51 protein-coding genes and 1 riboswitch (2 of these 52 cut by a window edge) are annotated in these 56,523 nt (G+C 71.9%); of the genes, 15 read left to right on the plus strand and 36 right to left on the minus strand.

Annotation, left to right across the window (positions count from 1 at the left end):
* Window positions 1-1,823, plus strand: the 3' portion of a protein-coding gene (locus tag CG747_RS09465) for an anthranilate synthase family protein (RefSeq protein WP_100601204.1). 127 nt of this gene lie to the left of the window's left edge; the window shows 1,823 of its 1,950 coding nt (coding positions 128-1,950); the start codon falls outside the window, past its left edge; its stop codon occupies window positions 1,821-1,823.
* On the opposite strand, the gene CG747_RS09470 is transcribed toward CG747_RS09465, so the two are convergent.
* The 5 genes from CG747_RS09470 to CG747_RS09490 all read right to left on the minus strand — a co-directional run bounded on the left by CG747_RS09470 (window position 1,789) and on the right by CG747_RS09490 (window position 6,942).
* Window positions 1,789-2,805, minus strand: a complete 1,017-nt coding sequence (locus tag CG747_RS09470; protein WP_100601205.1) for a 2-hydroxyacid dehydrogenase — start codon at window positions 2,803-2,805, stop codon at window positions 1,789-1,791. The genes CG747_RS09465 and CG747_RS09470 overlap by 35 nt on opposite strands.
* A 136-nt stretch (window positions 2,806-2,941) precedes the next feature.
* Window positions 2,942-3,970 (minus strand): 6-phosphofructokinase, encoded by a 1,029-nt coding sequence (locus CG747_RS09475; RefSeq protein WP_100601206.1) that lies wholly within the window; start codon window positions 3,968-3,970, stop codon window positions 2,942-2,944.
* A 187-nt stretch (window positions 3,971-4,157) separates the two neighbouring features.
* Window positions 4,158-4,829 (minus strand): response regulator transcription factor, encoded by a 672-nt coding sequence (locus CG747_RS09480; RefSeq protein ID WP_100601207.1) that lies wholly within the window; start codon window positions 4,827-4,829, stop codon window positions 4,158-4,160.
* Entirely contained in the window at window positions 4,826-6,121 is a 1,296-nt protein-coding gene (gene macS, locus CG747_RS09485; RefSeq protein ID WP_374701751.1) for a MacS family sensor histidine kinase, read from the minus strand. Before macS ends, CG747_RS09480 begins: the two co-directional genes overlap by 4 nt.
* A 113-nt stretch (window positions 6,122-6,234) precedes the next feature.
* A complete protein-coding gene (locus CG747_RS09490) occupies window positions 6,235-6,942 on the minus strand; it encodes a 1-acyl-sn-glycerol-3-phosphate acyltransferase (RefSeq protein WP_100601208.1) in 708 nt (235 codons plus the stop codon).
* A 248-nt stretch (window positions 6,943-7,190) separates the two neighbouring features.
* Here CG747_RS09490 and CG747_RS09495 point away from each other — a divergent pair, with 248 nt between their 5' ends.
* Window positions 7,191-7,988: a carboxylesterase gene (locus CG747_RS09495; RefSeq protein ID WP_100601209.1), complete on the plus strand. Its 798-nt coding sequence runs from the start codon at window positions 7,191-7,193 to the stop codon at window positions 7,986-7,988.
* Window positions 7,975-8,607: a hypothetical protein gene (locus CG747_RS09500; protein WP_100601210.1), complete on the plus strand. Its 633-nt coding sequence runs from the start codon at window positions 7,975-7,977 to the stop codon at window positions 8,605-8,607. Before CG747_RS09495 ends, CG747_RS09500 begins: the two co-directional genes overlap by 14 nt.
* Window positions 8,608-8,690: 83 nt before the next feature.
* Here CG747_RS09500 and CG747_RS09505 read toward each other — a convergent pair whose 3' ends face one another.
* The 6 genes from CG747_RS09505 to CG747_RS09530 form a co-directional block, all read right to left on the minus strand.
* Window positions 8,691-9,518, minus strand: coding sequence for an endonuclease/exonuclease/phosphatase family protein (locus tag CG747_RS09505; protein WP_180985456.1), 828 nt, complete (start codon window positions 9,516-9,518; stop codon window positions 8,691-8,693).
* A gap of 5 nt (window positions 9,519-9,523) precedes the next feature.
* Window positions 9,524-10,465, minus strand: coding sequence for an ROK family glucokinase (locus tag CG747_RS09510; protein ID WP_100601211.1), 942 nt, complete (start codon window positions 10,463-10,465; stop codon window positions 9,524-9,526).
* A gap of 124 nt (window positions 10,466-10,589) precedes the next feature.
* Complete coding sequence (locus CG747_RS09515) at window positions 10,590-11,063, minus strand: DUF5304 domain-containing protein (RefSeq protein WP_100601276.1); 474 nt, start codon at window positions 11,061-11,063, stop codon at window positions 10,590-10,592.
* A 125-nt stretch (window positions 11,064-11,188) separates the two neighbouring features.
* Window positions 11,189-12,403, minus strand: coding sequence for an ArsA family ATPase (locus CG747_RS09520; protein WP_100601212.1), 1,215 nt, complete (start codon window positions 12,401-12,403; stop codon window positions 11,189-11,191).
* Window positions 12,404-12,405: 2 nt separating this feature from the next.
* Window positions 12,406-12,897, minus strand: a complete 492-nt coding sequence (locus CG747_RS09525; RefSeq protein ID WP_100601213.1) for an SRPBCC family protein — start codon at window positions 12,895-12,897, stop codon at window positions 12,406-12,408.
* Between the two features lie 184 nt (window positions 12,898-13,081).
* Window positions 13,082-13,858, minus strand: coding sequence for a metallophosphoesterase (locus CG747_RS09530; RefSeq protein WP_100601214.1), 777 nt, complete (start codon window positions 13,856-13,858; stop codon window positions 13,082-13,084).
* 298 nt (window positions 13,859-14,156) lie between these two features.
* On the opposite strand from CG747_RS09530, the gene CG747_RS09535 reads away from it, so the two are divergent.
* Window positions 14,157-15,953, plus strand: coding sequence for a long-chain fatty acid--CoA ligase (locus tag CG747_RS09535; protein ID WP_100601215.1), 1,797 nt, complete (start codon window positions 14,157-14,159; stop codon window positions 15,951-15,953).
* A gap of 108 nt (window positions 15,954-16,061) precedes the next feature.
* On the opposite strand, the gene CG747_RS09540 is transcribed toward CG747_RS09535, so the two are convergent.
* Window positions 16,062-17,204: a glycosyltransferase family 4 protein gene (locus CG747_RS09540; RefSeq protein ID WP_100601277.1), complete on the minus strand. Its 1,143-nt coding sequence runs from the start codon at window positions 17,202-17,204 to the stop codon at window positions 16,062-16,064.
* A gap of 206 nt (window positions 17,205-17,410) precedes the next feature.
* Between CG747_RS09540 and CG747_RS09545 the strand changes: the two genes are divergently transcribed.
* The gene (locus CG747_RS09545; RefSeq protein ID WP_100601278.1) at window positions 17,411-18,772 is read left to right on the plus strand and encodes a glycosyltransferase 87 family protein; all 1,362 of its coding nucleotides are present in this window, start codon (window positions 17,411-17,413) and stop codon (window positions 18,770-18,772) included.
* On the opposite strand, the gene CG747_RS09550 is transcribed toward CG747_RS09545, so the two are convergent.
* From CG747_RS09550 to CG747_RS09570, 5 genes are all read right to left on the minus strand, one after another.
* The gene (locus CG747_RS09550; protein WP_100601216.1) at window positions 18,729-20,114 is read right to left on the minus strand and encodes a hypothetical protein; all 1,386 of its coding nucleotides are present in this window, start codon (window positions 20,112-20,114) and stop codon (window positions 18,729-18,731) included. The genes CG747_RS09545 and CG747_RS09550 overlap by 44 nt on opposite strands.
* A 53-nt stretch (window positions 20,115-20,167) precedes the next feature.
* Window positions 20,168-21,244 carry an NlpC/P60 family protein gene (locus CG747_RS09555; protein WP_100601217.1) on the minus strand — a complete coding sequence of 359 codons (1,077 nt, stop codon included), beginning with the start codon at window positions 21,242-21,244 and terminating at the stop codon, window positions 20,168-20,170.
* A gap of 235 nt (window positions 21,245-21,479) precedes the next feature.
* Window positions 21,480-22,505, minus strand: coding sequence for a C40 family peptidase (locus CG747_RS09560; protein WP_100601218.1), 1,026 nt, complete (start codon window positions 22,503-22,505; stop codon window positions 21,480-21,482).
* Window positions 22,506-22,809: 304 nt separating this feature from the next.
* A complete protein-coding gene (locus CG747_RS09565) occupies window positions 22,810-24,183 on the minus strand; it encodes an NYN domain-containing protein (protein ID WP_374701752.1) in 1,374 nt (457 codons plus the stop codon).
* An 18-nt stretch (window positions 24,184-24,201) separates the two neighbouring features.
* Window positions 24,202-24,441, minus strand: a complete 240-nt coding sequence (locus tag CG747_RS09570) for a hypothetical protein (RefSeq protein ID WP_100601220.1) — start codon at window positions 24,439-24,441, stop codon at window positions 24,202-24,204.
* Between the two features lie 195 nt (window positions 24,442-24,636).
* On the opposite strand from CG747_RS09570, the gene CG747_RS09575 reads away from it, so the two are divergent.
* Entirely contained in the window at window positions 24,637-25,368 is a 732-nt protein-coding gene (locus tag CG747_RS09575) for a rhomboid family intramembrane serine protease (RefSeq protein ID WP_257980301.1), read from the plus strand.
* Window positions 25,365-25,646: an Lrp/AsnC family transcriptional regulator gene (locus CG747_RS09580; protein ID WP_067352498.1), complete on the plus strand. Its 282-nt coding sequence runs from the start codon at window positions 25,365-25,367 to the stop codon at window positions 25,644-25,646. Before CG747_RS09575 ends, CG747_RS09580 begins: the two co-directional genes overlap by 4 nt.
* A 664-nt stretch (window positions 25,647-26,310) precedes the next feature.
* Here CG747_RS09580 and CG747_RS09585 read toward each other — a convergent pair.
* From CG747_RS09585 to CG747_RS09610, 6 genes are all read right to left on the minus strand, one after another.
* Entirely contained in the window at window positions 26,311-27,687 is a 1,377-nt protein-coding gene (locus CG747_RS09585) for an aminotransferase class V-fold PLP-dependent enzyme (RefSeq protein ID WP_100601221.1), read from the minus strand.
* A gap of 199 nt (window positions 27,688-27,886) precedes the next feature.
* A riboswitch (SAM riboswitch) is annotated at window positions 27,887-28,004 on the minus strand.
* A gap of 80 nt (window positions 28,005-28,084) precedes the next feature.
* The gene (gene trpD / locus CG747_RS09590) at window positions 28,085-29,149 is read right to left on the minus strand and encodes an anthranilate phosphoribosyltransferase (protein ID WP_100601222.1); all 1,065 of its coding nucleotides are present in this window, start codon (window positions 29,147-29,149) and stop codon (window positions 28,085-28,087) included.
* 140 nt (window positions 29,150-29,289) lie between these two features.
* Window positions 29,290-30,927, minus strand: coding sequence for a ubiquinol-cytochrome c reductase cytochrome b subunit (locus CG747_RS09595; protein ID WP_100601223.1), 1,638 nt, complete (start codon window positions 30,925-30,927; stop codon window positions 29,290-29,292).
* Complete coding sequence (locus CG747_RS09600; RefSeq protein WP_100601224.1) at window positions 30,924-31,967, minus strand: ubiquinol-cytochrome c reductase iron-sulfur subunit; 1,044 nt, start codon at window positions 31,965-31,967, stop codon at window positions 30,924-30,926. Before CG747_RS09600 ends, CG747_RS09595 begins: the two co-directional genes overlap by 4 nt.
* Window positions 31,964-32,773 carry a c-type cytochrome gene (locus CG747_RS09605; RefSeq protein ID WP_100601225.1) on the minus strand — a complete coding sequence of 270 codons (810 nt, stop codon included), beginning with the start codon at window positions 32,771-32,773 and terminating at the stop codon, window positions 31,964-31,966. Before CG747_RS09605 ends, CG747_RS09600 begins: the two co-directional genes overlap by 4 nt.
* Window positions 32,774-32,849: 76 nt before the next feature.
* On the minus strand, window positions 32,850-33,470 hold the full coding sequence (locus CG747_RS09610) for a heme-copper oxidase subunit III (protein WP_100601226.1): 621 nt from the start codon (window positions 33,468-33,470) through the stop codon (window positions 32,850-32,852).
* Between the two features lie 283 nt (window positions 33,471-33,753).
* On the opposite strand from CG747_RS09610, the gene CG747_RS09615 reads away from it, so the two are divergent.
* A complete protein-coding gene (locus CG747_RS09615) occupies window positions 33,754-34,167 on the plus strand; it encodes a response regulator transcription factor (protein ID WP_100601227.1) in 414 nt (137 codons plus the stop codon).
* A gap of 42 nt (window positions 34,168-34,209) precedes the next feature.
* On the opposite strand, the gene CG747_RS09620 is transcribed toward CG747_RS09615, so the two are convergent.
* The 4 genes from CG747_RS09620 to coxB all read right to left on the minus strand — a co-directional run bounded on the left by CG747_RS09620 (window position 34,210) and on the right by coxB (window position 38,702).
* Window positions 34,210-35,487 carry an Ig-like domain-containing protein gene (locus CG747_RS09620; protein ID WP_257980302.1) on the minus strand — a complete coding sequence of 426 codons (1,278 nt, stop codon included), beginning with the start codon at window positions 35,485-35,487 and terminating at the stop codon, window positions 34,210-34,212.
* A gap of 130 nt (window positions 35,488-35,617) precedes the next feature.
* Entirely contained in the window at window positions 35,618-36,016 is a 399-nt protein-coding gene (locus tag CG747_RS09625; protein WP_100601229.1) for a cytochrome c oxidase subunit 4, read from the minus strand.
* On the minus strand, window positions 36,013-37,743 hold the full coding sequence (gene ctaD / locus CG747_RS09630; RefSeq protein ID WP_100601230.1) for a cytochrome c oxidase subunit I: 1,731 nt from the start codon (window positions 37,741-37,743) through the stop codon (window positions 36,013-36,015). Before ctaD ends, CG747_RS09625 begins: the two co-directional genes overlap by 4 nt.
* Window positions 37,740-38,702: a cytochrome c oxidase subunit II gene (coxB, locus tag CG747_RS09635; protein ID WP_100601231.1), complete on the minus strand. Its 963-nt coding sequence runs from the start codon at window positions 38,700-38,702 to the stop codon at window positions 37,740-37,742. Before coxB ends, ctaD begins: the two co-directional genes overlap by 4 nt.
* Before the next feature lie 282 nt (window positions 38,703-38,984).
* Between coxB and CG747_RS09640 the strand changes: the two genes are divergently transcribed.
* On the plus strand, window positions 38,985-40,409 hold the full coding sequence (locus tag CG747_RS09640; protein WP_100601232.1) for a cysteine desulfurase/sulfurtransferase TusA family protein: 1,425 nt from the start codon (window positions 38,985-38,987) through the stop codon (window positions 40,407-40,409).
* Between the two features lie 15 nt (window positions 40,410-40,424).
* Here CG747_RS09640 and CG747_RS09645 read toward each other — a convergent pair whose 3' ends face one another.
* Window positions 40,425-41,399 (minus strand): carbohydrate kinase family protein, encoded by a 975-nt coding sequence (locus CG747_RS09645; protein WP_100601233.1) that lies wholly within the window; start codon window positions 41,397-41,399, stop codon window positions 40,425-40,427.
* Between the two features lie 308 nt (window positions 41,400-41,707).
* On the opposite strand from CG747_RS09645, the gene CG747_RS09650 reads away from it, so the two are divergent.
* Complete coding sequence (locus CG747_RS09650; protein ID WP_100601234.1) at window positions 41,708-43,198, plus strand: hypothetical protein; 1,491 nt, start codon at window positions 41,708-41,710, stop codon at window positions 43,196-43,198.
* 84 nt (window positions 43,199-43,282) lie between these two features.
* Here CG747_RS09650 and erpA read toward each other — a convergent pair whose 3' ends face one another.
* The gene (erpA, locus tag CG747_RS09655) at window positions 43,283-43,636 is read right to left on the minus strand and encodes an iron-sulfur cluster insertion protein ErpA (protein ID WP_043264013.1); all 354 of its coding nucleotides are present in this window, start codon (window positions 43,634-43,636) and stop codon (window positions 43,283-43,285) included.
* 329 nt (window positions 43,637-43,965) lie between these two features.
* Between erpA and nadA the strand changes: the two genes are divergently transcribed.
* Entirely contained in the window at window positions 43,966-45,168 is a 1,203-nt protein-coding gene (nadA, locus tag CG747_RS09660) for a quinolinate synthase NadA (RefSeq protein ID WP_100601235.1), read from the plus strand.
* 76 nt (window positions 45,169-45,244) lie between these two features.
* On the opposite strand, the gene CG747_RS09665 is transcribed toward nadA, so the two are convergent.
* Both CG747_RS09665 and CG747_RS09670 read right to left on the minus strand, forming a co-directional pair.
* Window positions 45,245-45,637: a hypothetical protein gene (locus CG747_RS09665; protein WP_100601236.1), complete on the minus strand. Its 393-nt coding sequence runs from the start codon at window positions 45,635-45,637 to the stop codon at window positions 45,245-45,247.
* 545 nt (window positions 45,638-46,182) lie between these two features.
* Window positions 46,183-46,491, minus strand: a complete 309-nt coding sequence (locus tag CG747_RS09670; protein WP_100601237.1) for a hypothetical protein — start codon at window positions 46,489-46,491, stop codon at window positions 46,183-46,185.
* 191 nt (window positions 46,492-46,682) lie between these two features.
* On the opposite strand from CG747_RS09670, the gene CG747_RS09675 reads away from it, so the two are divergent.
* From CG747_RS09675 to CG747_RS09685, 3 genes are all read left to right on the plus strand, one after another.
* Window positions 46,683-47,528 (plus strand): helix-turn-helix transcriptional regulator, encoded by an 846-nt coding sequence (locus CG747_RS09675; protein WP_100601238.1) that lies wholly within the window; start codon window positions 46,683-46,685, stop codon window positions 47,526-47,528.
* A complete protein-coding gene (locus CG747_RS09680) occupies window positions 47,507-47,704 on the plus strand; it encodes a DUF397 domain-containing protein (protein ID WP_100601239.1) in 198 nt (65 codons plus the stop codon). The genes CG747_RS09675 and CG747_RS09680 overlap by 22 nt, the downstream gene beginning before the upstream one ends.
* Window positions 47,705-48,024: 320 nt before the next feature.
* Window positions 48,025-48,942 carry an MBL fold metallo-hydrolase gene (locus CG747_RS09685; protein WP_100601240.1) on the plus strand — a complete coding sequence of 306 codons (918 nt, stop codon included), beginning with the start codon at window positions 48,025-48,027 and terminating at the stop codon, window positions 48,940-48,942.
* A gap of 93 nt (window positions 48,943-49,035) precedes the next feature.
* On the opposite strand, the gene CG747_RS09690 is transcribed toward CG747_RS09685, so the two are convergent.
* The 5 genes from CG747_RS09690 to CG747_RS09710 form a co-directional block, all read right to left on the minus strand.
* On the minus strand, window positions 49,036-52,209 hold the full coding sequence (locus tag CG747_RS09690; RefSeq protein WP_100601241.1) for an efflux RND transporter permease subunit: 3,174 nt from the start codon (window positions 52,207-52,209) through the stop codon (window positions 49,036-49,038).
* Window positions 52,210-52,444: 235 nt separating this feature from the next.
* Window positions 52,445-53,131 carry a response regulator transcription factor gene (locus tag CG747_RS09695; protein ID WP_100601242.1) on the minus strand — a complete coding sequence of 229 codons (687 nt, stop codon included), beginning with the start codon at window positions 53,129-53,131 and terminating at the stop codon, window positions 52,445-52,447.
* Window positions 53,132-53,148: 17 nt separating this feature from the next.
* Entirely contained in the window at window positions 53,149-54,438 is a 1,290-nt protein-coding gene (locus tag CG747_RS09700) for a sensor histidine kinase (RefSeq protein WP_100601243.1), read from the minus strand.
* Window positions 54,439-54,519: 81 nt separating this feature from the next.
* Window positions 54,520-54,798: a hypothetical protein gene (locus CG747_RS09705; protein ID WP_100601244.1), complete on the minus strand. Its 279-nt coding sequence runs from the start codon at window positions 54,796-54,798 to the stop codon at window positions 54,520-54,522.
* A gap of 88 nt (window positions 54,799-54,886) precedes the next feature.
* Window positions 54,887-55,669 (minus strand): PspA/IM30 family protein, encoded by a 783-nt coding sequence (locus tag CG747_RS09710; RefSeq protein ID WP_100601245.1) that lies wholly within the window; start codon window positions 55,667-55,669, stop codon window positions 54,887-54,889.
* Window positions 55,670-55,979: 310 nt separating this feature from the next.
* Here CG747_RS09710 and CG747_RS09715 point away from each other — a divergent pair, with 310 nt between their 5' ends.
* Window positions 55,980-56,523, plus strand: partial view of a DUF3043 domain-containing protein gene (locus CG747_RS09715; RefSeq protein WP_100601246.1) — the 5' portion only. It continues 53 nt past the right edge of the window; only the first 544 of its 597 coding nucleotides appear in the window; the start codon lies at window positions 55,980-55,982; the stop codon falls past the right edge of the window.

Raw genomic sequence — 56,523 nt, forward strand, 5'->3', positions numbered from 1 at the left:
TGCTGATCGGCGAGGTGACCGAGGTCGAGCGGCTGGCCGACATCCCGCTCGGCGACGGGGCGCCCGGCGCGCCGGTGACCGACGCGCTGGCCCTGATCCCGTTCCGGCAGATCCGCGAACGCGGCTTCCGGGCGCACGACGACGGCACCCCGTTGGCCGTACTGCGCCCGGCCGAGTGCCACGAGCTGCCGCTGGACGCGCTGCTGGCGGCGCTCCCGACGCACGACGTCCGGGTGGAGGCCGGGGCGTTCGACGTGACGGACGCGGCCTACGCGGAGATCGTCGACCGGGTGGTGCGGGAGGAGATCGGCACCGGTGAGGGCGCCAACTTCGTCATCCGCCGGACCTTCGAGGGCGAGATCCCCGACTTCTCGGCGGCCGACGCGCTGGCGCTGTTCCGACGGCTGCTGGCCGGTGAGCGCGGGGCGTACTGGACGTTCGTGGTGCACCGGCCGGGAGTGCGCACGCTGGTCGGCGCCAGCCCGGAGGTGCACGTCCGGATGGCCGGCGGCACCGTCGTGATGAACCCCATCAGCGGGACCTACCGCTACCCCGCCGAGGGGCCCAGCGCGGAGAGCCTGCTGGCGTTCCTCGGCGACCGCAAGGAGGTCGAGGAACTGTCCATGGTGGTGGACGAGGAACTGAAGATGATGTGCACCGTCGGCGACCAGGGCGGGGTGGTGGTCGGGCCCCGGCTCAAGGAGATGGCGCACCTCGCGCACACCGAGTACGAGTTGCGCGGCCGCTCCACCCTGGACGTGCGGGAGGTCCTCAAGGAGACGATGTTCGCGGCGACGGTGACCGGGTCGCCGGTGCAGAACGCCTGCCGGGTCATCGAACGGCACGAGCCGGTCGGCCCGGACGGGCGCGGCCGCGGCTACTACGCGGGCGCGCTGGCGCTGATCGGCCGGGACGCGAGCGGGTCGCAGACGCTGGACTCCCCGATCCTGATCCGCACCGCGGACATCTCCGGTGAGGGCGGCCGGCTGCGGGTGCCGGTCGGCGCCACCCTGGTGCGCGCCTCCGACCCGTCCGCCGAGGTCGCCGAGACGCACGCCAAGGCGGCCGGCGTGCTCACCGCGCTGGGGGTCCGGCCGGCGCCGGTGCGGGCCGCGGCCGGGCCGGCGCCGCGGCTGGCCGACGATCCGCGGGTGCGGGCCGCGCTGGACGCCCGCCGCGCCGACCTGGCCCCGTTCTGGCTGCGGATGCAGACCACCGCACCGGTCGCCGGGCTGCACGGCCACGCCCTGGTGATCGACGCCGAGGACACCTTCACCGCGATGCTGGCGCACCTGCTGCGCACCTCGGGGCTGACGGTGACGGTCCGCCGCTACGACGAGCCGGGGCTGCGCGCGACCGCCCTGGCGCACCAGGGGCCGGTGGTGCTGGGCCCCGGACCGGGCAATCCGTCCGACCCCGCCGACCCCAAGATGCGCTTCCTGCGCGCGCTCACCGCCGAACTGGTGGCGGGCCACCGTCACGGCCTGCTGGGGGTCTGCCTCGGCCACGAACTCCTCGCCGCGGAGCTGGGGTTGGAGATCGTGCGCAAGGACGTGCCGTTCCAGGGCGCCCAGGAGCGGATCGACTTCTTCGGCCGGACCGAGACGGTGGGCTTCTACAACACCTTCACGGCCCGCTGCGACGACCGGACCGCCGCCGAACTCGCCATGCACCGCGTCGAGTTGAGCCGGAACGAGACCACCGGCGAGGTCCATGCGCTGCGCGGCCCGGGCTTCGCCGGGGTGCAGTTCCACCCCGAGTCGGTGCTGACCCTGGACGGTGCGGCGGTCACCGCGCAGCTGCTGGCAGCTGTCCTCGTGTGACCAGCATGTGCCCGTTGGTGCGGCCGGCCAGGTGGTCCTCGACGTTGACCACGGTGGTCTCGACGATCTGGCCGACCGCCTCCTGGGTGAAGTACGCCTGGTGCGAGGTGACCAGCACGTTCGCGAAGGTCATCAGCCGGGCCAGGGTGTCGTCGCTGATGACGTCCAGGGACTTGTCGTAGAAGAACAGGCCGGCCTCCTCCTCGTAGACGTCCAGGCCGACGCCGGTGAGCCGGCCGGTCTTGAGCGTCTCGACCAGGGCCGCGGTGTCGATCAGCCCGCCGCGGCTGGAGTTCACCAGGATCGCGTCGTCCTTCATGGCGGCGAGCGCGGCGGCGTCGACCAGGTGCCGGGTGTCGTCGGTCAGCGGGACGTGCAGGGTGACCAGGTCCGCCTCGGCGAACAGCCGCTCCCGGGGGACGTAGCGCATGCCCAGCGCCAGGCACTCCGGGCTCTCGACGAGGTCCCAGCCGAGCAGCTGCATCCCGAAGCCGCGGGCGATCCGGGTGAACGCGGTGCCGATCTTGCCGGTGCCGAGCACCCCGGCCGTCCGGCCGTACAGGTCCCGGCCCATCAGGCCGTCCAGCCGGAAGTCGAAGTTCCGGGTGCGGTTGGCGGCCGGGACCAGCCGCCGGTTCACGGCCAGCGCCAGCATCCAGGCGAACTCCGCGACCGCGTGCGGCGAGTACGCGGAGACCCGGCCGATGGTCATGCCGAGATCGGCCGCGGCCTCCAGGTCGATGTTGTTGAAGCCGGTGGAGCGCTGGGCGACCATCTTGGTGCCGCCGGCGGCGAGGGCCTGCAGCACCTCGGCCGTCAGGTCGTCGTTGACGCTGGTGGACACGACCTCGTAGCCGTGCGCGATGGGGGCGGTGTCGCGGTTGAGGAAGACGTCCAGGGCGCGGACCTGGTGGCGGCCGGCGAACGCCTTCTCCAGGATCGGCCGCTCGTCCGTCTGCACGCCGAAGGCGACGATCTCCACGTTCCCTCCCGGTTCTCCCCCGCCGGTGGTCCTCGGGCGGCGGCGCCGCACAGCGGCAATGGGCCGGATATGTCGCGTCATGGCGAATATACGGCCCATCGCGCGCCGGTGCCGCCCGGGGAGCGGACGGCCCGGTTCAGCCGAAGAAGACGCCGACCTCGGCGTAGAGCGCCGGATCGACGGTCTTCAGCTTGGCGGTCGCCTCGGCGAGCGGCACCCGGACGATGTCGGTGCCGCGCAGCGCGACCATCGTGCCGTAGTCGGCGTCCCGCACCGCATCGATGGCGTGCAGCCCGAAGCGGGTGGCCAGCCAGCGGTCGAAGGCACTGGGGGTGCCACCGCGCTGGGTGTGGCCGAGGACGGTGGTCCGGGCCTCCTTGCCGGTGCGCGCCTCGATCTCCTTGGCCAGCCACTCGCCCACGCCGGAGAGCCGGACGTGCCCGAAGGAGTCGGTGCTGCCGTCCTTGAGCACCATCTCGCCGTCCTTGGGCATGGCGCCCTCGGCGACCACCACGATCGGCGCGTAGCTGGCCTTGAAGCGGGACTCGATCCAGCGGCAGACGTCGTCGACGCCGAAGCGCTGCTCCGGGATGAGGATGACGTTGGCGCCGCCGGCCAGGCCGGAGTGGAGCGCGATCCAGCCGGCGTGCCGGCCCATCACCTCGACGACCAGCACCCGCATGTGGGATTCGGCGGTGGTGTGCAGCCGGTCGATGGCCTCGGTGGCGACCCCGACCGCGGTGTCGAAACCGAAGGTGTAGTCGGTGGCCGACAGGTCGTTGTCGATGGTCTTGGGCACGCCGACGCAGGGGATGCCGTACTCCGTGAAGAGCCGGGAGGCGACGCCGAGGGTGTCCTCCCCGCCGATCGCGATCAGCGCCTCGATCTCGTGCTTGGCGAGCGTCTCCTTGATCCGGCGGACCCCGTCCTCCTCCTTGAAGGGGTTGGTCCGCGAGGAGCCGAGGATGGTGCCGCCGCGGGGCAGGATGCCGCGCACCGCCGGGATGTCCAGCCGCACGCTGCGCCCCTCCAGCGGTCCGCGCCAGCCGTCCCGGAAACCGACGAAGTCGTATCCGTACTCCTGGGTGCCCTTGCGGACGATGCCCCTGATTACCGCGTTCAGACCCGGGCAGTCGCCGCCGCCGGTCAGTACTCCGACCCGCATCGCTTCACCTTCGTCCCGTCCGTGGCCGCGTACGGCCGTCCATGAGCGTAACGCCGGTCACGCTAATGGTGACCTGGGTCACTCCGGGATGGTGTGCGCGCCGATCCCCGCCAATTGCACGGGAGTTGACCCGAGGTCTTCACCCGTACGAGCGGACGGAGGGTCGCCGGCGGGGACGGCGAACGGCTCAGACGCCGTCGAGGCCGCGCTCTATCGCGTACCGCACCAGCTCGACGCGGTTGTGCAACTGGAGCTTGCCGAGGGTGTTCTGGACGTGGTTCTGCACCGTGCGGTGCGAGATGACCAGGCGCTCGGCGATCTGCTTGTACGAGAGTCCCTTGGCGACCAGGCGCAGCACCTCGGTCTCCCGCTCCGTCAACCGGGGGGCGTCGGGCTCGTCGGCGGCCGCCGGGGCTGGTTCCGCCGCCAGCCGGCGGTACTCGCCGAGCACCAGACCGGCCAGACCCGGGGTGAACACCGGGTCGCCGGCGGCGGTGCGGCGGACCGCGTCGATCAGCTCCTCGGTGCTGGCCGACTTCAGCAGATAGCCGGTGGCCCCCGACTTCACCGCCTCCAGGACGTCGGCGTGCTCACCACTGGCGGAGAGCACCAGCACCCGCGGCGACGGATCGCCGCCGACCAGCTCCTTGCACACCTGGACGCCGGGCAGCCCCGGCAGATTGAGGTCCAGCACCAGCACGTCGGGCGCCGTCGCCTGGGCCCGGCGCACCGCCTGGAGCCCGTCCCCGGCCGTCGCCACCACGTCGCATCCGGCCGCCGCCAGATCCCGGGCGACCGCGTCCCGCCACATCGGGTGGTCGTCGACCACCATGACCCGCAGGCCCGTCCCCTCCGTCATGCGCGCGCTCTCCCCCGTCGTCCGCCCTCGGGCACGATGCCCTTGGGTACCTTCAGCTCCACTTCCGTGCCCTGGCCGGGGACCGAGATCCACTCGGCGCTGCCGCCCAACTCCCGCAGCCGGCCGCGGATCGACAGCGCCACCCCGAGGCGGCCCTCGCGCTCGGCCGCGGCGAGCCGCCCCTCGGGAATGCCGGGGCCCTCGTCGCGCACCGTCACGATCACCGCGTCCGGTTCGTCCTCCACCAGGATCCACGCGCGGGCCTCGGCCCCCACGTGCACCCGGACATTGTCCAATGCCGCACCGACAGCGGCGGCCAGCTCCACCGCCGCGGCGGCCGGCAGCTCGACCGGGGAGCACGGCCCGGAGAGCGTCACCCCGGCCCCGGCGTGCGGGGCGAGCAGCGCCATCAGGTCGCAGGCTCCGGCGGCCGGCGGCGGACCGGGGACCGCCTGGTGAGCCGCGGAACCGCCGTCGGCCGCGGTCTCCGCCACCACCCGCTGCCGGGGCACCAGCCCGCCGGCGACCAAGGTGCGCAGCGCCACCTCCTGCTCGCCCGCCATCCGGCCCAACTCGGCCGCCTCGCCGCCGATCGCGGTGCCGCGCCGCTGCACCATGGCGAGCACCTGGAGCACGCTGTCGTGGATGTCGCGGGCCAGCCGCTCCCGTTCGCGGGTGGCGGCGTCGATCTGGAGGGCGCGGGCCAGGGTGCGCTCACTGGCCCGGGCCACCTCGACCACGTAGCCGATGGCGACGCTGGCCACCCACACCAGCACCACGTTGTGGACGGTGTCCCGGGCCAGCTCCTCGCGCTCGACGAGGTTGGCCACCGCCACGATGGTGGAGGCCACCGCGGCCCACCGCCAGCCGCCCTTGATGGCGAAGCCCAGCACGGCGCCCGCCGTCCAGATGGACGGCAGGGTCGCGGCGCCGGCCATGATGCGGGCGTGGGAGTCGATCACGGACGTGAGCAGGATCCCGCCGACCGCGACGGTGAGGTCGCCGACCAGGAACTGCCGGGTGCAGCGCTCCGCGGACGTCGTGCGGCGCCAGGTCAGCGCCGTCCAGAGGGTGAGCACGGCCATGTAGGCGGTGGCGCCCAGCGGGTGCGCGTAGTGCGGGTAGGAGACCGCGAACAGGCACAGCACGTAGACCAGGGTCAGGATCCGGTAGCCGGTGAGCGCCCGCCACAGCGGCAGCTCGACCGACATCCGCATCACCTTGCGGCGCCCGGCGGGCGCCGCGCCCCGATCGTCCCGGGCCGCGCCGCCCGTGGATCGTGCGTCGTCCATGTCGGCATCCGTCATGCCGGCCCCCACCCCTCACCGGGGCCGCCCCGCCCCCGGACTCGGCTCGTCCGTCCGTCCCGTCCTGTGCGGCGGTGGCCCGGCCGGCCTTCGCCGTCCTACGCCTCTGCCTTCTTCTGTGCCTCCGCGGCCTTGGCCGCCTCGGCGATCTGCCGCTTGGCCGCGGTCGCGTAGACGTCGACGTACTCCTGGCCGGAGAGCTTCATGATCTCGTACATCACCTCGTCGGTGATCGAGCGCAGGATGTAGCGGTCGCCCTCCATGCCCTGGTAGCGGCTGAAGTCCAGCGGCTTGCCGATCCGGATGCCGGGCCGGACCATCTTCGGCAGGACCTTGCCGGGCGGCTGCACCTTCTCGGTGTCGATCATCGCGACCGGGATGACCGGCGCCCCGGTGGCCAGCGCCACCCGCGCCAGGCCGCCCGGCTTGCCGCGGTAGAGCCGCCCGTCCGGGGACCGGGTGCCCTCCGGGTAGATGCCGAAGAGCTCGCCGCGCTCCAGCACCTCGATACCGCTCTTGATCGCCGCCTCGCCGGCGCCGCGGGCGCCCGAGCGGTCGACCGGGAGCTGTCCGACGCCCTTGAAGAACGCCGCGGTCAACTTGCCCTTCACGCCCGGGGAGGTGAAGTACTCGGCCTTCGCGATGAAGGTGACCTTGCGGTCGAGCACCGCGGGCAGGAAGAAGGAGTCCGAGAAGGACAGGTGGTTGCTCGCGAGGATCGCCGGACCCTCGGCGGGAACGTTCTCGATGCCTTCCACCCAGGGCCGGAACGCGAGCCTCAGCGGACCGCCGATGGAAAACTTCATTGCGCCGTAGATCAACCGACTGCCTCCTGTGTCTGACGCATTGACCTTAACCCCCGCACGGCGCGCCGGGGGCCGCGGCGGGCCAGGAGACCGCGTGCGGGCCCGCCGGGGGCCGTGCCGGGGTCCCGTTCGCGCCCCCGCGCCGGTCCCCCGACCTGGCGCTCCGGACGGCCGTGGCCCTACCCCGCCGCGGTCACTCCGCGTACCCTGAGGTAACCCGCCAGCCCCTCACCGATCGGAGTCCACCGGTGCCGCTCCTCCCCGGAGCCGAGCCGTTCCGCCGTGACGGCGGAGACGTCGGCGTCCTCGTCTGCCACGGCTTCACCGGCTCCCCGCAGTCCATCCGCCCCTGGGCCGAATACCTCGCCGACCGGGGGCTGACCGTCTCCGCGCCGCTGCTGCCCGGCCACGGCACCCGCTGGGAGGACATGCAGCTCACCACCTGGCAGGACTGGTACGCCGAGGTCGACCGGGAGTTGCGCGCGCTGGCCGAGCGCTGCACCGAGGTCTTCGTCTGCGGACTGTCCATGGGCGGCGCGCTGGCGCTGCGGCTGGCCGCCCGGCACGGCGACACGATCAGCGGGGTGGCCGTGGTCAACCCCGGCAACAAGGTCCACGACGCGGCGGCCCCGCTGCTGCCGGCGCTGCGGCACGTCGTCCGGTCGACCAAGGGGATCGCCAGCGACATCGCCAAGCCCGGTGCGGTGGAGGTCGGTTACGACCGGGTGCCGCTGCACGCCGCGCACTCGCTGCGGCGGTTCTTCCAGCTGGTCGACGCCGAACTCCCGCGCGTCACCCAGCCGTTGCTGGTGCTGACCAGCCCGCAGGACCACGTCGTCCCGCCCGTCGACTCCGAGCGGATCCTCAGCCGGGTCTCGTCCACCGACGTCCGGCACGCGCTGCTGGAGCGCAGCTACCACGTCGCCACGCTCGACCACGACGCCGAGCAGATCTTCCAGGACAGCTACTCCTTCATCACCCGGCTCGCCCCCCGGGCCCGGCGGGACGCGGTCCAGGAGGGGACGGCGGCCAGTGGCGGAGCGTAGCCCCCGCGACCCCCGGGACCCGCTCGACGAGGAGGCCGCGTGGGCCGAGATCGTCGCGGGCTACGGCGAACGGCCGGAGTTCCCGGCCACGGACCACCGGCCGGACCGGGCCGCGGCTCCGGACGGCGCGGCGGCCGACGGCGCGAGGGCGGACGGTGTGCGGCCGGACGGTGTGCGGCCGGACGGCGCGGGCGCGGACGGCGCTGACGGCGACACCCCGGACTCCCCCGCCCTCCGTCCCGCCGACGGCGCGCCCGCCGACGGCTCCCCGTCGCGCCCCGGCAGCTTCGTGGTCTTCGCCCCCGGTGTGGGGCCGCGCGACTGGACCCCCGACGAGCCCTCCGACGACGACTTCGACGAGACCGACGAGGGCCACTTCACGCCGCCCGAGCCGCCGCCGCTGCCGACCGCCGACACCACCACCAAGTTCGCCTGGATCGCGGCCCTCGGCGGCCCGCTGCTGCTGATCCTCACGGTCGTCCTCCAGCAGCCGGTCACCTGGTGGATCGCGGTGCTGGGCATCGGCGGATTCCTGGGCGGCCTGGGCACCCTCTTCGCCCGGATGACCAACGACCGGGACGACGACGAGGACGTACCGGGCGGCGGGGCGGTGGTCTGAGCCGCGGACCGGCTAGGTCGTGTCCGCAAAGTCCCGCCTGCCGTTCGGGCGAACGACGGGACTTTGCGGACACGACCTAGGGGTCAGCCGCCGACCGGCACCCGGAGTGCGCTCAGGACCGGCAGATGGTCCGAGGCCGCGCGAAGGTCCTCCGCGCGGACGCCCGGCAATCCGTGCGGCACCCCGCACCCGAGGAACTCCACACCGTCCGTGGCGAACACCGCGTCGATCCGCTGCCGCGGCACATGCGGCGTGGAGGTGAACTCGCCGCCCCACGGCTCGGCCGCCCAACCGTCCCTGAGGACCGCCGCGACCCGCCGGAAGCTCCGCCCGTCCGGCCGGTCGTTGAGGTCGCCGCCGACCACCGCGTGCGGCACACCCAGCCCGGCGACCCGCTCCAGCAGCAGCCCGGCCTGGTCGTAGCGCTCCCGCGGGTCGAGGCTGAGGTGGCAGCTGACCACGCCGAGCCGGGCCGCTCCGAAGCGGACCACGGCGGTGGCCAGACCGCGCTGGTGCAGTCCGGGGGTGCGGGGCAGCAGGACGTCCTCGGTCCGCTCCACGTGGGCGCGGAGGTGGGCGAGGACCATCGGGCCCGCGGTGGTGGCACCGCCGGTGACATGGACCAGGCCGCCGGCCCGGGCGAGGCGCTCGGCGGCCTTGCGCCAGCGGAAGAAGCGCGGCGCCTCCTGGACGAGGACGAGATCGGGGGCGCAGGCCCGGATGACCCGGGCCAGCGCCGCCTGATCGTCGCGCATCGAGCGGATGTTGTAGCTGAGCACCCGGACGACCGCGGAACCGTCCGCCGCGGTGGCGGAGGCCGGGAGTCCGGCGGCAGCGGCCGCCTCGCCGGTACCCGTACCGGCGAGGCCCACGGTGCCGGACGGGGGCCGTCCGGAGCGCTCGGCCGCCATCCGTGTCAGCCCTGGCGCGCCAGGTCGGCCGCGCCGACCAGTCCGGCCTCGCCGCCGAGCTGCGCGGCGAGCACCTGGGCGTGCGGGCGCCACTGGCTGCCGACCAGCCAGCGCCGGAACGACTTGCGGATCGGGTCGAGGACCAGTTCGCCCTCGTCCGAGACCCCACCGCCGACGATGAACGCGGACGGGTCGAAGAGCGAGGCCAGGTCGGCGAGGCCGGCACCGGCCCAACGGGCCAGTTCGCGGAAGGAGTCGATGGCGACCGGGTCGCCCTGGCGGGCGGCCGCGCTGATGTGCTTGCCCTGGATGCCCTCGGGGGTGCCGTCGCCGAGCGCCAGCAGCGCCGCGGCGTTCTCCGGGGTGGCGAAGGCGCGCTGCTGGGCGTACCGCAGCAGGGCGCGGCCGGACGCGTACTGCTCCCAGCAGCCCTGGCTGCCGCAGCCGCACAGCAGGCCGTCGGGGACGACCCGGATGTGGCCGAACTCGGCGGCGACGCCGAAGCGGCCGCGGCGCAGCTTGTTGCCGATGATGATGCCGCCGCCCAGGCCGGTGCCGAGGGTGATGCAGATGACGTCGCTGTGGCCCTGCCCGGCGCCGAAGCGGTACTCGCCCCAGGCCGCGGCGTTGGCGTCGTTCTCGACGACGACGGGGAGCCCGACGCGCTGCTCGACCTTGTCCTTGAGCGGCTCGTGGCGCCAGTCGATGTTCGGGGCGAAGAGGACCGTGGCCCGCTTCTCGTCCACGTAGCCGGCGGCGCCGATGCCGACGGCCTCGACATGGTGGCCGGCACCGACCGTGCGGACGGCGTCCGCGATGGCCTCGGTCAGCGCGTCGGTGGCTCGCGGGGTCGGAACCTTGCACGTTTCGAGGATCGAACCGTCTTCGTCGACCACGCCGGCCGCGATCTTCGTGCCGCCGATGTCGACGCCGATGGTGAGTCCCATGTGTCCCTCAGTTTTCGCTCGAACCCCGCCGGGATCCACCGTACCGGAGGCAGGGGGAACTCCCCCGCCGCTCACGGCCGCGGAGGTGGGAGGGGCTCCCTCGCCGGGCGGGCGGTGGGAGGGGTCAGTCGAGGTCGATCCGCTCGGTGCCGGCGGGACCGTCGTCGCGCGGGTCGCCGGCCTCGCCCCCGGGGTGGTCCTCGGCGGTGGCGTCGCGGGTCCAGCGGCGTTCGCTGCCCTCCACCACCGAGCGGTAGGCGGCGAGGAGTTCGGAGCCGGCCGCGGCGAGGTGGTCGAAGACGTCGGGGTTGCGCTCGATGACCGGCTCGACGGCGGCCTTGGCCTGCTTCAGCAGCTGGTTCACCGCGCTGCTGGCGGCCGTCCCGCCCAGCGCGCCGGGCAGCTGGATGGCGGAGAGCTTGTCGGTCACCGCGTCGGCGAGCCGGCGCAGTTCCTCGGCGGCGCTGCCCTGCTGGGGGCCGTACTCGGCCCGGCGGCGGGCCTGCTCCGCGGCGAGGTCCTCGGCGCAGGCCGTCTCCCAGGCGTCGGCATCGGGCTCGGCGCGGCGGTCGGCGGGGCGCTCGGTGGCATCACTCATGGCGGACTCCGTGGACTCCTGCGGGCGGTACGGACCGGACGGGGCCGTGCGGTGCCGGGGCACTGCGGGCGGGCACCTGCACGGTGGTGACGTCTTACGACGTTACCCGAACGGGGGTGCCCGCTTCAGTCGCTCGGCGCGGTCCGCGGCCACAGCCCCGGATCCGGGGTGAAGCGGATCTCCAGGGAGCCGTCGCGCAGCGCGGCACCGGAGACGGTGCAGCGGCGCAGCGCCGAGGGCAGCGTCCGGATCCGCCGGAAGCGGCCGACCGTCACCACGATCTCGTCGCCGCGGCGCACCAGGCCGAGGCCCTCCCGCTGGGCGCCGGGCAGCGGCACCCACCAGACCAGGATGCCCTCGGAGGCCAGCCGGTCCTCGACGGTCCAGGGGTCGGCGGGGGCCTCGGTCGGTTCCTGCGGGGTCAGGGTGCCGGTGGAGCCGTCGAGCAGCGCGCCCACCTCGTCGATGCCCTGGGGGTCGCGGCCCAGGTGCGGCACCTCGTGGACCGGGACGTCGGGGAACTCCGCGCGCAGCGCCTTGAGGGCGGTCTGCTGGCTGCCGGAGAGCCCGGCCAGGAAGGGGTCGGCGGAGCCGGTGGGCAGCAGCCGGTTGACCAGCACGGCGTCGGTGCGGCGGCCGTGCAGCGCGAGGCCGGCGCGGACGGAGCGCAGGGTGGCGGTGGCGATCGGTCCGGCGTCGGTGACCAGTCGTACGGAGGTGCCGGGGGCGTCCACCACCCGCTGGACGGCGGCGAGTTCGCGCTCCCAGCGCTCGGCGGCCTCGTACAGCTTCTGGGCCGGCATGGGGACGCCGGCGAGTTGCGCGAGCACCGGGCGCAGCGCGCGGGCCGCCTGGCGCTCGGCCGGCAGCAGGCGGCGGAGGTAGCGGCGGACCTGGGCGGGCAGGGCGAGCAGCCGGATCGTTTCGGCAGCCGGCGGCATGTCGACGACCAGCAGGTCCCAGGCGTCCGAGGCGTGCGCGGTGCGCAGCGCGTGCAGCAGCGCGAAGGACTCGGAGCCGGGCAGTTCGGTGAGTTCGTCCTCGTCGAGGGGGGCCGCACCGAGCAGGTCGAGGGCGGCGCCGGCGCGCTCCTGGAAGGCGAGGAACTCCTGGCGGAACCGCTCGGCGGGGTCGATCCGGCGGGCGTACAGGCCGGGGGCCGCGGCTATCGCGGACGGCTCGGCGACGCCGGGGCGGACGCCGAGGACCGCCTCCGGCGCGCTGCTCTGGGTGGTGAGCAGGAGCGTCCGCGCGCCCTGCCGGGCACCGGCCAGGGCGGTCGCGGCGGCGAGCGTGGTGCGCCCCGCGCCGCCGGCGCCGGTGACGAGGACGGTGCGCACGCTCAGTGCTTCTCGACCTCGTCGGAGGCGGCCGCGGCACCGGACGCCGCGGGGCCGCCGCTCTCGACCCGCTTCTTCAGCCCGGCCAGCGCCCGGTCGATGATGACCTTCTCGGCCTTGCGCTTGATCATCCCGAGCATCGGGATCTTGACGTCGACGGTGAGCTGGTAGGTCACCTCGGTGCGGGTGCCGCCTTCCAGCGCGGCGAGCCGGTAGGAGCCGTCCAGGACGCGCAGCATCTGCGACTTGACCAGCGACCAGCTGACCTCGTTCTCGCCGGTCCAGGTGTAGGCGAGGGTGTGGTCGTCCTTGATGGCGCCGGCGTCCAGCACCAGGCGCACCTTCTCCGCGCGGCCCCGGTCGTCGGTGGCGAGGATCTCGGCTTCCTTGACCTCTCCGGTCCACTCCGGATAGCGGTCGAAGTCGGCGATCACTCCCATCACTTCGGCCGGTGCCGCCTCGATCGTGATGTTCGAGCTGGTGTGTTCGGCCATCGCCGTGACTCCTCCATGCCGATTCGTGCCGGTCCGCCGACCCTTCCCCGGGCTCTCACTTCCGTTCGAGCGGGGGAGACCCCGTTACGCGGTGTCTGTGCTGCTGAAGGCTACCGCGCGGGGGAACCCGGACCGACACCAGCAGGCCCGCCGCGACGGCCCCGCCGCCGGGCGGCCGCCGGCCTCACCACTCCAGCACGTAGGGCCTGCCGGTCGCGTTGAAGTGCCCGACATTGACGCATTCCGTACCGCCGATCCGGACCCGGCGGACCAGCGGCTGGTGGACGTGCCCGAAGAGGGCGTAGCGCGGCCGGGTGGTGCGGATGGCGTGCAGCAGGGCGGCGCTGCCCCGTTCGAATCGGCGGGCGACGGTGTCGTAGCAGAGGTCGGGGACGTCCGGCGGGATGTGGGTGCACAGCACGTCCACCTCGCCGATCGCCTCGACCTTGGCGGCGTACTCCTCGTCGCTGATCTCGTACGGCGTCTTCATCGGGGTGGTCAGGCCGCCGCCGACGAAGCCGAAGGTCCGGCCGCCGATCTCCACCCGCTGCCCGTCCAGGACGGTGGTGCCGTTTCCGGCGTACTCGGGCCACAGCCGCGGTATGTCGACGTTTCCGTAGGTGGCGTAGGTGGGGGTGGGGAAGGCGGAGAAGAGGTCGGCGTACTGGCGGCGGACCGCGGCCTCGATGACCGCCTCCCGGCCGGCGCCCGAGCGGTCCAGCTCGGCCCAGAGCCGGCGGCCCAGCTCGCGGGCCTCGTCGAAGCGGCGGGCGGTGCGCAGCTCGACCAGGGCGTCGGCGTTGGCGACCCCGAAGAGGTCGGGGAAGATGCCGCGCGAATGGTCCGCGTAATCGAGGAAGAGGACCAGGTCGCCGAGGCAGACCAGGGCGTCGGCCCCGTCTCCGGCCGCCGCCAGGTCCCGGCTGTTGCCATGGACGTCACTGACCACATGCACGCGCATGGCGTCACCCTAGGGCCTGGCGGGCGCCGGTCCACCGGACGGGTCCTGGATCACGCCGGGAGGCGGCGGGCGCCCCTTTGGTTACTTTCCGGTCACCTCGGGGCTGGACTAGTCTGCGCGTGCAGTCCCGATGACGTGTCCGCAGCATGTGACGCATCGAACATCTGGCCGTAACCCCCTATCCCAAAAGCAATACCGATGGGTAACGTCCGGGCCGTCCAATCCCCCCGCATGATCATGGACCGCAGCCGGTGCGCACACAGCGTCGTGGTGCCGGCGCTTTCGAGGAGCAGCAGTCTTGCGCGAGTTCAGCCTTCCGGCCCTGTACGAGGTCCCCGCGGACGGCAATCTGACGGACCTGATCCGCCGCAATGCCGCGCAGTACCCGGATGTCGCGGTCCTGGGACGGAAGGTGAACGGCAGCTGGCAGGACGTCACCGCCGCGACCTTCCTCACCGAGGTCCGAGCCGCCGCCAAGGGCCTGATGGCCGCCGGGATCAAGCCCGGCGACCGGGTCGGCCTGATGTCGCGCACCCGTTACGAGTGGACGCTGCTGGACTTCGCCATCTGGAGCGCGGGCGCGATCACCGTCCCCGTATACGAGACCAGCTCCGCCGAGCAGATCCAGTGGATCCTCGGCGACTCCGGCGCGGTGGGCATCCTGGTGGAGAGCCCCGCCCACGAGGCGACGGTGGAATCGGTCCGCGACCGGCTGCCGGACCTGGCGAACATCTGGCAGATCGAGCGGGACGCCATCGCCCGACTGCGGGCCGCCGGCGACGACATCACCGACGAGGAGGTCGACGAGCGCAGCGGGCTGGCCGACGCGGACTCCCCCGCCACCATCGTCTACACCTCCGGCACCACCGGCCGCCCCAAGGGCTGCGTGCTCAGCCACCGCAGCTTCTTCGCCGAGTGCGGCAACGTCGTCGAGCGGCTGCGCCCGCTCTTCCGCACCGGCGACTCCTCCGTCCTGCTCTTCCTGCCCGTCGCGCACGTCTTCGGCCGGCTGGTGCAGGTCGCCTCGGTCATGGCACCCATCAAGCTGGGCCACGCACCGGACATCAAGAACCTCACGGACGACCTGTCGTCGTTCCGGCCGACGATGATCCTGGGCGTCCCCCGGGTCTTCGAGAAGGTCTACAACTCCGCGCGGGCCAAGGCGCAGGCCGACGGCAAGGGCAAGATCTTCGACAAGGCGGCGGAGACCGCGATCGCCTACAGCCGGGCGCTGGACACCTCCGGCGGCCCGTCCCTCGGGCTGAAGCTGAAGTACAAGGTCTTCGACCGCCTGGTCTACGGCAAGCTGCGGGCGGTGCTCGGCGGCCGGGCCACCCACGCCATCTCCGGCGGCGCCCCGCTCGGCGAGCGGCTGGGCCACTTCTACCGCGGCATCGGCTTCACCGTCCTGGAGGGCTACGGCCTGACCGAGTCCTGTGCGGCGACCGCGTTCAACCCCTGGGACCGGCAGAAGATCGGCACGGTCGGGCAGCCGCTGCCCGGCTCGGTGGTCCGGATCGCCGACGACGGCGAGGTGCTGCTGCACGGCGAGCACCTCTTCACCGAGTACTGGAACAACCCGACGGCCACCGCGGAGGCGCTGTCCGACGGCTGGTTCCACACCGGCGACCTCGGCACCCTCGACGAGGACGGCTACCTCGCCATCACCGGCCGCAAGAAGGAGATACTCGTCACCGCGGGCGGCAAGAACGTGGCCCCCGCCGTCATCGAGGACCGGATCCGCGCCCACGCGCTGATCGCCGAGTGCATGGTGGTCGGCGACGGCCGCCCGTTCATCGGCGCGCTGATCACCCTCGACGAGGAGTTCCTGCCGCGCTGGGCCGAGGAGCACGGCCACCCGGCCGACGTCACGCCCACCCGGCTCGCCGACGACCCCGAGCTGCTGGCCGCCGTCCAGCGCGCGGTCGACGACGGCAACGCGGCGGTCTCCAAGGCCGAGTCGGTCCGCAAGTTCCGTATCCTGCCGACCCAGTTCACCGAGGAGTCGGGGCACGTGACGCCGTCGCTGAAGCTGAAGCGGAACGTGGTCGCGAAGGACTTCGCGGAGGAGATCGAGGCGCTCTACCGAGGCTGACGGCGCACCCGCCGACGGGCCGGACGCGCGGTGCCCCGCACCCTCCAAGAGGGTGCGGGGCACCGCGCATTCACCCGGGGACACGGGCCTGCCCGCGCCCGTCCCGCGCTACAGCAGCTCCCGCAGCCGCTCCGCCAGCAGGTCCCAGCGCCACTTCTCCTCCACCCAGGCGCGGCCGCGCGCACCCATGGTGCGGCGCAGGTCGGGGTCCTTGAGGAGGGTGACGATGCGGTCCGCGGCGGCCTCCGGGGAACCACCGGGGACCACCCAGCCGGTCTCGCCGTCCAGGACCGCGTCGGGCGCGCCGCCCGAGTCGCCCGCCACCACCGGGAGCCCGGTGGCGGACGCCTCCAGGTAGACGATGCCCAGGCCCTCCACGTCCAGCCCGCCGCGGCGGGTGCGGCAGGGCATCGCGAAGACGTCGCCCGCACCGTAGTGGGCGGGCAGCTCCTCCCACGGGACGGCGCCGGTGAAGCGGACCGCGTCGGCGACGCCCTTCTCCAGGGCCAGCGCGTGCAGGTGCTCCTCGTACGGGCCGCCGCCGACGACCAGCAGCACCGCGTCCGGCACCGCGGCGCGGATCGCGGGCAGGGCCTCGATCAGGGTGTCCTGCCCCTTGCGCGGGACGAGCCGGGAGACGCAGACCACCACCGGCCGGTCGGCCAGCCCGAGCCGGGCCCGTACCGCGGCGCCGCCCGAGTCCGGGTGGAAGGTCTTCTCGTCGACGCCGGGCGGGAGTTGGACCATCCGGGCGGCGGCGTCGGGGGTGAGCGCGGCGGCGATCCGCGAGCGGGTGTACTCGCCGAGGTAGGTGAGGGTGTCGGTGCCCTCGCCGATCCGGCGGAGCAGCTGCCGGGCGGCGGGGAGTTGCGCCCAGCCGGCCTCGTGGCCGTGGGTGGTCGCCACGATCCGGCGGGCGCCGGCCGCGCGGAGGGCCGGCGCCATCAGCCCGAGCGGCGCGGCGGCCCCGAACCACACCGAGGAGCAGCCGTGTTCACGCAGCAGCGAGACCGCCCGCCGGGTCACCCGCGGCGTCGGCAGCAGCATCGTGGTGGCGTCCCGGACCACCGGGAACGGCTGCTCGGCGTCGAACGCGGCGGTGGCCGCCCGGCCCTCCTCGGTCCGCTTCCAGGTGGAGGCGTAGACGACGACCCGGTCGGGGTCCAGCCGCAGCGCCATGCTGTGCAGGAACGCCTGGATTCCACCGGGCCGGGGCGGGAAGTCGTTGGTGACGATGAGGGTCTTGTGCACGGTGGTCTCTCGGCGGTCGGCGGTCTCTCGATGATCGGCGGTCACGCGGCGAACGGGTCGCGGGGCGGCCCGGACGGTCCTGCGCCGACAGTACCGGGTGGGCGGCCGGGACCGGGTGGCGCGCCCCGCCACGCCCGCGCCCGGCCTGCCCGGCCGTGCTCCGCCCCTCCCGGCATCATGCAGGCACGACGACCGACGGGGTGACGATGACCAGCACCGACAGCGACCCGGGCGCATCCGAGGCCACACCCCGGTGCGCCGCGGCGGCCCGCCCCGCCCGGACCACCTGGGCCGCCCGGCTCTCCCGGTCGGCAGCGGCCGCCTGGGCGGCCTGGGCCGCGACCCGGGCACTGCTCCTGCTCTACGTCTTCCAGGTGCTGGTGCTGCCCGGTCCGGACGTCACCACCGACGTCTCGGGGATCTACCAGGGCTGGGCCGACGTCCTGCGGTCCGGCACCTTCCCCCTGGACGACGTCACCTGGCAGTACCCGCCGGCCGCCGCGCTGCCCGTCCTCGCCCCCGGCCTGCTGCCGTTCCTCCCCTACGCCACCGCGTTCTTCGTGCTGGTGCTGGCGGTGGACGCGGCGGCGCTGGCGCTCTTCCTGCGGGCCGGCCGCGCACCGGGGCACCGCCGCACCGGGGCCTGGGCGTGGATCGCCGGCGTCGCCCTGCTCGGCCCGACCTCCTACGCCCGCTACGACCTGATGGTGGCGGCGGTGGCCGCGGCGGCGCTGTTCGCGGCCGCCCGCCGGCCGCGCACCGCGGGCGCGCTGGTGGCCTGCGGCGCGCTGCTGAAGGTCTGGCCGGTGCTGCTGCTGGCCGGGGCACCGCTCCGCGGCCGCCGGGCCCGCGCCCTGTGGTGGAGCGCCGCGGGCTGGGCCGCGGCGCTGACGCTGACCGCGGTCGTGGCGGCGCCGGGCGCGCTCTCCTTCGTCACCTTCCAGCGAGACCGCGGCACGGAGGTCGAGTCGCTGGGCGCACTGGTCCTCCACCTCGCCCGGCACGCCGGCTGGCCCGGCGAGGTGCAACTCCACTACGGCTCACTGGAGTTCCTCGGTCCGGGCGTCCCCCTGGTCAGCGTCCTCTCGCTGGCGCTGACCGGTGCCGCGTTCGCCTGGCTGCTGCACTGGCGGCTGCGGGCCGGCACGCTCGGGGAGCTCGGCCCCGCGACGCACTGCGACGCCGCCTTCACCGCCGTCCTGCTCTTCACCACCACCAGCCGGGTGATCAGCCCGCAGTACCTGCTGTGGCTGGTCGGGCTGGCCGCGGTCTGCCTGACCGTGCGGGCGAGCCGGCAGGTCCTGCCGGCCGTGCTGGTGCTGCCGGCCGCCGGCGTGACCCTGCTGGAGTTCCCGGTCGGCTTCGCGGACGTGGTGGCGAGCGACGCCCGGGGCATCGCGCTGCTGGTGCTGCGCAACGGCCTGCTGGTGGCCGCGTCCCTGCTCGCCTGCCGCCGGCTGCGCGCCTCCACCGGCCGGGACCGGGCCGCGGAGCCGACCGGGGTGCCCGGCGCCCGCCCCTCGCTCAGTCCAGCTCGCGACGCACATAGGCGCGCCACATCTCCGTGAACTCGGCCAGCCCGACGCCGAGTTGCTCGCGCATCGCGCGCTCCACCACTCCGCTGCGATCGCTCGGCCGGGCACTGCCGCCGTCCACCGCGGGGGCGGCCGAGGCCGTGGGGGCGGCGGTCCTGGCCTCGATGGGTGCCGCGACCGGACCGGCCGCCGTGGTGCGGAGCCCGCGCCGCCCGGTGTCCCGGTAGAAGGCGATCAGCCGGGCCTCGCCCCACTTCTCGGCGATCAGCCGACAGGCCAGCCAGCCGCCCTCGTACGCCTTGGCCAACCGCTCCGCACCGGCCCGGAAGCCGAAGTCGTCGTCGCCCGGCAGCCGTGCGGGCAGCCTCCCCGCCATGACCGCGCGGGAGAGCTCCGGGGCGGTGGTGGTGGGCCGGCGGTGTACCTCCCGGTAGGCGACCCAGTCCGCGAACCCCTCGGAGAGCCACAGCGGGGTGGCGGGCGTGGTGAGGGCGCGGGTGGCGACGTGCGTCGTCTCGTGCGTCAGGACGACCGTCCGGCCCAGGTTGTTGAGTTCCTCGTACGCGTCCGGGTTGACGATCACCCGGTCCGCCGGGGCCGCGCCCGCCGTGCCCGCCTCCCCGGTGGTGACCGCCGCGATCCCGGCGTACCCGGACGGATCGTCACTGCCCATCAGCTGCGCCATCTGCTCGACGGTGTCGGGCGCCTCCACCACCACCTTCCCCGCCCAGGTGCCCTTCCAGGCCGCGGAGACCGCGGGCACCGCCGCGTCCACCCGCTTCGCCAGGTCGCGCAGCCGCGCCGGGTCCCCGTCCCCGCCCAGGACCAGGCTGTGCCGGCCGCGGACCAACCGGACCGGGCCCTGGTCCCACAGCTGGCGGGTGGCGCCCTTGCCGTCGGCCGCGCCGTCGGAGTCGGAGGCGACCAGCCAGCGCCCGTCGTGCTCGGTGAGGGTGAGGTACTGGAAGCTGGTGACCGGCGCGGTGTCGAAGCCCTGGAGGCGGTAGCGCAGCCGCACCTGCGCGGCCAGCCGCAGGCCGTCGCCCATCGGCAGCGGGAAGGCGCCGGTGGAGACCAGGTCGTAGCGCCAGTCGGCGACCGGGACGGCGGCCAGATGGTCGAAGACCGCGCGCTGCCGGCTGCGGAAGCCGGTGGCGCGGGGGTCGACGGAGGCCAGGAAGGCCGCGGCGTCGTGCCGCCGGACGGCGCCGGCCCGCGCGTCGAGCATCTGCTGGGCCCCCGGGTACTGCTCGGTGGGCCTCTCCGCCGGGGCGCAGCCGGTGAGCTGGACCAGCAGCGCCAGCAGCGGCACCGCGCAGCCGGCCGCCCGTGCGGCCCGCCACGGCCGCCTGCGTCGCGCCCTCTGCTCCGCCATGCGGCCGATCGTAAGGGCGGCCCGGCCGGGGCAACACCGCAGGGGGGTGCGGCTCAGGGCCGGGTGATCGCGGAGATCGGCATCATGCCGACCGGGTCGTAGCGCACCCGGGCGCCCGGGTAGGGCGCGTGCACGACCTGCCCGTTGCCGACGTACATCCCGACGTGGCTGGCGTCCGAGCGGTAGATGACCAGGTCGCCGGGCCGGGCCTGGGACAGCGGGATCCGGGCCCCGGCGCCGCGCTGGGCCTGGGAGGTGCGCGGCAGCGAGACCCCGGCCTGGTTGTAGGCCCATTGGGTGAGTCCGGAGCAGTCGAACGACGAGGGGCCGGTGCTGCCCCAGGCGTAGGGGGCGCCGACCGCGGCGCGGGCCGCGGCGACCGCGGCCGCGGCCCGGCCCGAGCCCGCCACGATCCCGGCGAGGTCGGGGATGATCTCGTCCCGGCCGTCGCTGCGGGAGGCCCGGTCGTAGGCCGCCCGGGCGCCCGAGGGCAGGGCGTTGAGCAGCCGCCGCGCGGTGGACAGCTTCCGCTGGACGTCCTTCTTGTGCCGGGCCACCTCGGCCCGGCCGATCTCCAGCTGGGCCAGCTTCCGGACCGCCTCGCGGCGCTGCTGCTCCAGCTCCCGGGTCGCGGCCTGGAGCCGGTGCAGTTCGTGCGCCTGGGTGCCGCTCAGCCGGTCCAGCGCGGACGCCTTCTCCAGGTAGCTCTCGGGCCGTTCGGAGAGCAGCAGCCGGACGGTGGGGTCGAGCCCGCCGGACCGGTACTGGGCGGCGGCCACGGCACCGAGCCGGGCCCGCAGCCGGTTGACCCACTGCTGGGTCCGGGCCGCGCGGTCCTGGAGGGCCGACACCTGGTCACGCAGTTCCCTGGTGCGGGCGTTGGCCCCGTTGAACTTCTCGGTGGCCCGCTCGGCCTCCTCGTAGAGCTTGCCGACCCGGGCGGCGGCGCCTTCCCGGCCGGGCGACTCGGCGGAGTGCCCGGCGACCGCCGCTCCGGCGGTACCGGACGGGTCGGCGCTGGCCGGCTGGGCCGACAGCGCGGCCGCCGCGGTCGCCAGGGCGGCGGACAGGACGGTGACCGAGGCGAGGGTGGTCTGGCCGCGCTGCGAGGTACGGCGATGGGACACCACGAGGGCCGCAACTCCTTCCGTGTGCAGCCCCTGCCGTCCGGGCGGGACGGTCGGTGATCCGGCAGCTGCGCGGGCAGACAGTAACCGCGTCGCGGTACACCGACCAAAGCTCGCTTTTCGTACCCAAAAAGCCGCTCCGCCGGTGACTTCGCAGGTCACCGGCGGAGCGGCAGGTCAGTGGCAGAGGCCGCAATTCGCCCGATCGGGCGGCAGGTTGCGGGTGTTGTGAAGCTTTTCAGACCCGCACGCCGAACTGGAACGGCATGTTGTTGATCGACTCGTAGCGCACCGCGGCGCCCGGCTTCGGGGCGTGCAGCACGGTGCCGTTGCCGGCGTAGAGGCCGATGTGGTGCAGGTCGCCGTAGAAGAGCACCAGGTCGCCGGGCTTGAGGGCGCTCTGCGAGTAGATCCGGCTGCCGGCGTTGGCCTGCTCCTGCGAGGTGCGCGGCAGCGACTGGCCGGCCTGCGCGTACGCCCAGCCGGTCAGACCCGAGCAGTCGAAGGAGGACGGGCCGGTCGCGCCCCAGACGTAGGGCGAGCCTATCTTCGACTGGGCGGCGGACAGGGCGGCCGCACCGCGCTGCGAGGCGGGCACGTCGTCGCCGAGGTTGACCCGGTCGTTGCTGCGGTTGGCCCGGTCGTCGGCGGCCTGCATGGCCGCCCGCTCCTTGGCGGTCAGCGTGTTGAGCAGCTCCTGCGCCTTGGCGAGCTTGCCCTTGATCTCGTCCTTCTTGTCCCCGAGCGACTTGCGGGTCTCGGAGAGGTCCTGGATCTTGCTCGCGGCCTCCGCGCGCTCCTGGGCGAGCTGGCGCTGCTTGTCCGCGATGGTCTTGAGCTGCTCGGCCTGCTTGCCGCTCAACTGGTCGAGGGTGGCGGCCTTTTCGAGGTAGGTGTCCGGGTCGCCGGAGAGGAACAGCTGCACCGAGGGGTCGATGCTGCCGCTGCGGTACTGGCCGGAGGCGATGGCACCCAGCCCCTTGCGGAGCTGGTTCAGCTCGCCCTGGCCGCGGGCGACCTTGTCCTGGAGGTCGTCGACCTCCTTCTGGAGCTTGTCCTGCTGCTCCTTGACACCGTTGTACTTCTCGGTGGCCTGCTCCGCGTCGTTGTAGAGCTTGTCGACCTCGGACTTGACGTCCTTCTTCGACTGGCTCGGGTCGGCGTGCGCCGCCTGGGACGAGAGAACGACGGCCGCGGCGGCGGTCGCGGTGAGCACGGTCACACGAGTACGGCTCGGCTGCTTGGGTCGACGGTGGGACGCCACGGGGGCGAGCTCCTTCTTCCTCCAGCCGCCTACCGGGTGGGGGGAGCTAAGGCCCCGGCTCCGCGCGAACGCCACGGACTCGGCGGTACCTTCACTGAACATCCCGGTTGGATGATCACCTGTATGAAGGTTCGAGGCCCGACCTTAGTAACCGAGTTGTGATCGCTTCAAATCCTCCCGGGGAAAAACTGCCCCGCGAGCCCCATCTTTTACCAACATCACACGGCCAGTAAGCGGCATTTGACGCTCTGATACGAAGCGCAAGCGATTTTCTCCGGACCCATTCCGGGCAATGTGCGAAATGTCAGGTTCGCGCAAGTCGCTTCAGCAGCAGGGTCGATGCGACCGGCCGGGCACCCGCCTTGGCGACCCCGTCGGCCACCTCCCGGTCCGAGGAGACCACCACCACCGGGCGGCCCGGCGGCTCCGCGCGGACCAGCTGGCGGATCAACTCGTCGGCCGTCACGCCCGGTTTGCTGAACAGCACCCGCACCCCGCGCGGCGGCGCCAGCAGCACCGGCGCGGCCAGCTCCGCCCCGTCGAAGACACAGGTCATCTCCGCGCCGGTCTGGGCCGCCAGCACCGCCATGCCGCCCAGCAGCCGCAGCCGCTGCTTCTCCAACGGCATGGTCGGATAGCCGGTCTTGGTGACGTTGTAGCCGTCCACCACCATGTGCGCCTGGGGCAGCGCCAGAAGCTGGTCCAGCAGCGCCGGATCGGTCTCCGACAGCGCCCGGGTCGCAATGTCCCTGGGCGTCATCCGGCCCGGCGCGACCGCGTCGACGGTGTCCGCCGGGCGGCCCGCGGCGGGCGGCAGCGCCAGCTCGCGGCGGAGCCCCTGGGCCGCGTCCAGCACGGTGTCCAACAGCAGCCGCAGCCGCATGTCCTCGACGCTGCGGCCCTCGCGGGTGGAGCGGCGGCTGGTCTCCAGCGCCGCCTCGACCTCCGCGATCCGGGCCTTGAGCCGGCGCAGTTCACTGTCGGCCGCGGCCCTCTCGGTCGCCGCCCGCTCCCGGGCCTCGCCCAGCGCGGCCTCGCCCTTGCGGACCGCCGCCTCCCCGCGCCGCACGTCACTGAGCGCGCTGCGCAGCTTGCGCTGGAGCGACTCGTTCTCCTTGCGGGTGGCCTCCAGGTCCGCCCGGACCCGGTCCGCCTCCGTACGGGCCTCGCCGCGCGCCTGCGCCAGCTCCTCGCGCAGCCGGGCCAGCTCCCGCTCGGCCTCCTCGCCGACCCGTTCGGCGCGTACCCGCTGCGCCTCCTCGCCGGCCGCCGCGACCAGCTTGACCCAGCCCTCGGGGCGCAGTACGTACGCCGCGGCCGCGACGTCCAGCGGATCCGCGGCAGCCGGCGGAGTCCCCTGCTCCAGGGCGTCGGCGAGCTCCGGCTGGGCCTCCCGGAGCTTGCTCGCGATCCGCTGCCGGAAGACCGCGTCACTCTCCAGCGCCGCGGCCATCGCGTTCCCGGCGAACTTCGCCCGACGGGTCGGGGTGAAACGGGCGTACTGCCGCAATGGGGGCGGGAGTTCGGTGACCGTCAGTGCCCCGAACCACTCCGCGGTGAGCGCCACGACACGGCGCCGTACGCCCTCGGGCAGTGGCTGGTCGAGCACCTCGTCCGCCACCCCTCCGGGCGCGTCCGCACGCTCCGCCCCCGGCTCCCCTTCTGGACGTTCCACCACGGCTGCATCGCTCCGATCTCAGGCGCTCGCGCCCGGACGGTCCACCAGCTCGATCTGGTCGACCGCGTTGCACCAGCGGCAGCGCACCGACTCGACGGTCTCGCTGACGACCTCGCGCTCCTCCACCGTCGGGTCGCCGGCCAGATCCAGGTGCACGTACTCCACGACCTTGGACTGGCGGGTCACGTCGAACCGGGTGAGATTGCCGCACAGCGTGCAGCGCCACCGGGTTGCCGCCGTCGGCAGGGGAACAGCCATCGTGTCGTCCTCTTTCGTGACTCATCGGGCTCGGGCAGCGGTGCGGTTCGCGCGGTACGCCGTCGGACTGCGGAAATACGCAACGTACTGCCTGTAACCCTACGGCCTGACAGCGGGCCGGTGCGGGCCCGCCCGGCAGCCGGGACGCGGCGAGGCGCTCTGTCCCGTGTGCCCGCATTGCGCCATGATCACTTCATGACGGCGCCGGTCCACCCCGCCCGCTCGCTCCGCGCGGTGTTCTCACGGATGACGAATGTGCTGATCGGGCTGTGCTGCGCACTCTTCGTGCTCGGCCCGGTCTCCGGCCTGAACCACACCTACGGCACCGGAGACGTCCTGCTCCACGCCCAGAACAGATACTTCGAGCGCTGGGGCGTGATTCCGCTCGATCTGTGGAGCGGCTCACCGAGGGCCCTGCTCACCCCGCTCACCGCGCTGTTCGTCCACGGGAGCTGGCTGCACCTGCTCGGCAACATCCTGTTCCTGTACGTCTTCGGCGCGATGACCGAGACGCGGATGGGCCGGCTCCCGTTCACCGCCTTCTACCTGGCCGTCGGCTATCTGGCGCTGCTGGGCTACGCGGCAGCGCACGCCGGCTCGAACCAGACCCTGGTCGGCGCCTCCGGATCGATCTCCGGCGTACTGGGCGCCTTCCTCTTCCTCTTCCCGCGGGCCCGGGTCACCAGCCTCTTCCCGTTCCTGTTCTTCCTTCCGCTGCGCTTCCCGGCCTGGATCGTGCTGCTGTTCTGGTTCTTCCTCCAGTGGCACGCCGCCCGCCAGGACCCGGCAGGCCCCGGCGTCGCCTACCTCGCCCACGTCGTCGGCTTCGCGCTGGGCTTCCTCTACGCGTGGGCCCGCTACGGGCGGGATACTGTGGGTGCCACCAGGGGCAATGGAGTGTCGGCCGAGGGAGAGAGCCAGCCGTGATCACGTCGATCGTGCTCATCAAGACCAGCGTGGACCAGATCCCGGAGATCGCCGAGCAGATCGCCGCACTGGAAGGCGTCAGCGAGGTCTACTCCGTCACCGGCGCCCACGACCTGATCGCGATGGTGCGCGTCGCCAACCACGACGACCTCGCCGACGTCATCCCCGGCCGGATCAGCAAGGTCCCGGGCGTCGCCTCCACCGAGACGCACATCGCGTTCCGCACCTACTCCCAGCACGACCTCGAAGCAGCGTTCTCCATCGGGCTCGACGCGTAGCGCTGCGCTTGGTTGGGCCCCGCACGTTGTCGGCTGGCCCGCCGTGGGGGTTGCTGTTTTTGCGCCTGGCGGCGCGGGCCGTTGCCGCTGTGCGGCGCCGTTGCGCCTGCGGCGGGCGTTGCCGCTGCGCGGGGCGGGTCCGCTGCGCGGGGCTGGTCGGGTGCGCGGGGCTGGTCGGGTGCGCGGGGCTGGTCGGGTGCGCGGGGCTGGTCGGGTGCGGTGCCGGGTCTGTGGGGTGGGGGTGTGCCGGACTGCTTCGCTTTACGTCCGGCACACCCCCACCCCACAGACCCGTCCCCTCCCGTTGATGGGTGAAATTCAGGTGAGTTGGGGTGCCCGTAGTGGGACGCTGCGGGTCCGTTGTTGAGTGGTGACCAGGGCGATCAGCGACCGGTAGACGACCACTCACCTTGGCCCCCACTCACCGTTTCTTCCCACCATCACCGGGAGGGGTCGGGTTGGAGGGGTCGGGGTGCAGGACGTAAAGCGCAGCAGTCCTGCACCCCGACCCCTCCAACCCGACACCGCACCCAACAGCCCCGCGCAGCGGACAACAGCCCGCCGCCAGGGGACACGGCGCCGCACGGCGGCAACGTACGAGCGCCCCGCGCCGCCAGGCGCAACGGCGGGACGGCCGACAACGTGCGGGTCAATACGCCGGACTTCACCCGGCGCTACGCGCCGGCACGCAACGGCCGTCCTCCACCTGGTAGTTCCAGCGTGCGCCGTCCGCGACGAGTTCCTTGACCGCGCGGACGAACCGCTCGACGTGCTCGTCGGGCGTGCCGGCGCCGAAGCTGACCCGGATCGCGTTCAGCGACCGCTCCCCCGGTGCCGCCTCCGGTGCCCCGCACTCGCCGGGTTCCTGCGGCTCGCTGCCCAGGAGGGTCCGTACCAGCGGGTGGGCGCAGAACAGGCCGTCGCGGACGCCGATCCCGTACTCGGCGGAGAGCGCGGCCGCGAAGTGCGAGCTGTTCCAGCCTTCGACGACGAACGAGAGGACGCCGACCCGCGGGGCGTCGTCGCCGAAGAGGGAGAGGACGCGGACGGCGGGGACTTCGGCGAGGCCGGCGCGGACCTTGGCGATCAGTTCCTGTTCGCGGGCGACGAGGCCGTCAAACCCCGCCTCGGTGAGTGCCCGGCAGGCGGCGGCGATGGAGTAGGCGCCGATGACGTTGGGCGAACCGGCCTCGTGCCGGGCCGCGGTGGTGTGCCACTCGACGTCCACCCCGCCGTCGGTCCGCCGGGCGACCTTCCGGCTGGCGCCGCCACCCGCGAGGTACGGCTCGGCCTCCTGGAGCCAGTCGGCGCGGCCGGCCAGCACACCGGCGCCGAACGGCGCGTAGAGCTTGTGGCCGGAGAACGCGACCCAGTCGGCGTCGAGTTCCGCGAGGTCCACCGGGTGGTGCGGGGCGAGTTGGGCGGCGTCCAGCACGATCCGGGCGCCGTGCGCGTGCGCGGCGGCCGCCAGTTCCCGCACCGGCCACAGTTCGCCGGTCACGTTCGAGGCACCGGTGACGCAGACCAGCGCCGGTCCGTACGGCTCGCGGGTGGCCAGCGCCTTCTCCAGGCTGTCCACCGCCTGCTGCGGGGTGCGCGGCGCGTTGAGGTAGGTCACGGCCAGGTCCGCGCGGCGCTCCCAGGGCAGCAGCGAGGCGTGGTGCTCGGTCTCGAAGACGAACACCCGGGTGCCCTGCGGCAGGGCCGCGGCCAGCAGGTTCAGCGAGTCGGTGGTGGAGCGGGTGAAGACCACCTGGTCGTCGGGGCGGCAGCCGAGGAAGTCGGCGACGGTCCTGCGGGCGTTCTCGAAGAGGTCGGTGGAGAGCTGGGAGAGGTAGCCGGCGCCGCGGTGGACGCTGCCGTAGTACGGGGCGTACGCGGCGACGTCGTCCCAGACCCGCTGGAGCGCCGGCGCGCTGGCGGCGTAGTCCAACGCGGCGTAGACGGCCTCGCCGCCGGTCACCAGCGGGACCAGGACGTCGCGTCCCAGAACGGGCAGCGGGGCACAGACGGCACGGTCGGCGGCAGCGGAAACAGACATGGCGAACTCCCGGGAGGCATGAGCGAATGCGCTGCGGCGGGGGGCGTCGCACGGTACGCGTCAGGGCACGGAGGATCCGCCCGGCACGGCACCGCAGCGTGAAAAGAGAGAAAGGTGGCGCGGAAAAAGGGGCCGACGGCCCTAGCGCATTCGCTTCATCACGGAAGGACTCCCTCGGGGACCAGGATCCCTGGCGAGGGATCCGCGCTTGCCGCAGACCTCGCTGCCTGCGACCTGGTCATCACCCGGGGCACCCCGCCACGGAAGGAGGGTTGCCGGACAGCGGGCCGGGGCCTATCTCGCTGTCACTCGTGACCTGGGCTGAATCATGCCACACGATCTTCGCCGCGCAAGCCCCGGTCCGCATTCCGGACCGGGGCCTGCGTCACATCCGCCGTCAGGCGTTGCTGGCCGCCGCCCACCGCTCCAGCGTCCGCTTGGCGGCGCCCGAGTCGATCGCCTCGGCGGCCTTGCCGAGGCCGTCGCGGATCCGCTCGGTGAGCGGGGCGCCGGACGGCTCCAGGGCGGCCAGCGCGGCAGCGGAGTTCAGCAGCACCGCATCCCGCACCGGCCCGGTCTCGCCGTCCAGCAGCCGCCGGGCCACCTCGGCGTTGTACGACGCGTCGGCGCCGCGCAGCGCCTCCACCGGGACCAGGCCGATCCCGACGTCCCGCGGGTCGAAGGGCTCCTCGCGGACCTCGCCGTCCTGCACGATCCACACCCGGGAGGTGGCGGTGGTGGTCAGCTCGTCCAGCCCGTCGTCGCCGCGGAAGACCAGCGCCGACGAACCGCGTTCGGCCAGCACCCCGGCCAGGATCGGCGCCATCCGGGCGTCCGCGACGCCGGTCGCCTGGGCCTTGACCCGGGCCGGGTTGGTCAGCGGCCCCAGCACGTTGAAGGTCGTCCGGATGCCCAGCTGGCCGCGGGCGGCCGCCACGTGCCGCAGTGCGGGGTGGAACTTGGCCGCGAAGCAGAAGGTGATCCCGGCCTCCTCCGCGACCTCGACGACCCGCCGCGGCGACAGGTTCAGGTTGACGCCCAGCTTCTCCAGGACGTCCGTGGCACCGCTGGTCGACGACGCGGCCCGGCTGCCGTGCTTGACGACCCTGGCTCCGGTGCCGGCGACCACGATCGACGCCATGGTGGAGATGTTGACGGTGTTCGCGCCGTCGCCGCCGGTGCCGACGATGTCGACGCTGGGGCCGGGCACCTCGATCAGGCTGGCGTGCGCGTACATCGTCCGGACCAGACCGGAGATCTCCGCGACCGTCTCGCCCTTGGCGCGCAGTGCGACCGCGAAGCCGGCGATCTGCGCGTCGGTGGCCTCGCCGCGCATGATCCGGTCCATGACCCAGGCGGTGTCGTCGGCGGTGAGGTCGTGGCCGTCGAGGAGTGCGTTCAGTACGGCCGGCCAGGTGCGGTCCGCCACGCTGCCGCCGCCTGCCGGGGTCACAACGTTCATGGTCCACGCTCCTGGTTGGTCTCCTGCTTGTGCCGTCACCCTATCTAGGTCCGGGCATGCCGGAGGGCCCCGTCCTCTTCGTGGACGGGGCCCTCTGGGTGGCGTACTACCAGCGGTGCGCGGTGTCGCGCCCGCGGGGATCAGTGGTGGCCGTGGCCGCTGGTGATCTCCTTGTACTCCTCGACGGTCGGCTTGGGGATGACGTTGTCCTCGCCGTAGTAGCCCTTGGAGAGCTTGGCGCGCAGCTTCTGCGTGCGCTTGATCTTGCGGCGGACGCCGTTCTCGTCGACCTCGGGACCGAGCGCGAGCGGCTCGGGCTGCTCGTGCTGCGTGAGGACGTGCAGCTGCTCCTGGTTGAGCGGCTCGTGGACCTCGATGAACTCACCGTGCGGCAGGCGCTTGATGATGCCGGACTCGCGTCCGTGCAGCACCTTGTCCTTGTCGCGGCGCTGGAGGCCCAGGCAGATCCGCTTGGTGGCGATGAAGGCCAGCACCGGCCCGACGAAGAACGCGATCCGGACGAACCAGGTGATCGAGTTGATCGACAGGTGGAAGTGGGTGGCCCACAGGTCGTTGCCGCCACCGATCAGCATCACGAAGTACGCGACGAGCCAGGCCACACCGAAGCCGGTGCGGGTGGGCACGTTGCGCGGGCGGTCCAGGATGTGGTGCTCGCGCTTGTCGCCGCGGACCCAGGACTCGATGAACGGGTACACCGCGATGGCGACCAGGACCAGCGGGAAGACCAGGATCGGGATCAGCACACCGAAGTTGATGGTGTGGCCCCAGAAGTTCCACTCCCAGCCCGGCATGACACGCACCAGGCCCTCGGCGAAGCCCATGTACCAGTCCGGCTGCGCACCGGTGGACACCTGGTCCGGCCGGTACGGGCCGATGGCCCACACGGGGTTGATGCTGGCGACCGCGGCGATCACCGAGATCACACCGAAGACCAGGAAGAAGAAGCCTCCGGCCTTGGCCATGTAGACCGGCAGCAGCGGCATGCCGACCACGTTGTTGTTGGTCTTGCCGGCACCCGGGAACTGCGTGTGCTTGTGGTAGAAGACCAGGATCAGGTGGGCCACCAGCAGGCCGAGCATGATGCCCGGCAGCAGCAGCACGTGGACCGTGAAGAACCGCGGGATGATGTCGTGCCCGGGGAACTCGCCGCCGAAGATGAACATCTGCAGGTACGAGCCGACCAGCGGCATCGCCAGGATGACGCCCTCGATGAAGCGGACACCGGTGCCGGACAGCAGGTCGTCGGGGAGCGAGTAACCGGTGAAGCCGGTGAACATGCCCAGGACGAACAGCAGGAAGCCGAAGAGCCAGTTGACCTCACGCGGCTTGCGGAACGCACCGGTGAAGAACACCCGCATCATGTGGACCATCATCGCGGCCAGGAAGACCAGCGCCGCCCAGTGGTGGATCTGCCGGATCAGCAGACCACCGCGGACGTCGAAGCTGATGTTCAGCGTCGACTCGAAGGCCTGGGTCATCCTGATCCCGTGCATCGGCACGTAGGACCCGTGGTAGGTGACCTCGGCCATGCTCGGGTGGAAGAACAGCGTCAGGTAGACACCGGTCAGGATGATGATGATGAAGCTGTAGAGCGCGACCTCACCCAGCATGAAGGACCAGTGGTCCGGGAAGATCTTGCGCATGTTGGACTTGGCGAGGCTGTAGATACCCAGCCGGCCGTCGGCCCAGTCGGCGATCCGCTCGCCCCGCGGCGCTTGGCCACGACGCGCAGTGGTCGCGGTTGTCTCGTTACTCATCCGCGCTCCCAGAAGCTCGGGCCGACGGGCTCCGCGAACTCGCTTACGGCCTCAAGGAAGCCGTCCTTCACCGTGATGTGCAGCTGCGGCAGGGGGTGTCCGGCCGGACCGAAGATCACCCGACCACCGTCGGAAAGGTCGAAGGTCGACTGGTGGCAGGGGCAGAGCACGTGGTGCGTCTGCTGCTCGTACAGGCTGATCGGGCAACCCACGTGGGTGCAGATCTTCGAGTAGGCCACGATGCCATCGTGCGACCAGGCGAGTTCCTGCTTGTCCTTGATGTTCTGCGGCTGGATCCGCACGAGCATCAGGGCGTCCTTGGCGATCTTGTTCGCGAAGTTCTCGTCGTCCTCCTCCAGGCCCTCGGGCTTGGCGAAGGTGAGAGAACCGACCGCGATGTCCTCGGGACGCAGCGGGAGGTTGGTCGACTGGTTGACCAGGCGGATGCCCTTCTTCCAGCCGGTGGTCCGCAGCTTCTTCTCGGGCAGCGGGCCGAGGTCGCGCAGCAGGACGACGCCGGAGAGCGGCACCAGGGCCAGCGCACCGAACATCGTGTTGCGGATCAGCTTCCGCCGACCGAGCTGCGACTCCTTGGCACCGGCCGCGAAGTCGGCCATGACCTTGGCCTTGACGTCGGGCGTGGCCTCGATCGGGTGCCGCTCGTCGGCGACCTCCTCGTCCGACATCAGCGTGCGGGCCCAGTGGACCGCGCCGGCGCCGATGCAGAAGAGCGCCACGCCCAGGGTCAGACCGAGGGCGAAGTTCAGCCCGCTGACATGACCGATCGGGAAGATGTAGACGATCTTGTCGATCGGGATGGCCACGTACGACGCGATGAACGCGACGGTGGCGAGCATGGACACCAGGAAGAGCATGGCGACGGTGCGCTCGGAGCGCCTGGCGGCCCGCTCGTCGATGTCCTGGATGCGGTGCTCGTGGGGCGGCAGCCCGGGGTCGGCGAAGGGGTTGTCCGCCTTCCCTACCGCGCCCTCGTGAGCCGTCTCCCGCTCACTGGGAAGGTTTTCTTCTGTCTCACTCATGACTTCTTGGCCTTCGTAGTCCGGGCTGCGACCCAGATGGCGACCGCGACACACGCACCCAGGCCGAAGATGTAGCCGAAGAGACCTTCGGTCACCGGGCCCAGACCACCGAGTTCCATACCGCCGGGGCTCGCGGTCTTGTCGCCGTTGACGGCGCCGAGGTACGCGACGATGTCCTTCTTGTTCTGCGGGCTCAGCGTGCCGTCACCGAAGGAGGGCATGTTCTGCGGGCCGGTCTGCATGGCCTCGTAGATGTGCTTGGGGTCCACGCCCTCGAGCGTCGGTGCGTACTTGCCGTTGGTGAGGGCGCCGCCCTTACCGGTGAAGTTGTGGCACTGGGCGCAGTTGGTGCGGAACAGCTCGCCGCCCTTGCCGATGTCCGCGCCGTCCGCGCTGTACTGCGACTTGTCGGGCACGGACGGGCCCGGGCCCAGCGACGCGACGTAGGCCGCGAGCTGGTCGATCTGGGCGTTGTTGTAGATGTTCCGCTTCCGCGGCACCTGGGCGCCGGGCTGCTGGGCCGGCATACGGCCGGTGCCCACCTGGAAGTCGACGGCGGCAGCGCCCACGCCGACCAGGCTCGGGCCGTCGGAGGTGCCCTGACCGCCGGTGCCGTGGCAGCTTGCGCAGCCCACGGCGAAGAGCTTCTTGCCCTCCTTGATGGCAAGAGACTGGGCGGTGTCATCGGCTTGAGCCTTGTCCGCCGGCGCGAACGCGGCGTACAGCCCCCCAGTGACCGCCAGCGCGAAGAGTAGGACGACGAGCGCCGCCAGCGGATGGCGCCGTCGTGCGGAGAGCTTTTTCACGGATTACCCCGGTGTCAGGATCTTCTGCGTCGATGCTTGGCTGTGTCTGTCCGATATGCGAGTCCGGTCGGACCTCTTACCGGATCAGGTAGATCGTGGCGAAGAGGCCGATCCAGACGACATCGACGAAGTGCCAGTAGTAGGACACGACGATGGCCGCGGTGGCCTGTGTGTGGGTGAACCTCTTGGCCGCGTACGTCCTGCCCAGGACCAGCAGGAAGGCGATCAGACCGCCTGTCACGTGCAGTCCGTGGAAACCGGTGGTCAGGTAGAACACCGAGCCGTACGGGCCGGACGAGAGCGAGAGGCCCTCGTGCTTGACCAGCTCCGTGTACTCGAAGACCTGACCGCCGATGAAGATGGCACCCATGATGAAGGTGATCACGAACCAGGTTCGCAGCTTCTTGACGTCGCCGCGCTCGGCGGCGAAAACGCCGAGCTGACACGTCAGGGAGCTGAGCACCAGGATCGTGGTGTTGGTCGCGGAGAACGGAAGATTCAGCGCATCAGCGGAGTGCTTCCAATACGCCTCGCCCGTCACCGATCGAAGGGTGAAGTACATCGCGAAGAGGGCCGCGAAGAACATCAGCTCGGAACTCAGCCAGATGATGGTTCCGACGCTGGTGAGGTTCGGCCGATTGACCGACGGGTGCGCGTGCCCGGTTTCTACTGTCGTTGCTGTCGCCACGACCGACATTATGTCGGTCGCTTATCCCGCCCTCACTCCGGGGGGTGCCGTTCGGTGTGTCAAGGCCATATGCCCTGCTCGTTCGGGCCGGCCCGGTGGTCGCCCGAAGGGGGGAAGTACGCACCGCCGCACAGCGCACGGGCCCCGGGAAAGCCGGTCCTGACGAGCCGTCGGCCGCATTTCGGGGCCGTACGGACTCTCCTGCCGAGGGCCCGTCCGGGAGTAGCATCGCGCAACGGTTTGATCCGGAGCCGTAGCCGCTACGAAGGTCCGCGACAAAGGTGGAGGAACGATGCAGGCGACTGCCACGGTGCTGGTCTACAGCGACAACGCCAACACCCGCGAGCAGGTCCGGCTGGCGGCCGGGCGGCGCCCGGCCCCCGATGCCCCGCAGATCGAGATCCTGGAGTGCGCGACCGCCCCGGCGGTCCTGGAGGCCCTGGAGCAGGGCGGGATCGACGTCTGCGTACTGGACGGCGAGACGGCACCGGCGGGCGGTATGGGCGTCTGCCGGCAGATCAAGGACGAGATCTTCCAGTGCCCGCCGGTGCTGCTGCTGATCGGGCGTCCGCAGGACGCCTGGCTGGCCACGTGGAGCCGCGCGGACGCCGCGGTGACCCATCCCCTCGACCCGGTGGCGTTCGCCGAAGCACTGGCCGGGCTGCTGCGCCGCCGCCGACTGGTCCAGGACGTGGTGCCGGCCTGAGCAAGGCCCGCCAGGGGTCCCTGAGCGGCCCCTGAGCGGCGCTCAGACCTGTGGGCGCAGCCGGGCGTCGGCGGCAGGGTTCTGCTCCCGCTCGGCCGCGCCTGTGGTCGTGGAGGCCCTGTTCTTGAGCGCGCTGCCGGAGCGCCAGTCCTTCCAGGGCATGTTCCAGTCGCCGAAGCCGTTGTCGAACGGCGTCATGGTGTCGCCGCCGCTGTTGACGACCCTGACGATGTCGCCGACCCGGACGGTGTTGAAGAACCACTGGGCGTTGCCGGTGGACATGCCGGTGCAGCCGTGGCTGACGTTCGCGGCGCCCTGGGAGCCGACCGACCAGGGCGCGGCGTGCACGTACTCGCCGCTCCAGGTCACCCGGGTGGCCCAGTGGACCGGCAGGTCGTAGGCGTCCGAACTCCCGGCGGCGATGCCGACGGTGGCGCTGCGCATCCGGACGAAGCTCTCCTTGCCGAGCACGACCTTGACGCCGTTGCGGGTGGAGAAGCCGGGCTTGCCGGTGGTGACCGGGATGGTGTTGATGGCCTTGCCGTTGCGCAGCACGGTCATCTGGTGCGCGGCGGCGTCGGTGACGGCCTCGATCCGGTCGCCGGTGGTGAGTCGGACCGGCTTGGCGGGGCCGCCGTAGAGCCCCCCGGAGATCTTCAGGCCGTCGAGGTTGCTGTGGACGGCGACGCTGGCGTGGGCGGGCCAGTAGTCCTTGGGGCGGAAGTGCAGTTTCTTGCCGTCCACCCAGTGCCAGGCGCCCTCCACGCGGGGCGTGGAGTCGACCTTCAGGGCGCTTTCGACGACGGCCCGGGCCTCGGGGTCGGTGATCGGTTTGCTGAGTTCGGCGGTGATCGGCTGGCCGACGCCGTACTCGCCGGTCTCCGGGCCGAACTTGACGGTCAGCCGGTCGTCCGCGTCCTTGGTGTTGACCACCAGGGTCTTGCGGCCCGGGGTGCCGTCCTCCTCCTCGGTGCTGACCTGCACCGTGTAGCGCGTACCGGCGGCCAGTGGCACGGTGGTGCGCCAGTGCCGGCCGTCGGCGCTCAGTTCGCCGCGGACGTAGCGGCCGGTGGAGTCGGCGGCGGTCACATCCGTGATCCGGGATTCGTCGCCCTTGAGGGAGACCTCAAGCGGCTTGTCGGGGTCCGCCTTGTGTCTGCCGTCCGCCGGGATGTTCGCCGATATCTGGTCGGACGCGTCGTAGGGATTGACCGAGAGCGATTCCGACGACGAGCCCCCGCACGCGGTGGTGCTCACCGCGAGGGGCACGAGCAGGAGGCCGCAGCTCAGCACCGTCCGGGTTCGAGGTCTGTGACTCATGCCCCAAACGTACGAAGAATCCCTTTCGGCGGCGCGCTGGAGGACTGCAAACGGGTCGGGCCCGGACACCTGTTGAGGTGTCCGGGCCCGACCGTGCGGCGTGTCTGCCGCGGTTCTCGCCTGGTGCGTACTACTGGGTGCGGTTCTCGCCGCGGTAGTACTCGAAGACCCAGCCGAAGAGACCCACGAGGATCACCGGCAGGGAGAAGTACAGCAGCCAGAAGCCGAAGACGACGCCCAGGAAGGCGAGCGCGCCACCGACGGCGAGGGAGAGCGGCTGCCAGCTGTGCGGGCTGAAGAAGCCCAGCTCACCGGCGTCGTCCGCGACCTCGGCGTCCTCGTTGTCCTGGGCACCCGCGTCGACCCGCCGGGCCGTGAAGGCCAGGTAGTAGCCGACCATGATGCACAGGCCGAAGGCCAGGAAGAGCGCCGTGGTACCGGCCGGCTCCTTCGACCACACGCCATAGACGATCGCCATGGCGAGGACGAAGACGCTCAGCCAGATGAACATCTTGCCCTGGATCTTCACTTGCCCGCCTCCTTGCCGCCGGCCAGCGCCTTGTCACCCTCGCGGCCGTTGTGCAGCGCGTCCAGCGCCGCGATCTCCGGGTGGTGCAGATCGAACGCCGGGGATTCGGAGCGAATACGCGGCAGGGTGAGGAAGTTGTGCCGCGGCGGCGGGCAGGACGTCGCCCACTCCAGCGAACGGCCGTAGCCCCACGGGTCGTCCACCTCGATCTTCTCGCCGTACTTGGCGGTCTTCCAGACGTTGTAGAGGAACGGCAGGATCGACATGCCCAGCAGGAACGAGCTGATGGTCGAGATGGTGTTCAGCGTGGTGAAACCGTCGGCGGCGAGGTAGTCCGCGTACCGGCGGGGCATGCCCTCGGCGCCCAGCCAGTGCTGGACCAGGAACGTGCCGTGGAAACCGATGAACAGCGTCCAGAACGTGATCTTGCCGAGCCGCTCGTCGAGCATCTTGCCGGTGAACTTCGGCCACCAGAAGTGGAAGCCGGCGAACATCGCGAAGACGACCGTGCCGAAGACCACGTAGTGGAAGTGGGCCACGACGAAGTACGAGTCGGAGATGTGGAAGTCCATCGGGGGCGACGCCAGGATGACGCCGGTCAGACCACCGAAGGTGAAGGTGATCAGGAAGCCGATCGCCCAGAGCATCGGCGTCTCGAAGGACAGCGAGCCCTTCCACATCGTGCCGATCCAGTTGAAGAACTTCACACCGGTCGGAACGGCGATGAGGAACGTCATGAAGGAGAAGAACGGCAGCAGGACTCCGCCGGTCACATACATGTGGTGCGCCCACACCGTCACCGAAAGGCCGGCGATGGAAATCGTCGCGGCGATCAGACCGATGTAACCGAACATCGGCTTCCGGGAGAAGACCGGAATGACCTCGGAAATGATGCCGAAGAACGGTAGGGCGATGATGTACACCTCTGGATGGCCGAAGAACCAGAAGAGGTGTTGCCAGAGCAATGCGCCGCCATTGGCCGCGTCAAATACATGGGCACCGAATTTACGGTCCGCCTCCAGGGCGAACAGCGCGGCGGCCAGCACCGGGAAGGCGAGCAGGACCAGCACACCGGTCAGCAGCACGTTCCAGGTGAAGATCGGCATCCGGAACATCGTCATGCCCGGGGCGCGCATGCAGATGATGGTGGTGATGAAGTTGACCGAACCGAGGATCGTGCCGAAGCCGGAGAAGGCCAGACCCATGATCCACATGTCGGCGCCGACGCCCGGCGAACGCACCGCGTCCGAGAGCGGCGAGTAGGCGAACCAGCCGAAGTCCGCGGCACCCTGCGGGGTGAGGAAGCCGGCGACCGCGATCAGCGAGCCGAAGAGGTAGAGCCAGTAGGCGAACATGTTCAGCCGCGGGAACGCCACGTCGGGCGCGCCGATCTGGAGCGGCATGATCCAGTTCGCGAATCCGGCGAACAACGGCGTCGCGAACATCAGCAGCATGATCGTGCCATGCATCGTGAACGCCTGGTTGAACTGCTCGTTCGACATGATCTGCGTACCCGGGCGGGCCAGCTCGGCGCGCATGAGGAGCGCCATGATGCCGCCGATGCAGAAGAACGCGAACGACGTGACCAGGTACATCGTGCCGATGGTCTTGTGGTCAGTGGTCGTGAGCCACTTGACGGCAGCGATACCGGGTTGCTTCTTGCGTACGGGTGGTGCTGCCGGAGCCGATTCGGCGGCGGCACCCTGAGGTTCGTTGAGGATGCTCACTGGTTCTTGGTCTCCGCATTCCTGGCGTGGTCAGTCTGCTCGATACCCGCCGGCAGGTACCCGGTCTGACCCTTCGCCGCCAGGTCCTTCAGGTGCTGCCGGTACTTGGCAGGCGAGACGACCTTGACGTTGAAGAGCATCCGGGAGTGGTCGACGCCGCAGAGCTCCGCGCACTTACCCATGAAGGTGCCCTCCTTGTTGGGAGTCACCTCGAATACGTTGGTGTGGCCCGGGATGACGTCCTGCTTCATCAGGAACGGCACCACCCAGAAGGAGTGGATGACGTCCCGCGAGGTCAGCACGAACTGGACCGTCTCGCCCTTCGGCAGCCAGAGCGTCGGCCCCGGGTTGCCGGTCTGCGGGTTGCGCGTGGCCGGCGTGCCGAAGTCGTAGACACCGTCCGCGCCCTCCGGCGCGGACTTCTTCCACTTGTCCGGGATCGCCTTGAGCTCCGGAGAATTGATGTTCGTCGTCTTCGGGTTGCCGTCGACGTTCTCCAGGTAGTTGAACGCCCAGCTCCACTGGAAGCCCACGACGTTGATGACGTGGTCCGGCTTCTTGGACGTCTTGAGGAGCGCGCTCTCATCACGCGCGGTGAAGTAGAACAGCACCGCGATGATGATGAACGGGACGATGGTGTACAACGCCTCGATCGGCATGTTGTACCGCGTCTGCGCGGGGACCTCCACCTTGGTCCTGCTACGGCGGTGGAAGATCACGCTCCAGATGATCAGGCCCCAGACCAGCACGCCCGTTGCGAGGGCGGCGGCCCAGGAGCCCTGCCAAAGAGAGAGGATCCGCGGCGCCTGTTCGGTGACCGGCGTTGGCATGCCGAGGCGGGGGAAGTCCTTTGATGTGCAACCAGTCGCGGTCGCCAGGACCAGGCCCGCAGCAAGCACCTGCGGCAGCTTCCGCCGCATCGGGCGCCGCGACGAGCGGTCGGAGCCGTTGGGACTCACGTAGCGCCTTCCCGAGAGTCTCGCCCGAGCGGTCGGCTGCGGCCTTACTCGCTGGTCGGTCGCCGCCCTGCTTCGGGCAGGGGTTTGGATGTTTATGCGGACCAAACCCTACTGGACGCTATTTGGGGTCGCGCGGGGAGGGTGCCCAACGCGCCGCGAGGCACCCCTAAGGGGTGGCCGAGCCCTTCGCGGGCCGCTGTTCCGGCCCCCGATCGCCGCCCCCCGCCGGGCATCTGACGGCCCGCCCGGCGACCCGGTGTCCGGTGCTCTACCGTCTCGTACGTGCCCTACTTCGACGCCGCCTCCACCGCTCCGCTGCACCCCGTCGCCCGGGAGGCCCTGCTCGCCGCGCTGGACGAGGGGTGGGCCGACCCGGCCCGCCTGTACCGCGAGGGGCGGCGGGCCCGGCTGCTGCTGGACGCCGCGCGGGAGGCCGCCGCCGATGCCGTGGGGTGCCGTCCCGACGAGCTGACCTTCACCCCTTCTGGGACGCATGCGGTGCATTCGGGCATCTTCGGCGTGCTGGCGGCCCGTCGACGTGTCGGACGGCGGCTGGTGCACTCCGCCGTCGAGCACTCCGCCGTCCTGCACGCCGCCGAGGTGCACGCCGCGGCCGGCGGCACGGTGACCGAGGTTCCGGTGGACCGCACGGGCCGGGTGGCGCAGGCCGCGGTGGCCGGGGCGCTCGGCGGGGACGCGGCGCTGGTGTGCCTGCAGTCCGCCAACCACGAGGTGGGCACCGAGCAGCCGGTGGAAGAGGTGGCCACGGACTGCCGGGAGGCCGGTGTGCCCCTTCTTGTGGACGCGGCGCAGTCGGTGCCGTGGGGGCCGGTGCCCGGTGCCTGGTCGGTGCTGGCGGCGAGCGCGCACAAGTGGGGCGGGCCGCCCGGGGTGGGGCTGCTGGTGGTCCGCAAGGGGACCCGGTTCGCACCCCAGGGGCCGCTGGACGAACGGGAGTCGGGGCGCAGTCCGGGCTTCGGGAACCTCCCGGCGGTGGTGGCCTCGGCGGCGGCGCTGCGCGCGCTGCGGGCCGCGGCGGAGAGCGGGCCGGACGAGGCGGCGCGGCTGCGGGGCCTGGTGGACCGGATCCGGACCCGGGTGCCGGAGCTGGTGCCGGACGTGGAGGTGGTCGGCGATCCGGCGCGGCGGCTGCCGCACCTCGTCACCTTCTCCTGTCTCTATGTCGACGGGGAGGCGCTGCTGCACGAGCTGGACCGGGCCGGCTTCTCCGTTTCCTCCGGTTCGTCGTGTACGTCCAGCACCCTGGCCCCGAGCCATGTGCTGCGCGCGATGGGCGTGCTGTCGGAGGGGAACGTCCGGGTCTCACTGCCGTACGGCACCGAGGCGGCGGATGTGGAGCGGTTCCTGACGGTGCTGCCGGAGGCGGTGCGGTCGGTGCGGGAGCGGTTCGGGGTGCCGGTGGAGGAGCCGGCGCGGCGGGTGGCCGCGGTGCCGGCGGAGGCCGGGGCGGAGGCGGCGCCACCCGGTGTGGTCGTCGACGCGCTCGGCCGGCGCTGCCCGGTTCCGGTCATCGAGCTGGCGAAGGTGATCGGCCGGGTGCCGGTCGGCGGCACGGTGACGGTGCTCTCCGACGACGCGGCGGCCCGGCAGGACATCCCCGCGTGGTGCGCGATGCGGGAGCAGGAGTACGTGGGCGAGGAGCCCGCGGAACGCGGCGCCGCCTACGTGGTGCGGCGCCGCGTCTGAGAGGGGCCCGGCGGCTCAGAGCAGGTGCTGCCGGACCTCGGCTGCGGCGTCGTGGCCGTACGCCTTGGTGAAGCGGTCCATGAAGGGGCTGCGGTGCAGCTCGTACTCCTGGGTGCCGACGGTCTCGATGACGAGGGTGGCCAGCATGCAGCCGACCTGGGCGGCGCGCTCCAGGTCGACGCCCCAGGCCAGGCCGGCCAGGAAGCCGGCGCGGAAGGCGTCGCCGACGCCGGTCGGGTCGGCCTTGACCTTCTCCTCGGGGACGCCGACCTCGATGTCCGGCTCGCCCACCCGCTCGATGCGGACGCCGTTGGAGCCGAGGGTGGTGACGCGGGTGCCGACCTTGGTGAGGATCTCCTCGGCGGTCCAGCCGGTCTTGGACTCGATGAGCCCGGCCTCGTACTCGTTGTTGAAGAGGTAGGTGGCGCCCTCCATGAGGAGGCGGATGTTCTCGCCGTCCATCCGGGCGATCTGCTGGGAGAAGTCGGCGGCGAAGGGGATTCCGCGGGTCCGGCACTCCTCGGTGTGCCGGATCATCGCCTCGGGGTCGTCCGCGCCGATCAGGACCAGGTCCAGGCCGCCGACCCGCTCGGCCACGGTCTGGAGTTCGATCAGCCGGGCCTCGCTCATGGCGCCGGTGTAGAAGGAGCCGAGCTGGTTGTGGTCGGCGTCGGTGGTGCAGACGAAGCGGGCGGTGTGCAGGACCTCGGAGATGTGCACCGAGTGGGTGTCGACGCCGTGCCGGTCGAGCCAGGCCCGGTACTCCTCGAAGTCGGAGCCCGCGGCACCGACCAGAATCGGCCGGATGCCGAGCTGCCCCATGCCGAAGCAGATGTTGGGGGCGACCCCGCCGCGGCGGACGTCGAGCTGGTCGACCAGGAAGGAGAGGGAGATCGTATGCAGCTGGTCGGCGACCAACTGGTCGGCGAAGCGGCCGGGGAAGGTCATCAGATGGTCGGTGGCGATGGAGCCGGAGACTGCGATACGCACGACGGGTCTGCTCCTGCGGAGGGCGTGAGGTTGCGGACGGAGGGCAACGCTACCCGGCGGAGGGCCCGGCATCTGCCCATTCCTGGACACTTGGAAAAATGAGAAAACATCTCATAGTAGGGCGTTTTTCCGAGGGCCCGGGTGCGCCGCCGTCACTGTGCGCCTCGGGCTGTGAGGGCCGTCACAGGCGGCGCGGGCGGCGGGGCGGTCGACGCGCAGGGAACCGCATGCGCCCCCGTTCCGTCCCATCGGCGTCCACCCTGCCGGGTGGCACGTCAGATGACCGGCGGAGCTGAAGGAGCGAAGCGGTGAGCACCGAGGACACCCCGGAGACCCAGGACATCCCCCAGGCCCCCCGACCCGAACGGCGCGGGCGGCGCACTCCCCTGGTGGTCGCATCGGTGGCCGGCGCGGTGCTGGCGGTCGGAGGCGGCGCGGCGTACTGGGCCTCGTCCGCGGCCGGCGGCACCGACCAGGCCGGCGCGGCCACCGGCGGGCCGCCGCCGCTGGCGCTGGACTCCGCGTCGATCGCGGTCGGCGAGCCCGGTCCGCAGCACGACCAGTACCGCGTGGTGGGCAAGCTCCCCGAGGGCCCGGGGTCCGCGCCCGTCTACCGGCCCACGGGCGGAATCGACCAGTCCGCCGTGGAGCGACTGGCGAAGGCGTTGGACGTGGCCGGATCCGTGCGGTCGGACGGCAACTGGTGGACGGTCGGCACGCCGGGCCCGGACGGCCGGGGCACCACGCTGCGGGTCGGCAAGACCGGCGCGGGCAACTGGGTGTTCAGCCGGTTCGGCGGCGGGGACGGGACCAAGTGCCCGCTGACCGACGGCGGGGCGGGCTGCCCCTCGTACCGCGGCGGCACGGACGGCGGGGGCGGGGACGCCGGCGGCGGGGATGCCGGCGGCGGGCCGGCGTCCGAGGCGAAGGCCCGGCAGGCGGTCCGGCCGGTGCTGGCGGCGCTCGGCCAGCCGGACGCCCGGCTCGACACGCACCAGACGTACGCCGCGGTGCGGGTGGTGACCGCCGACCCGGTGATCGACGGGCTGCCGACGTACGGCTGGCAGAGTCGGCTCCAGGTCGGCTCGGACGGGCAACTGGTGGGTGGCAGCGGCGAGTTGGCGAACCCGGTGAAGGGTGCGACCTACCCCGTCCGGGACGCCCGGACGACGCTGAACGACCTCGGCGGCGGTGGCGGCCGGACGATGCGGCCGCTGGCCCACTGCCCCTCGGTGCCGACCTTCCAGCACAAGGACGGCAAGGCCCCCCAGGGCGGCGGGATCGCGCCGTGCGAGCCGTCCCCGACCGGCAGGCAGCCGGTGTCCGAGGTGACCGGCGCGGTCTTCGGGCTCGCCGCGCGGTACTCGCACGGCGGGCAGGTGCTGGTGCCGTCCTGGCTGTACACGGTGCGCACGCCGGGCGCCGGGAACGCGCCGGGCGGCACCGCCACGATCGCCGGGACCGCGGTGGACCCGAAGTTCCTGCGCGCCAGCGAGCCGGCGGGGCCGAAGCCGTCCACGCCCGGGACGACGGCGATGACGCTGTCCGGCTACGAGGTGGCCGACGGCGGCCGGACGCTGACCGTCCACTTCTGGGGCGGGGTGTGCAGCACCTACGAGGCCGCCGTCCAGGAGTCGGGCGGCACGGTGCGGGTCACCGTCACCGGGAAGGACAAGCATCCCGGCCAGATGTGCGTGAAGATCGCCAAGGACTTCAGCAAGACGGTGACGCTGGAGAAGCCGCTGGACGGCCGGCAGGTGGTGGACGCCACATCCGGCAAGACGGTCTCGCTGCGGTGACCGCGCGGCAGGACGCGTGAAAGGCGGCACTCCCGGCCGGGAGTGCCGCCTTTCACGCGCCGTGGCCCGTGGGCCCGAGCAGGCTCAGCTGAAGGAGTCGCCGCAGGCGCAGGAGCCCGTGGCGTTCGGGTTGTCGATCGTGAAGCCCTGCTTCTCGATCGTGTCGACGAAGTCGATGGAGGCGCCACCCAGGTAGGGAGCGCTCATCCGGTCGGTGACGACCTTGACGCCGTCGAAATCCTTGACGACGTCGCCGTCGAGCGAGCGCTCGTCGAAGAAGAGCTGGTAGCGCAGGCCCGAGCAGCCGCCGGGCTGGACCGCGACGCGCAGCGCGAGGTCGTCCCGGCCCTCCTGCTCCAGCAGGCTCTTGACCTTCGACGCGGCCGCGTCGGACAGGATGATGCCGTCGGTGACGGTGGTCTCGTCCTGAACGCTCATCTACATCTCTCCCGGGTTGTACGGACCGCTTGCCATCGGTTGTGAACAGGTCCAACCGGCGGCGTCCCGGATTAATTCCGGCTGCGCGTGGACTGTCCTTCTCTTTCTTCATGCTCGCACACCGACGGGCGGACACCCCCGGCCCGGCCGGAACCCGATGCCGCCCGAGGGCCGTCCGGCTGATGCGTCACATCGACACTATGGCCATCGTCAAAGTGACGTGAACCAGCTATGATAGATAGCGTCAAATAGACGAAAAGGCGGTGCCGCAGCGCATCCCGCCGTCCCCGCAGAGACCGTCCGCAAGGACTTTCCGCAGAGAAGAGAGGGTGCGTGTCGTGACCACCGCCCAGCCCCTGGACGTCCAGCCGACCCCGCTGGCGCTGCTCCTCCTCGGCCGCGAGGCCGACCCGAAGAGCGAGCGCGGCGTGGAGTGTCCCGGCGACCTGCCTGCGCCCTCCGACCCGGACCTGGTCGAGCGCGCCCGCGCCGCCAAGGCCAAGCTGGGCGACAAGGTCTTCGTCCTCGGGCACCACTACCAGCGCGACGAGGTCATCGAGTTCGCGGACGTCACCGGCGACTCCTTCAAGCTCGCGCGGGACGCCGCGGCCCGGCCGGACGCCGAGTACATCGTCTTCTGCGGTGTGCACTTCATGGCCGAGTCGGCCGACATCCTCACCGGCGACGACCAGCAGGTGATCCTCCCGGACCTGGCCGCGGGCTGCTCGATGGCCGACATGGCCACCGCGGAGCAGGTCGCCGAGTGCTGGGACGTGCTGACCGAGGCGGGCGTCGCCGACCAGGTCGTGCCCGTCTCGTACATGAACTCCTCGGCGGACATCAAGGCCTTCACCGGCAGGCACGGGGGCACGATCTGCACCTCGTCGAACGCCAAGCGGGCGCTGGAGTGGGCCTTCGGGCAGGGGGAGGACCCCGCGTCCACCAAGGTCCTCTTCCTGCCGGACCAGCACCTGGGCCGCAACACCGCCGTGCGGGACATGGGCATGTCCCTGGACGACTGCGTGGTCTACAACCCGCACAAGCCGAACGGCGGCCTGACCGCCGAGGAGCTGCGGGCGGCGAAGATGATCCTGTGGCGCGGCCACTGCTCGGTGCACGGCCGTTTCTCGCTGGACTCGGTGAACGACGTCCGCGAGCGGATCCCGGGCGTGAACGTCCTGGTCCACCCCGAGTGCAAGCACGAGGTGGTCGCGGCGGCCGACTACGTCGGGTCGACCGAGTACATCATCAAGGCCCTGGAGGCGGCCCCGGCCGGCTCGAAGTGGGCGATCGGCACCGAGTTGAACCTCGTCCGCCGCCTGGCCAACCGCTTCGCGCCCGAGGACAAGGAGATCGTCTTCCTCGACAAGGCGGTCTGCTTCTGCTCGACCATGAACCGCATCGACCTGCCGCACCTGGTGTGGACGCTGGAGTCGCTGGCGGACGGCAAGGTCGTCAACCGCATCCAGGTCGACAAGGAGACCGAGCACTTCGCCAAGCTGGCGCTGGAGCGGATGCTGGCGCTGCCGTAGGGCGTGGTGGCGTGACGTGGCGGGCGGGGCGGTCCTGTGAGGGCCGCCCCGCCGGCTTGTTCGCGGCCCGGCCCGCTCAGTCGGTGTACTCGACCGTCACCGGCGCGGAGTTGTTCTCCTGATGGGGGTCGACCGCGGGGTCGGAGGGCGCGGAGACCGTGCCCCGGGCGCCGTCGACCCGCTTGTCGATGCGGACCACCAGGGTCGTGCCGTACTGGCCCCAGGGGCAGCTCGCGCCCCCGTCGACAGGCCGGCAGAAGGTCATCTCACTGGGGTGGTCCTCGGGATGCGCGGGGGCCGTGCTGACGCCCTCGGGCAGGGCCACCCGGACGTCACCGCCCGCACCGAAGTTGCGCGGCCACGGCACGTCGACCTCGACCACCTGGCCGACCTTGCCCTTGATGGCGAACCCGACCGCCTGCACGTCGTGGATCTGGTCGGTGTCGAAGGCCAGCTCACCCTTGGCCATCTCGGCCTGCCAGGGCTGGGAGGCTGGAACGCGCCACCGTCGACCGGGCGGAGCCCCAGCGGTGCGCCCGTGCCCCGCACGGCCGAGGGCGGCAGCGGATGCACATCGGCGAAGCCCTCGTCGTACCGGTCGTGGGCCCGGTACACGGCGTAGCTGAGCTTGCCGTGCATCGCGTTCGCGTCGGCCACCGCGGTGAGCGGCCCGGCGGTCTCGTACGCCGTCCCGGCCCTGAGCGGCCCCGGGAACGTGCACTCCGCCCTGGTGGGCGCCACCGGCTTGTCGTAGCGGCAGTTGCGGTACTGCGGGCGCAGGGTGGCCTCGGTCGCGTCCACCTTCACGAGGATGTCGTCCGGGACGTCGGTGTCCCCCTGGTTGCCGAACGCGGGGGTCAGCGTCACCTCGGAGCCGGGCCTGACGTCGGTCAGCGGCTTGTCCTGGCGGGCGCTCAGGCGGGGCGCGCCGACGACGATCTGCGCGGTGCGCCGGACGGTGGGGGCGTTGGCGCTGGAGACGGTGATGTCCATGGGTCCGGCGGGGCCCTTCGGCTACCGGGCCTCATCGGGGTCGCAGGGCTCCGGCAACCGCTCGCCCCGGCTGACGGCGATCCGCCGGACGTCGCGCAGCGCCGCGCGCAACCCGGCCACCAGCCCGCGCAACTCCCGCCGGCCGGCCTCCGGTCCGGGCGGCGGGTCGGTGGCGGCGAGCAGTGCCCCGGCGGCGGCGAGCATCTCCTCCTCCACGTCGTCGGCCAGCAACGACATCCGGCTGTCCGGATCGTCCGTGATCAGGTAGCACGGCGCCCCGTCGTCCCGGGTCCAGGGCAACAGCCGGGGAGAGATGGTGCGTTGAGCCATGGGGGACGTCCTTTCGGCGGGCTCCGGCCCCGACGGAGAGCACGCTCGTGGGGGATGGAGTTCGGATCTCGACTGTGCCTACCGTCTGTATCGCCATCGTCGCGCTGCGAGACATGGCCTCAACAGGCGCGCACCGTCCCCGCATTGAGAGCGGGAACATTCGAACCCCCGGAAGCCCGGAAGGCGGAACAGTGAAGTACGCACCCAAGTCCCTGACCCCGTACGTATCGGCCCGGCACTACTTCGGCTCGGAGCTGCGCCGCCACCGCGAGGACGTCCGGATGTCGCTGGTGCAGCTGGCCGACATCGTGAACTCCAGCAAGAGCAACCTGGCCCGCGTCGAGACGGCGGAGATGATGCCGCCGCCGGAACTCCCGTCCGCCCTGGACGCGGCCTTCGGCACGGGCCAGCACTTCCACGGGCTGTACCAGTTGGCGAAACGGGAGGTGCATCCGGATCAGTACCGGCGTTACATGGACCTCGAAGCGCAGGCCGAGGCGATCGAGATGCACGATTCGCAAGTCGTTCCCGGACTACTGCAAACCCGTGAGTACGCCTACGCGCACCTGCGCTGCGAGGAAGGGCTCACCGAGGAGCAGGTGCAGGAACGTGTCAACGCCCGACTGTCGCGTCAGGAACCACATCCGGACGGCACCCGTGCATTCCGATGGGCCATCATCGGAGAAGCCGCTCTCCGGCGGCCAGTTGGCAGCACGGAGTGCATGTACAAACAACTCGCTTCCCTGCTAGCCCAGGTGGATACTCCGACAAGTAGGGTCCAGGTGATGCCGTTCAGCGCGGGCCCGTACCTGCTGATGACCGGCACCTTGATTCTGCTGACACTTCCTGACGGCTCGTCGATGGCCTACGAAGAAAGCTTCGGAGTCTCGCACCTGTACGAGGGGTGGGACACCGTTAAGCGGTGGCGCCGCGAGTATGAGATGGCGCGCGCCAACGCTCTCTCGCTGGCCGAGTCGGCGGAACTGATCCGGAAAGCAATGGAGGAATACCAGCCATGCGACACACCCCCGAACTGAGCACCGCCCACTGGCGCAAGAGCAGCCACAGCAACGCCAGCGGAGGCGCGTGCGTCGAGATCGCCGACCACTTCCCCGGCATCGTCCCCGTCCGCGACAGCAAGACCCCCGACGGCCCCGCGCTCGTCATCCCCGCCACCGCCTGGACCGCCTTCGTCCAGACCCTCAAGGGCTGAGGCAGAAGAGCCGGACAGGGCGAGGAAGCCCAGGTCAGCCCGTCCCGATCAGTTGTCGGGACGGGTTGATGCTGATGCGGTGGGAGGAGCGCGGCGGGCTGCCAGTCGCGGTAGGCCGCCGCGACCTCGTCCCACAGGCGGCTGAACGTCGCGTACATGACACCTCTTGTCGCTCTCCGCGTGAGAGACCCCGTGACCAGCAGAAACAAGACTCAGCCCCCCTTCCTCTTTTCCGGTGTGGCGCGGGAACCTCGGGACCGCGGGAACCAGGGAAACCATCGGGCCCAGCGAGGCACAGGGGTCAAGGAGGCAGAAGGACCGTGAACACCACAGCGGACGACCGGTCGGCGCCGTTAGCGAAGGACGGCGGCGGTGACTGGTACGTGGACGACCGGTGCACCAACTGCGATGTGGCGCGGCAGCTCGCGCCGGAGCTGATCGAGGAGGTCGGCGGGCGGTCCGAAGTGGTCCGGCAGCCGCGCGGGGCGGCGGAGGAACGGCAGCTGAACGCGGTGGCGTTCGCCTGTCCGACGCGGTCGGTCCGGCGGCGCGGCGGGCGGGTGGCGGCGGAGCTGGACCCGTTCCCGCTGCGGCTCGACGACGCGGTCAGCTTCTGCGGGCACAACTCGCCGCACACCGCCGGGGCCAACGCGTACCTGCTGCGGCGGCCGGGCGGCACCCAGATGATGATCGACACCCCGCGGTTCAGCGAGGCGCTGGCCGGGCGGTTCGAGGCGGCCGGGGCGGTGACCGACGTACTGCTCACCCACCGGGACCATGCCGCGCACGGACGCCGCTACGCCGACCGCTTCGGGGCGCGGCTGTGGATCCACGAGGGCGACCTGGACGCGGCGCCGAACGCGGACCGGGTGCTGCGCGGCACCGATCCGGTGGAGGTCGCCGAGGGGGTGGTGGTGCACCCGCTGCCCGGCCACACCCTGGGCAGCGTGCTCTACGTCGCGGACGAGCGGTACTGCTTCAGCGGCGACAGCTTCTACTGGTCGCGGGCGACCGGGGACGTCGAGGTGGCGGAGAGCGTCACCTGGTACTCGATCACGGAGTTGGCGGCGTCGCTGGCCCGGACCGCCGGCCGGCTGCGCTTCGAGTGGCTGCTGCCCGGACACGGTGACCGGAGGCGGCTGCCGGCCGCGGAAATGGCCCGGCGGATGCGGGAGTTGACCGCCCGGACGCAGTCGCTCCGGCCGCGGCCGGTGGACTTCACGGCGCTGCGGTGGTGAGCCGGGCCGGGGCGCCCCGCGCATGACGAGGGAGCCCCCGCGGCCGTAGGTGCGGTCGCGGGGGCTCCGTGGGTCATGCGGTGCGGGTGGGGGTCACACCCCGGCCGGTTCCGGTGCCCGGTCGGCGTCCGCGGGGGCCGCGGCGCCGCCGTCCTTCCCGGCCCGCTTGTCCGCCTTCTTCTTCGCCCGGCGCTCCTTGCGGAGCTCGATGACCGCGTAGAGCGTCGGGACGAGGAGGAGGGTGAGCAGCGTGGAGGTGATCAGACCGCCGATCACGACCACGGCCAGCGGCTGGGAGATGAAGCCGCCGTCGCCGGTGATGGACAGCGCCATCGGCAGCAGCGCCATGATCGTGGCCAGGGCGGTCATCAGGATCGGGCGGAGGCGGTGCCGGCCGCCCTCGATGACCGCCTCGACGACGCCGTAGCCCTGCGCCCGGTACTGGTTGATCAGGTCGATCAGCACGATGGCGTTGGTGACCACGATGCCGATCAGCATCAGCATGCCGATCATGGCCGGGACGCCCATCGGGGTGCCGGTGGCGACCAGCAGGCCGATCGCGCCGGTCGCCGCGAACGGGATCGAGATCAGCAGGATCAGCGGCTGGATGATCGACCGGAAGGTGCCCACCAGGAGCAGGAAGACGATCGCGATGGCCGCCAGCATGGCCAGGCCCAGCTTGCCGAACGCGTCGGACTGGTCCTGGGAGACGCCGCCGACGGTGGCGGTGGCGCCGGCCGGCAGCTTCAGCGAGTTGATCTTGCTCTGCAGCTTGGCGGAGACCGCGCCGGTGTTGTCGCCGGTCGGCTTCGCGGTCACGGTCGCCGAACGGGCGCCGTCGATCCGGGTCATCTGGACCGGGCCGGCCACGGTCTTGACGGTGGCCAGGTCGCCCAGCCGGGCCATCCCGGACGGGGTCGGCAGCGGCAGGTCCTTCAACTGGGCCTCGGTGGTGGCCGGGTGCGCCGACTTGATCACCACGTCGCGCTCGGTGTCGTCGAGCACGGCCTTGCCGCTGGGGGTGCCGCTGACGGCCTGGGCGACGGCCTGGCCGAGCGTGGCCTGCGAGTAACCGGCCGCGGCGGCCTTCTCGTTGGGCGTCACGGAGATCCGCGGCACGCTCTGCGACAGGTCGCTCTGGACGTCGGTGACGTTGTCCAGGCCCGCGACGGCCTTGCGGACCTGCTCGCTGGCCTGCGCCAGGACGTCGGCGTCGCCGGCCTTGACGACCACGCTGAGGTTCTGGTTGCCGAAGCCGCCGCCGCCCGCGGAGACGGAGGTGTCGCCGGCGGCCGGGCCGAGCTTGGCCAGTTCGGCGCGGAGGTTCTCGGTGACCTTGTCGGAGTCGGCGGAGCTCTTGAGCTTGACCTGGTAGCTGGCCTGGTTGGCGCTGGAGCCGCCGCCGAAGGCCGCCATCATCCCGGAGGAGCCGACGGTGACCTGGTAGTCCTGCACGTCCTTGTCGGCCGCGAGGACCTTCTCGACCCGCTTGGCCTGCGCGTCGGCCGCGGTCAGGCTGGTGCCGGGCTTCAGCTCCTGCTTGATGCTCAGGGTGTCCTGCTTGCCCTGGTCGAAGAAGGTGGTCTTGAGCAGCGGGGCCATGCCGAAGGTGCCGAGGAGGATCACCACGGCGATCAGCAGGCTGATCGCGCGGCGGCGGGTGGCGAAGCGCAGCACCGGGACGTAGAGCCGCTGAAGCGCGCTGCGGGCCTCCTTCTCCTCGGCCTTGCGGCGCAGTTCCTCGGGGTCGGCGCCCTCGGCGAGCCGCGGGGCGCGCAGGAACCAGTAGGACAGCACCGGCACCACGGTCAGCGAGACCAGCAGCGAGGAGAGCAGGGCGACGGTGACGGTGATGGAGAAGGAGCCGAAGAGGGCGCCGACCATGCCGCCGACCACACCGATCGGGAGGAACACCGCGACCGTGGTGAGGGTCGAGGAGGTGATCGCGCCGGAGACCTCCTTGACGGCCTTGAGGATCGCCTCGCGGCGCTCCTCGCCGTAGCCCAGGTGCCGCTTGATGTTCTCCAGGACGACGATCGAGTCGTCGACGACCCGGCCGATCGCGATGGTCAGACCGCCCAGGGTGAGCATGTTCAGGGAGAGGTCACCGGTCCACAGCACGATCAGCGTGATGACCACGGACAGCGGGATGGAGACCGCGGTGACCAGGGTCGAGCGCAGGCTCAGCAGGAAGACCAGGATCACGATCACGGCCATCACCAGGCCGAGCAGGCCCTCGGTGGTCAGCGACTCGATGGACTTGGAGACCTGCGGGCCCTGGTCGGAGGCGATGGTGACGCTCGCGCCGGCGCCCAGGTCCTTGCGGATGCCGTCCAGCTTGCCCTTGACCGCGTCGGAGATGGCGACCGCGCTGCCGTCCTGGTTCATCGTCACGGTGACCGAGAGGCTGGGCCTGCCGTCGGTGCGGGTGATCGAGGTCGGGGTGGCCGACGCCTCCTTGACGGTGGCGACGTCGCCGAGCCGGGCCGGCTTGCCGCCCTGGCCGCCGCCCATCGGGCCGGCCGCCGGGGCGACCATCAGGTCCTTGATCTGCGCGACCGAGGTGAAGCCCGCGCCGACCTGCACGGTCTTGCTGCGGCCGTCCTCGGAGAAGGCTCCGGCCGGCACCGACGTGCCGTTGGCCTGGAGCGCCTGGCCGATCGCGGCGGGGTTCAGGCCCGCGGCGGCCATCTTCTTGTCGTCCGGGGTGACCGCGACGATCCGGTCCTGCACGCCGCCTACGTTGACCTGGCCGACGCCGTCGATGTTCTTCAGGTCCGGGACGACGGTGCGGTTCAGCTGGTCGGCGAGGGTCTGCTGGTCCTTCGTCGTGGAGGAGACGGCGAGGACGACCGTGGGCAGGTCGTCCGTGCCGCCGGAGACCACCTGCGGGTCCACGTCCTTGGGCAGCTTGGCCCGAGCCCGGTTGACGGCCTGCTGGACGTCGGCGACCAGGGTCTTGGAGTCGTTGCCGTAGTCGAACTGCGCCATGATGACGCCGGAGCCCTCGCTCGACGTCGAGGTGACGCTCTTGATGCCGTTGACCGCCTGGATGCCGTTCTCCAGCGGCTCGACCACCTGCTTCTCGACGACATCGGGCGAGGCGCCCTGGTACGGGGCGATCACGGAGACCATCGGCAGGTCGATGGAGGGCAGGAGCTGCTGCTTGAGCTGCGGGATCGCGATGGCGCCGAAGGCGATCGCCACGATCGACATCAGCGCTATCAGGCCCCGTTGTACGAGGCTGAGTCGGGACAGCCAGGACATGGGTAGGGGTCTCTCTCTTCGGTTCAGAAAAGCGGGTACCGGGGGCGGGGAACGGCGGCGGGAGCCGTGTTCGGGCCCGGCGGGAGGGCCGACACCGGCCCACCTACACCCTCCGCCATGGCCAGACCGGTTTTCCTCGCTCGCAGGTCGGTTTCCGGCCGCCGCCCGTACCGCGTTCGGAGTACGGGGGGCTCCACCCGTCCTGCACCCCTGGGCGTACGGCCCCGGCCCGCGCTCAGTGCGCCCGCGGGCGGACCAGTCCCGACTCGTAGGCGATGACCACCAGTTGGGCCCGGTCGCGGGCGCCGAGCTTGGCCATCGCGCGGTTGACGTGCGTCTTGACGGTCAGCGGGCTGACGTCCAGCTGCTCGGCGATCTCGTCGTTGGACAGTCCGCCGGCCACCAGCACCAGCACCTCGCGCTCCCGGCCGGTGAGCGTGGCCAGCCGCTCGCTGCCGGCGCCGCCGGGCCGGTCCTCGTCCGGGCCCTCGCCCTGTGCGAGGAACCTGGCGATCAGGCCCTTGGTCGCGGCGGGCGAGAGCAGCGCCTCCCCGCCGGCCGCGATCCGGATCGCGTGCAGCAGCTCGTCCGGCTCGGCGCCCTTGCCGAGGAAGCCGCTGGCCCCGGCCCGCAGCGACTGCACGACGTAGTCGTCGACCTCGAACGTGGTGAGGATGACCACGTGGACGCCGTCCAGGTCCGGGTCCTGGCTGATCAGGCGGGTGGCGGCCAGGCCGTCGGTGCCGGGCATCCGGATGTCCATCAGGACGACGTCGGGACGCTCGGTGCGGGCCAGCTCGTACGCCTGCGCCCCGTCGGACGCCTCGCCCACCACCCGCATGTCCGGCTCGGATTCGACCAGGATGCGGAACGCGCTGCGCAGCAGCGTCTGGTCGTCGGCCAGCAGCACCTTGATGGTCATCCCCGTCGCCCTCGCGCTCATGTCGTCCCGCCGGTACGCGCGCCGCCCAGCGGCAGGGTGACCCGCACCTGGAAGCCACCGGCCGCGCGGGGGCCGATGACGACCGTGCCGCGCAGCGCCTGGACCCGTTCGCGCATCCCGATCAGACCATGGCCGCCGCCGGCCTCCGGCACGGCCCCCTCCTCCGGGGCGCTCACGGCGTGCGATCCGGCGCCGCGGCCGTCGTCCTGGACGGTCACGGTCAGCGCGCCCTCGGTGCGGATGATCCGCACCGAGGCGCGGGCGCCGTCGCCGGCGTGCTTGCGGACGTTGGTCAGCGCCTCCTGGACGACCCGGTAGGCGGTCAGGTCCACCGAGGCGGGCAGGGCGGGCTGCGGCGCGGGCGGCAGTTCCAGGGCGACCGGCAGACCGGCCCGGACGAACCCGTCGATCAGCTGGTCCAGGACGCCGAGGCCGGGCGCCGGCTCGGTGGGCGCCCTCGGGTCGTCGGACTGGCGCAGCAGGCCGACCGTGGCGCGCAGCTCCTCCAGCGCCGACCGGGACGCCTCCCGGACGTGCGCGAGGGCCTGTTTGGCCTGGTCTGGGCGGTTGTCCATGACGTGCGAGGCGACCCCGGCTTGGACGTTGACCAGGGCGATGTGGTGGGCGACCACGTCGTGCAGTTCGCGGGCGATACGCAACCGCTCCTCGGCGACCCGGCGGCCGGCCTCCTCCTCACGGGTGCGCTCGGCGCGTTCGGCCCGCTCGCGGATGGCGTCCACGTAGGCCCGGCGGCTGCGGACCGCGTCGCCGGCGGCCGCCGCCATCCCGGTCCAGGCGAGGATCGCCACGTTCTCCTGGGCGTACCAGGGGCGCTGCCCGAAGAACATCGCGGCGGCGGTCAGCACCACGCAGGTGAGCGCGCCGATCCGCCAGGTGGTGGGCCGGTCGGTGCGGGAGGCCACGGTGAACAGGGCGATCACCGCCGCGCCGGCGACCGGGGCGCGCGGGGCGCTGGACTGAACGACCAGTTCGACGATGGTCAGCGAGCCGGTCACGGCCAGCACCGTGCGGGGCAGCCGGTGGCGCAGCACCAGCGCGCCGCAGGCGAGGGCGGCCAGCGCCACCGTGGTGGCGGTGAGCTCGCGGGCGGCGAGCCGGGGCAGGTGCGTGCCGTGCGGGCCGTGCGGCCCGGCCACCGCGCCGCACAGGATCACCACGAACGCCACCGCCGCCACGGCGGCGTCGAACGCGAGCTGGTGCGTCCGGTGCCACTGGCGGAGCCGGGCGACGCGGGTCGCGTCCTGGGCTGCAACGGGGGCTGTCACAGGACGCAACGGTAGCGCCCCGGTCCCTCAAGGGGCCGGGGCGCTGTCCGTAGTGCGCTGGGGTGCGGTGTGCCGGCGGGCTCAGCCCGGGATCAGACCGTCGTCGCTGAGCATCTCCCGGACCTCGTCCAGACTGGCGTCCGGTGCGGGCAGGATCAGCTCGGAGGGTTCCAGGGCGTCGTCCGGCAGCGGGGTGCCGAGGCGGCGGACGGAGTCCAGCAGGGCACCGAGGGTGCGCCGGAATCCGGCTTCGTCACCGCTCTCCATCTCGGCGAGCAGTTCGTCGTCCAGCTTGTTGAGCTCGATGAAGTGGGCATCGTCCAGCTTCACCTGCCCCTCCCCCATGATCCGTACGATCACGACGGTCTCCCTTGTTCCGGCTTCTTCCGGTCGAGCGGGGTCGCGGCGGCAGCGGACCGCACCGTGCGGGGCGGTCCGCCGCCGTCGGTCACTGCTTGTCGAGACGCGGGTGCTGCTGCTGCGGGGCCTGCTGGGCGGCACCGCCCTGGCCGCCCTCGATGGCCTGCTGCTGGGCGGACGGGCCCGCCAGCTCGGCCTTCATCCGCTGCAGCTCCAGCTCGACGTCGCTGCCGCCGGAGAGCCGGTCCAGCTCGGCGGTGATGTCGTCCTTGGCCATGCCGGTCGGGTCGTCCAGCGCGCCGGAGGCCATCAGCTCGTCGATGGCACCGGCCCGGGCCTGGAGCTGCGCGGTCCGGTCCTCGGCCCGCTGGATCGCCAGGCCGACGTCGCCCATCTCCTCGGAGATGCCGGAGAACGCCTCGCCGATCCGGGTCTGCGCCTGGGCGGCCGTGTACGTGGCCTTGATCGTCTCCTTCTTCGTGCGGAAGGCGTCGACCTTGGCCTGCAGCCGCTGGGCGGCCAGCGTGAGCTTCTCCTCCTCGCCCTGGAGGGTCTGGTGCTGCGTCTCCAGGTCGGTGACCTGCTGCTGCAGCGCGCTGCGCCGGGTCAGCGCCTCGCGGGCCAGGTCCTCGCGGCCGAGCGCCAGCGCCTTGCGGCCCTGGTCCTCCAGCTTGGCGGACTGGCCCTGGAGCTGGTTGAGCTGCAGCTCCAGGCGCTTGCGGGAGGTCGCCACGTCGGCGACGCCGCGGCGTACCTTCTGCAGCAGTTCGAGCTGCTTCTGGTACGAGTAGTCGAGGGTCTCGCGCGGGTCTTCAGCCCGGTCAAGGGCCTTGTTGGCCTTCGCGCGGAAGATCATCCCCATCCGCTTCATGACACCATCGCTCATGGGCCTCGCGCGCCCCCTTCTGGCCGACTTGCATCGGACTTAGGCTCCAGCACATCTACAGACCCCACAGTACGGGCCTTGGTTCCATTACCGCACTGTTCGGGGCCGGATGCGCTCCTCCTCCAGGACGATCAGGGCGTCCGGCGTCTCCAGCCCAGGGAGTAGGACGGCCCCGGAGCACTGCCGGACCGTCCGGTCTGTCCGCTTGTGCCCCCGCGGTAAGGCCGGTGCCGTTGCCGGATCGTTCCCCCTCGACCCATGGCTCATTCCCGGCAAGCACGTACTCTTGGGTGTTGTGTTCCGAAGCCGTTCGAAGGATGAGCGGGCCGCGGCCGCCAAGGTGACCGCGTCCCAGCCCCAGCAGCCCCGCGATCCGCAGGCCCCCAAGGGCCGCCCGACGCCCAAGCGCAGCGACTCCCAGTCGCAGCGCCGCACGCGCGCTCAGACGCCGGCCAACCGCAAGGACGCCATGAAGGCGCAGCGGGAGGCCCGCCGCTCCGACATGGCCCGCCAGCGCGAGGCCCTGGCCAACGGCGACGAGCGTTTCCTGCCGGTGCGCGACAAGGGACCGGTGCGTCGTTTCGCCCGGGACTACGTCGACTCCCGGTGGTGCGTGGCGGAGTTCTTCCTGCCCGTAGCCGTAGTGATCCTGGTGCTGACCATGGTCCGGGTGCCGCAGATCCAGACCATCGCACTGCTGCTGTGGCTGGTGATCATCGTGCTGATCGTGGTGGACTCGGTGGTGATCTGGGTCCGGCTGGGCAAGCGGCTCCAGGAGCGCTTCCCCAAGGAGAACGTCAAGGGCGCCCGCGCCTACGCGGTCATGCGCACGCTCCAGA

Origin of the sequence: Streptomyces sp. CB02959, from assembly GCF_002803155.1 — a bacterium.
Taxonomy (GTDB): domain Bacteria; phylum Actinomycetota; class Actinomycetes; order Streptomycetales; family Streptomycetaceae; genus Streptomyces.

What these genes read in the sequence shown, in the direction of transcription:
- trpD (WP_100601222.1), bottom strand. Translation starts at nt 29,149, where the DNA reads ATGAACGTTGTGACCCCGGCAGGCGGCGGCAGCGTGGCGGACCGCACC.
- erpA (WP_043264013.1), bottom strand. Translation starts at nt 43,636, where the DNA reads ATGAGCGTTCAGGACGAGACCACCGTCACCGACGGCATCATCCTGTCC.
- CG747_RS09525 (WP_100601213.1), bottom strand. Translation starts at nt 12,897, where the DNA reads ATGGCCGAACACACCAGCTCGAACATCACGATCGAGGCGGCACCGGCC.
- CG747_RS09615 (WP_100601227.1), top strand. Translation starts at nt 33,754, where the DNA reads ATGCAGGCGACTGCCACGGTGCTGGTCTACAGCGACAACGCCAACACC.
- CG747_RS09510 (WP_100601211.1), bottom strand. Translation starts at nt 10,465, where the DNA reads ATGGGACTCACCATCGGCGTCGACATCGGCGGCACGAAGATCGCGGCC.
- CG747_RS09695 (WP_100601242.1), bottom strand. Translation starts at nt 53,131, where the DNA reads ATGACCATCAAGGTGCTGCTGGCCGACGACCAGACGCTGCTGCGCAGC.
- CG747_RS09665 (WP_100601236.1), bottom strand. Translation starts at nt 45,637, where the DNA reads ATGGCCAAGGGTGAGCTGGCCTTCGACACCGACCAGATCCACGACGTG.
- CG747_RS09610 (WP_100601226.1), bottom strand. Translation starts at nt 33,470, where the DNA reads ATGTCGGTCGTGGCGACAGCAACGACAGTAGAAACCGGGCACGCGCAC.
- CG747_RS09480 (WP_100601207.1), bottom strand. Translation starts at nt 4,829, where the DNA reads ATGACGGAGGGGACGGGCCTGCGGGTCATGGTGGTCGACGACCACCCG.
- CG747_RS09575 (WP_257980301.1), top strand. Translation starts at nt 24,637, where the DNA reads ATGACGGCGCCGGTCCACCCCGCCCGCTCGCTCCGCGCGGTGTTCTCA.
- CG747_RS09545 (WP_100601278.1), top strand. Translation starts at nt 17,411, where the DNA reads ATGACCAGCACCGACAGCGACCCGGGCGCATCCGAGGCCACACCCCGG.
- CG747_RS09600 (WP_100601224.1), bottom strand. Translation starts at nt 31,967, where the DNA reads ATGAGTGAGACAGAAGAAAACCTTCCCAGTGAGCGGGAGACGGCTCAC.
- macS (WP_374701751.1), bottom strand. Translation starts at nt 6,121, where the DNA reads ATGGACGACGCACGATCCACGGGCGGCGCGGCCCGGGACGATCGGGGC.
- CG747_RS09680 (WP_100601239.1), top strand. Translation starts at nt 47,507, where the DNA reads ATGCGACACACCCCCGAACTGAGCACCGCCCACTGGCGCAAGAGCAGC.
- CG747_RS09505 (WP_180985456.1), bottom strand. Translation starts at nt 9,518, where the DNA reads ATGGCGGCCGAGCGCTCCGGACGGCCCCCGTCCGGCACCGTGGGCCTC.
- CG747_RS09595 (WP_100601223.1), bottom strand. Translation starts at nt 30,927, where the DNA reads ATGAGTAACGAGACAACCGCGACCACTGCGCGTCGTGGCCAAGCGCCG.
- CG747_RS09515 (WP_100601276.1), bottom strand. Translation starts at nt 11,063, where the DNA reads ATGAGTGATGCCACCGAGCGCCCCGCCGACCGCCGCGCCGAGCCCGAT.
- CG747_RS09570 (WP_100601220.1), bottom strand. Translation starts at nt 24,441, where the DNA reads ATGGCTGTTCCCCTGCCGACGGCGGCAACCCGGTGGCGCTGCACGCTG.
- CG747_RS09475 (WP_100601206.1), bottom strand. Translation starts at nt 3,970, where the DNA reads ATGCGGGTCGGAGTACTGACCGGCGGCGGCGACTGCCCGGGTCTGAAC.
- CG747_RS09490 (WP_100601208.1), bottom strand. Translation starts at nt 6,942, where the DNA reads ATGAAGTTTTCCATCGGCGGTCCGCTGAGGCTCGCGTTCCGGCCCTGG.
- CG747_RS09710 (WP_100601245.1), bottom strand. Translation starts at nt 55,669, where the DNA reads ATGAAGCGGATGGGGATGATCTTCCGCGCGAAGGCCAACAAGGCCCTT.
- CG747_RS09530 (WP_100601214.1), bottom strand. Translation starts at nt 13,858, where the DNA reads ATGCGCGTGCATGTGGTCAGTGACGTCCATGGCAACAGCCGGGACCTG.
- CG747_RS09670 (WP_100601237.1), bottom strand. Translation starts at nt 46,491, where the DNA reads ATGGCTCAACGCACCATCTCTCCCCGGCTGTTGCCCTGGACCCGGGAC.
- CG747_RS09690 (WP_100601241.1), bottom strand. Translation starts at nt 52,209, where the DNA reads ATGTCCTGGCTGTCCCGACTCAGCCTCGTACAACGGGGCCTGATAGCG.
- CG747_RS09620 (WP_257980302.1), bottom strand. Translation starts at nt 35,487, where the DNA reads ATGAGTCACAGACCTCGAACCCGGACGGTGCTGAGCTGCGGCCTCCTG.
- CG747_RS09585 (WP_100601221.1), bottom strand. Translation starts at nt 27,687, where the DNA reads ATGTCTGTTTCCGCTGCCGCCGACCGTGCCGTCTGTGCCCCGCTGCCC.
- CG747_RS09550 (WP_100601216.1), bottom strand. Translation starts at nt 20,114, where the DNA reads ATGGCGGAGCAGAGGGCGCGACGCAGGCGGCCGTGGCGGGCCGCACGG.